The organism is Pseudomonas sp. NPDC089534 (genome assembly GCF_044749305.1).
Taxonomy (GTDB): domain Bacteria; phylum Pseudomonadota; class Gammaproteobacteria; order Pseudomonadales; family Pseudomonadaceae; genus Aquipseudomonas; species Aquipseudomonas ekonensis.
In genome coordinates this window covers 437-56,845 of sequence record NZ_JBIVHR010000013.1, presented here as the reverse complement: position 1 = coordinate 56,845, position 56,409 = coordinate 437, and the positions used below count along the sequence as shown (strand labels likewise).

The following is a 56,409-nucleotide window of genomic DNA, read 5'->3' as shown; positions in this document are numbered from 1 at the left end:
AGCGTCCCAGGCGCTGATCTCGATCATCAAGCAGGCCGGCGCCACCGTGGCGGGCCTGGGCATCGTCATCGAGAAGTCGTTCCAGGGCGGCCGCGCCGAGCTGGATTCCCAGGGCTACCGCGTCGAATCGCTGGCCCGGGTCAAATCGCTGAAGGACGGCGTCGTCACCTTCATCGAGTAACCCGCACAGCAGTGCCCTTGTGGGAGCCTGCCTGCTGGTGATGGCGCCGGGTCAGCCGACATATTCATGGCTGACAGGCCGCCATCGCCGGCAGGCTGGCTCCCACAGTTGTTTTGGCTGCTGATGTCATTGCGTGGTGGCTTTCAGGCCGGTGAGCAGCAGGCGCTGAAACAGGTCTTCCTTCAGGCCTTCCGGGGTTGTCAGTCGCATCCGCTCAAGGTGCCCGGGGAACGCCGACGCCTGCGGCGCATCCAGCGCCGCTTTCCCCAACTCAAGGACCTCGCTCAGCTTGAACTTGCTCTTGAGCCAGTTCAGCGCCCGCAGCAGATCCCGCTCCACCTCGGTGAAATCGCAACCCAGCGGATATTCCGGAAACAGGTTCGGATGCCGCGCGGCGATCCCCTGCAAACGCTGCGGGCTGTTGTCGGCGAAACGTGGATCGAGGCGGAAATCCTTCGGCAGTTTGCCGGCCTTCTGCGCCCGCTCGGTCAGCTCCGGCTGAAAGCGCGAGTCGCTGATGTTCAGCAAGGCCTCGATCACCGCCGCATCGGACTTGCCGCGCAGGTCGGCGATGCCGTACTCGGTGACCACGATGTCGCGCAGGTGCCGCGGAATCGTGCAGTGGCCGTACTCCCAGACGATGTTCGAACTGACCTCGCCGCCGGACTCGCGCCAGCTGCGCAGCAGCAGGATCGACCGCGCGCCCTCCAGCGCATGGCCTTGGGCAACGAAGTTGTATTGCCCGCCGACGCCGCTGAGCACCCGCCCGTCCTCCAACTGGTCGGCCACCCCGGCGCCCAGCAGGGTCATGGTGAACACGGTGTTGATGAACCGTGCATCGAGGCGCTGCAAGCGCTTGAGCGCTTCCTGGCCGTACAGCTCGTTGATGTAGCTGATGCGGGTCATGTCGAATTCGCAGCGCTTGCCGGCGGGCCGGTCGCGCAGGCGCTCGTAGAAACTGCGCGGCCCGAGGAAGAAGCCGCCGTGCACCGAAACGCCGTCGGATTGCGCGGCTTCATCGAGGGTGCCGGCGTTGGCCCGCTCCTGGGTCGGCACATCCGGGTAGACCTTGCGCCGAATGATCCCCGCCTCCGCCAGCACCAGCAAACCGTTGACGAACATTTCGCTGCAGCCGTACAGGCCCTTGGCGAACGGTTCGAGACCGCCCTCGCCCTCGACCAGCCGGGCCCACGGGCTGAGGTTCACCTCTGCCAGCAGGTTGCGGTATCCGCCGTTGTCGGCCTGGCGGGCCAGCAACGCGGCGGTCAGCGCGTCGCCCATCGAGCCGATGCCGATCTGCAGCGTGCCGCCGTCGCGCACCAGCGCGCTGGCGTGCAGGCCGATGAAATGGTCCTGAAACCCCACCGGCATGTTCGGCGTGGAAAACAGCGTGCTGCTGTCCTTCTCGTCGATCAGCAGGTCGAAGGTGCCGATGTCCACCTCGGCGTCGCCGGGCATGTACGGCAGTTCGGTGTGCACCTGGCCCACCAGCAGAATGGTTTCCCCGGCGGCCCGGCGCTTGGCGATCATCGGCAGCAGGTCGAGGGTGATGTCCGGGTTGCAGCTCAGGCTCAGGCGATCGGGATGCTCGGCGCTGCTGGCCAGCAACTGCGCCACCAGGTTCAGCCCGGCGGCGTTGATGTCGCGGGCCGCGTGGCTGTAGTTGCTGCTGACGTAGTCCTGCTGGGCCTGCGAGCTGTGCAGCAGGCTGCCGGGCTGCATGAAGAACTGCTCGATGCGGATGTTGGCCGGCAGGCTGTCGCGGCGCAGGTCGGCGAGGAACTCCAGTTCCGGGTAATCGCCGAAGACCCGGTCGACGAAGGGTTCGAGAAAGCGCTTCTGCAGACCGTCGCCCAAGGCCGGGCGGCCGAGGCACAGGGCGGTGTAGACCGTCAGTTGCCGTTGCGGCAGGCCCTTGATGCGCCGGTACAGCGCGTTGACGAAGCGGTTGGGCTTGCCCAGCCCCAGCGGCAGGCCCATGTGGATGTGCGCCGGCAACCGCGCCAGCACATCGTCTACGGCCTGTTCGATCGAACACAGCTGCACCATCTGAAGCCTCCCGCCCGTTCCATGAATAGAGGTACGACCGAGCTTGCCGCCAGATTGCTGCAATGACCAGCCTCAGAGCCGGATCGCGGGCACAAAAAAACCGTCCGAAGACGGTTTTTTTCGCAGGATGCAGCGCCTTACTTCAGGCCGGACATCTTCTGGATCGCGCCCTTGAGCTCGGCGTCGGAGCAATCGGCGCAGGTGCCCTTCGGCGGCATCGAGTTGATGCCGGTGATGGCCTTGGCCAGGATGCCGTCGAGGCCGCCCTGGTGGTCGGCGCGCTCTTTCCAGGCCGCCGCGTCGCCGATCTTCGGCGCGCCCAGCAGGCCGGAGCCGTGGCAAGCGTTGCAGTGCTTGGCGATCACTTCATCCGGCGTCTTCGCGCCGCCACCGCCGCCTGCGGCTGCGGCGACTTCCATCCCCTTGCACTCCTGACCCTGAACGCAGACCTGGCCGACCGGCTCAAGGCGTTTGGCGATATCGTCGTTGGTCGCAGCTTGAGCGCTGGCAGCCCAGAGGGCCAATACGGTTGCTGGTGCGGCCAGCATTTTCATAATTAGGTTCACGCGTTCACCCTCAATGGTGGCTATTCACGCCTGCGGCCACGGTTCGCAGGCGGGCGCAAGTATAGCGGTAAGCCCGCCACACTGAAACAACCCCAAAGTTGAAGGGGTTTTGTTGCGCATCGGTCAAACGGCCCGGACGCCTTCGCCGCAATGGCCTGGCGCCTCTCGATCTAAAAGTTCGCCGGCGTGGCTGCGCTGATTAGTCGCGCAGGCAAGTCGAACGGATTGCGGAAGCGATGCGGCTTGGTACTTTCAAAGTAGTAGCTGTCGCCGGCTTCGAGGATAAAAGTTTCAAGGCCCACCACCAGCTCCAGGCGCCCTTCCACCAGAATCCCGGTTTCCTCGCCTTCGTGGGTGAGCATCTCTTCGCCGGTGTCGGCGCCCGGCGGGTAGATTTCGTTGAGGAAGGCGATGGCCCGGCTCGGGTGGGCGCGACCGACCAGTTTCATGGTCACGGCGCCGTCCGAAATGTCGATCAGCTCGTTGGCCTTGTAGACGATCTGGGTCGGGACTTCCTGCAGGATCTCTTCGGAAAAGAACTCGACCATGGACATGGGAATGCCGCCCAGCACTTTGCGCAGCGAACTGATCGAAGGGCTGACGCTGTTCTTTTCGATCATCGAAATGGTGCTGTTGGTGACGCCCGCACGCTTGGCGAGTTCACGCTGGGAAAGCCCTTTGAGCTTTCGGATCGATTGCAGTCGTTCACCGACGTCCAAGGCACGAGCCTCCTGAGGTTGTAGGGATAGTGAGCGTTATCATGGCGACAGCGTTCAGTATTTACAACACTTGGGCCCGGCCCCCGCAAGGGCCTGCGGCGGACGGCGGCGGCCGCGGCGCGTCAATCCCCGGAATAGAGCCTCGGCACCCGGCGCAGGTTGCAGAAGATCTGGTACGGGATGGTGTCCGCCCACTTGGCCACGTCGCTGGCGAGGATGTTCTTGCCCCACAGCTCCACGGTGGAACCCAGGCCGGCCTGCGGCACATCGGTCAGGTCGATGCACAGCATGTCCATCGACACGCGGCCGAGAATGCGGCTGCGCTGGCCGGCCACCAGCACCGGGGTGCCGGTCGGCGCCTGGCGCGGATAACCGTCGGCGTAGCCCATGGCGACCACGCCGATGCGCATCGGCTTGTCGGTGATGAACCGGGCGCCGTAGCCGACGGGCTCGCCGGCGGGCAACTCACGGACGCTGATGACCTTCGATTCGAGGGTCATCACCGGCTGCAGGCGCTCGGCCACGGCGTTGGATTCTTCGAACGGCGTGGCGCCGTACAGCATGATGCCCGGACGCACCCAGTCGCTGGGGATCTGCGGCCAGCCCAGCACCGCCGGCGAGTTACGCAGGCTGATTTCCGCGGCCAGGCCCTGGCGGGCGGCCTCGAACACCGCGACCTGGTCGGCGCTGCTCTGCTCGTGCAGTTCGTCGGCGCGGGCGAAGTGGCTCATCAGGACGATCTTCGCCACCTTGCCGCTGGCCAGCAGCCGCTGGTAGGCCGCCGGATAATCCTTGGGATGCAGGCCGACCCGGTGCATGCCCGAATCCAGCTTCAGCCACACGGTGATCGGCTTGCTCAACGCCGCCTGCTCGATCGCCTCGAGCTGCCACAGCGAATGCACCACGCACCAGAAGCCGTGCTCGACGATCAGCGCCAGCTCGTCGGCCTCGAAAAAGCCTTCGAGCAGCAGCACCGGCGCACGGATCCCGGCGGCGCGCAGCTCCAGGGCCTCCTCGATGCAGGCCACGGCAAAACCGTCCGCCTCGGCCTCCAACGCTTGGGCGCAGCGCACCGCGCCATGGCCGTAGGCGTCGGCCTTGATCACCGCCAGCGCCTTGGCGCCGGTGGTCTCGCGGGCGATACGGTAGTTGTGGCGCAGGGCTTGAAGGTCGATCAGGGCACGGGCAGGACGCATGGCGGCAGACTTCTGGGCGGTCATGGGAAGAAAAACCGGCGCCGGCTGGCGTTGATCGCCAACAGCGCCGGGAGAGGGATTTTTCTGCGGCGGATCAAGGCTGTGCGGCGATCACCGAGATCTCGACCAGCACATCGGGCCGGGCCATCTTCGCTTCGACGGTGGCGCGGGCCGGGGCGACGCCCTTGGGCAGCCACTGGTCCCAGACCGCGTTCATGGCGGCGAAGTGCTCACCGATGTCGTTCAGGTAGATCGTCGCCGACAGCAGGTGGCGCTTGTCGGTGCCGGCCAGATCCAGCAAACGCTCGATGTTGGCCAGCACGTCACGGGTCTGCTGCTCGACGCCGGCGCTGAAGTCGTCGCCGACCTGTCCGGCCAGGTACACGATGCCGTTGTGGGTGACGATCTGACTCATGCGCTCATTGGTGAGCTGGCGCTGGATTGCCATGCTTGGCGGACTCCTGGGTGGTGTTGCCGTAACGGGAAATGTCGAGGCCTTCGGCGCTGATCTGCGGCTTTTTCTTGGCCATCAGGTCGGCCAGCAGACGGCCGGAGCCGCACGCCATGGTCCAGCCGAGGGTGCCGTGGCCGGTGTTCAGGAACAGGTTCTTGAACGGGGTGGCGCCGACGATCGGGGTGCCGTCCGGGGTGGTCGGACGCAGGCCGGTCCAGAAGCTCGCCTCGGCCAGGTTGCCGCCCTGAGGATAAAGGTCGTTGACGATCATCTCCAGGGTTTCGCGCCGGCGCGGGTTCAGCGACAGGTCGAAGCCGGCGATCTCGGCCATGCCGCCGACGCGGATGCGGTTGTCGAAACGGGTGATCGCGACCTTGTAGGTCTCGTCGAGGATGGTCGACGTCGGGGCCATCGCCGGGTTGGTGATCGGCACGGTCAACGAGTAGCCCTTGAGCGGGTACACCGGGGCCTTGATGCCCAGCGGCTTGAGCAGTTGCGGCGAGTAGCTGCCCAGGGCCAGCACGTAGCGGTCGGCGGTCTCCAGCTTGCCGTCGATCCACACGCCGTTGATGCGGTCGCCGGCGAAGTCCAGGCGCTGGATGTCCTGGCCGAAGCGGAATTCCACGCCGAGCTTGGCGGCCATTTCCGCCAGGCGGGTGGTGAACATCTGGCAGTCGCCGGTCTGGTCGTTCGGCAGGCGCAGGGCGCCGGCCAGGATGTCGGTGACGTTGGCCAGGGCCGGCTCGACCCGGGCGATGCCGGCGCGGTCGAGGACTTCGAACGGCACGCCGGACTCCTTCAGCACGGCGATGTCCTTGGCGGCGCCGTCCAGTTGGGCCTGGGTGCGGAACAGCTGGGTGGTGCCCAGGCTGCGGCCTTCATAGGCGATGCCGGTCTCGGCGCGCAGTTCGTCGAGGCAGTCGCGGCTGTACTCGGACAGGCGCACCATGCGCTCCTTGTTCACCGCGTAGCGGTTGGCGGTGCAGTTGCGCAGCATCTGCGCCATCCACAGGTACTGGTCGATGTCGGCGGTGGCCTTGATGGCCAGCGGCGCGTGACGCTGCAGCAGCCACTTGATGGCCTTGAGCGGCACGCCCGGCGCGGCCCACGGCGAGGCATAGCCCGGCGAAACCTGGCCGGCGTTGGCGAAGCTGGTCTCCATGGCGGCCGCCGGTTGACGGTCGACCACCACCACTTCGAATCCGGCACGGGCCAGATAGTAAGCACTGGTGGTGCCGATGACGCCGCTACCCAAGACCATGACGCGCATTTTTGTATCCCTCGCCGCGGTCGGACCGCGAACCTGTTGTCGGAGCAATGATGCGCGCAGTGTAAAAAAGATTCGCCAGTGCTTTTCACTGTATAAGCGCCTATATTTGGCGACAATTCTCGGCAAAAACCCTTTTCACGGAGGCGCATCCCCTATGCGTACCAACACTCAGACCAAACGGGAGCTGGACAAGATCGACCGCAACATTCTGCGGATCCTTCAGGCGGACGGGCGGATCTCGTTCACGGAGCTCGGGGAGAAGGTCGGGCTGTCCACCACGCCCTGCACGGAGCGGGTGCGGCGGCTGGAGCGCGAGGGGATCATCATGGGCTACAACGCCCGGCTCAACCCTCAGCACCTGAAGGGCAGCCTGCTGGTGTTCGTCGAGATCAGCCTCGACTACAAATCCGGCGACACCTTCGAGGAGTTCCGACGCGCGGTGCTGAAACTGCCCCACGTGCTGGAGTGCCACCTGGTGTCGGGGGATTTCGACTATCTGGTGAAGGCGCGGATTTCCGAGATGGCCTCGTACCGCAAGCTGCTGGGCGACATCCTGCTCAAGCTGCCGCATGTGCGCGAATCCAAGAGCTACATCGTGATGGAAGAGGTGAAGGAGAGCCTGAGCCTGCCGATTCCCGACTGACATCCGCGGCGCCTGGTCCGGCCCCATCGCTGGCAAGCCAGCTCCCACAGGGTCAGTAGGTGTTCGCAGAATCTACGCTCACCTCCGGACTTGTGGGAGCTGGCTTGCCAGCGATGGGGTCGCCGCGGATTTAGCGCGAACGCTTCATACCAACACCTGCCGGTTCTCGGCCATGTACTCGAACACCTGCCGCTCCACCCGCGGATGGATCAGCTCCACCGGCCGACGGCCGTTCGGGCAAGGCAAGGTCTGGGTCGTACCGAACAGCCGACAGATCAACGGCCGCTCGTCATACACCGTGCAGCCTTCGGGCCCCAGGTGCACACAGTTGTAGGCCTCCATGGCCGCGTCCTGTTCGGCGCGGGTCTTGCGCGGCAGGCGCGCCATCTCCTCCGGGGACGTGGTCACCGGCCCGCAGCAGTCGTGGCAGCCCGGCACACAGTCGAACGTGGGGATCTGCTGGCGCAGGGAGCGGATTTTCTGGCTATTGCAGCTCATGGAAGCGATGACCGACGTGGAACAGGCGGCGATTGTGCCGCAAAAGCCGCGATCCAGACAGCGATGGCCGACCGGTGTTGCCCGGCTTCCGGCGTCCGGCTTATCCTCCGTCAAATTTTCTCGACACCCGCTCAGGATGACGCCCATGAATGCCCGCGCCCACGCCACCGCGAGCCAGCCCCACGTTGCTTCCTACTACGCCGCCAGCAGCCTGCCGCAGCCCGACCATCCGGTGCTGCAGGGCGAGGTGGCCACGGACGTGTGCGTGGTCGGCGGCGGCTTCACGGGCCTGAACACCGCGCTGGAGCTGGCCGAACGCGGCTTCAGCGTGGTGCTGCTGGAGGCGAACCGGATCGGCTGGGGCGCCAGCGGCCGCAACGGCGGGCAACTGATCCGCGGGGTCGGCCATGGCCTGGATCAGTTCGCCAACGTCATCGGCACCGAGGGCGTGCGCCAGATGAAACTCATGGGCCTGGAAGCGGTGGAGATCGTCCGCCGGCGCGTGGAGCGCTTCCAGATCCCCTGCGACCTGACCTGGGGCTATTGCGACCTGGCCAACAAGCCCCGCGACCTCGACGGTTTCGCCGAGGACGCCGAGGAACTGCGCAGCCTCGGCTACCGCCACGAAACCCGCCTGCTGCGGGCCGACCAGATGCACACCGTGGTCGGCTCAAAGCGCTACGTCGGCGGCCTGATCGACATGGGCTCCGGGCATCTGCACCCGTTGAACCTGGCGCTGGGCGAGGCGGCGGCGGCGCAGCAGTCGGGGGTCAAGCTGTTCGAACGGTCGGCGGTCACCCGCATCGACCACGGCCCCGAAGTGCGGGTGCACACGGCCCAGGGCACGGTGCGCGCCAAGACCCTGGTGCTGGGCTGCAACGCCTACCTCAACGGCCTCGACCCGCAACTGGGCGGCAAGGTGCTGCCCGCCGGCAGTTACATCATCGCCACCGAACCGCTGAGCGAAGCCCAGGCCCATGAGCTGCTGCCGCAGAACATGGCGGTCTGCGACCAGCGCGTGGCGCTCGACTATTACCGGCTCTCGGCGGACCGGCGCCTGCTGTTCGGCGGCGCCTGCCACTACTCGGGCCGCGATCCCAAGGACATCGCCGCCTACATGCGGCCGAAGATGCTGGAGGTGTTCCCGCAGCTGGCGGGCGCGAAGATCGATTTCCAGTGGGGCGGGATGATCGGCATCGGCGCCAACCGCCTGCCGCAGATCGGCCGGCTGGCGGATCGGCCGAACGTGTATTACGCCCAGGCCTACTCGGGCCACGGGGTGAACGCCACGCACCTGGCGGGCAAGCTGCTGGCCGAAGCCATCGGCGGACAGCACGGCGGCGGGTTCGACCTGTTCGCCCAGGTGCCGCACATCACCTTCCCCGGCGGCAAGCATTTGCGCTCGCCGCTGCTGGCGCTGGGGATGCTGTGGCACCGCCTCAAGGAACTGGTCTGAAGGCCTGACGGCAACCTTGATGCCCTCATCGCGAACAGACCCGCGATGAGGGCATCAAGGTTTCAGATCCTCCAGAACGGCTTCAGCCCCTCCTCCAGCGCCTGCTCCCGGGTCAGCCCGATGTCCTTGAGCTGCTGCGGCGTCAGCCCCAGCAACGCCTTGCGCGTGTGCAGACGGTGCCAGAACAGGCCCCAGCGGCTCAGGCCGGACGGGGCGTTGCGCAAGGCCTCATTGCGCGCGCTGTCCTGTTGCCCTGCCGTCAGTTCCTGACTGTGTAACGTCAGCCGCACATCGCTCAAGCCGTTCATTTTCTTTGCTCCTGTTTACTTGGGTAGCGAGAGATTCCATGATGCGCGGGCAGGCAAAAGCATTACAGATTCAACGCATCTGTATTAACTCCATACAGATTGGCCGTCCTGAGCTCTGAATTGTCGATTTTCGCCCCATCTGTACCGGTCTACCGGATCACCTGTACGAGGCAGTGCCATGACCCTGTATGTGAACCTCGCCGAGCTGCTCGGCACCCGCATCGAACAAGGCTTCTACCGGCCCGGCGACCGCCTGCCGTCGGTGCGCGCCCTGAGCGTCGAGCACGGGGTCAGCCTGAGCACCGTGCAGCAGGCCTACCGGATGCTGGAGGACAACGGCCTGGCCACGCCCAAGCCCAAGTCCGGTTACTTCGTGCCGGTCAGCCGCGAGCTGCCGGAACTGCCGGTGGTCGGCCGGCCGGTGCAGCGCCCGGTGGACATCTCGCAGTGGGACCAGGTGCTGGAGCTGATCCGCGCCGTGCCGCGCAAGGACGTGGTGCAGCTGGGACGCGGCATGCCGGACGTTTCCTCGCCGACCATGAAGCCGCTGCTGCGCGGCCTCGCCCGGATCAGCCGGCGCCAGGACATGCCCGGCCTGCATTACGACAACATCCACGGCACCCTCGAACTGCGCGAACAGATCGCCCGGCTGATGCTCGACTCCGGCTGCCAGCTGAGCGCCGGCGACCTGGTGGTGACCACCGGCTGCCATGAGGCGCTGTCCACCAGCATCCACGCGATCTGCGAGCCGGGCGACATCGTCGCCGTGGACTCGCCGAGCTTCCACGGCGCCATGCAGACCCTCAAGGGCCTGGGCATGAAGGCGCTGGAGATTCCCACCGACCCGCTCACCGGCATCAGCCTCGAAGCCCTGGAACTGGCACTGGAGCAGTGGCCGATCAAGGTCATCCAGCTCACGCCCAACTGCAACAACCCGCTGGGCTACATCATGCCGGAGTCGCGCAAGCGCGCCTTGCTGCACCTGGCGCAGCGCTTCGACGTGGCGATCATCGAAGACGACGTGTACGGCGAACTGGCCTACACCTACCCTCGCCCGCGCACCATCAAGTCCTTCGACGAAGACGGCCGCGTGCTGCTGTGCAGTTCGTTCTCCAAGACCCTGGCGCCGGGCCTGCGCATCGGCTGGGTGGCGCCGGGCCGTTACCTGGAGCGGGTGCTGCACATGAAGTACATCAGCACCGGCTCCACCGCGCCGCAGCCGCAGATCGCCATCGCCGAGTTCCTCAAGGCCGGCCACTTCGAACCGCACCTGCGGCGGATGCGCACCCAGTACCAGCGCAACCGCGACGCGATGATCGACTGGGTGACCCGCTACTTCCCCGCCGGCACCCGCGCCAGCCGTCCGCAAGGCAGCTTCATGCTGTGGGTCGAATTGCCGGAAGGCTTCGACACCCTGAAGCTCAACCGCGCCCTCCACGACCAAGGCGTGCAGATCGCCGTCGGCAGCATCTTTTCCGCCTCCGGCAAGTACCGCAATTGCCTGCGGATGAACTACGCTGCCAAACCGACGCCGCAGATCGAAGACGCGGTGCGCAAGGTCGGCGCCGCGGCCATCCGCCTGCTGGCCGAGACCGACTGACTTTTCGCGGCCCTTCAGCGTCCATATGCCCATCACCTCCGCCATCCGGAACGATCCCACGTGAGCTTCAGACAGCCCCTGTCCGTTCTGCTGTTGCTGACCGCGCTGCTGGGCGGCTGCGCGACCCTCGACGCGCAACGCGAGCCGAGCCAGGCGCTGCCGGCGTCGGCCTCCGCCTTCGGCCGCTCGATCCAGGCCCAGGCCGCACCGCACAAGGGCCGGTCGGGCTTCCGCCTGCTGTCCGACAGCACCGAAGCCTTCACCGCCCGCGCGGAACTGATCCGCAACGCGCAAAGCAGCCTCGACCTGCAGTACTACATCGTCCACGACGGCGTCAGCACGCGGATGCTGGTGGATGAACTGCTCAAGGCCGCCGACCGCGGCGTGCGGGTGCGGATCCTGCTGGACGACACCACCAGCGACGGCCTCGACCTGATCATCGCCACGCTCGCGGCCCATCCGCAGATCCAGATCCGCCTCTTCAACCCGCTGCACCTGGGGCGCAGCACCGGCGTCACCCGGGCGGCAGGCCGCCTGTTCAACCTGTCGCTGCAGCACCGGCGCATGCACAACAAGCTGTGGCTGGCCGACAACAGCGCCGCCATCGTCGGCGGACGCAACCTGGGGGACGAGTACTTCGATGCCGAACCCAACCTGAACTTCACCGACATCGACATGCTCAGCGTGGGGCCTGTGGCCGAACAGTTGGGGCACAGCTTCGACCAGTACTGGAACAGCGCCCTGAGCCGGCCGATCGACGAGTTCCTCTCCAGCCGGCCTACGGCGAAGGATCTGCGCAACACCCGCACCCGCCTGGAGGAATCCCTGCAGGACACCCGCAAGCAGAACCACGCGCTGTATCGCCAGTTGAAGGCCTACAAGACCGCTCCGCGCATGGACACCTGGCGCCGGGAGCTGATCTGGGCCTGGAACCAGGCACTGTGGGATGCACCGAGCAAAGTGCTGGCCAGGGACGAGCCCGATCCGCAGCTATTGCTGACCACCCAGCTGGCGCCGGAGCTGAAGGGCGTCAGCCAGGAACTGATGATGATTTCCGCCTACTTCGTGCCCGGCCAGCCTGGGCTGGTGTACCTGACCGGGCGCGCCGATGCCGGGGTGTCGGTGAGCCTGCTGACCAACTCGCTGGAGGCCACCGACGTGCCGGCGGTGCACGGCGGCTATGCGCCTTACCGCAAGGCGCTGCTGGAGCACGGCGTCAAGCTCTTCGAACTGCGCCGCCAGCCGGGCGCCACCGGCGGCAGCGGCCCCCGCTTGCTGTACGGGTCGTCCTCCCGGGGCTCGGATTCGAGCCTGCACAGCAAGGCGATGATCTTCGACGGCAAGAAGGCGTTCATCGGCTCCTTCAACTTCGACCCGCGCTCGGTGCTGTGGAACACCGAGGTGGGCGTGCTGGTGGACAGCCCGGCGCTGGCCGCCCATGTGCGGGAGCTGGCCCTTCAGGGCATGGCGCCGGCGTTGAGCTACGAGGCGAAACTGGAGGACGGGCATGTGGTGTGGGTGACCGAGGACGGCGGCACGCTGCACACCCTGACGAAAGAGCCGGGGAGCTGGTGGCGACGGTTCAATGCCTGGTTCAGCACCACCGTGGGCCTTGAGCGGATGCTTTAGCCCACACCCTGTGGCGAGGGAGCTTGCTCCCGCTTGAGCGCGCAGCGCTCACAGGTGGGAGGGGACGCTTCGGCACCCCGACAAGCTCCCTCGCCACAGGGGGATATCCGTCAGGCCGGCTCGGCCACCTTGCCGAACGCCCCCTGGCGCATCAGCAGAATCACCAGCCCGAACGCCCCGGCCGCCATCAGCAGCGGCAGCGCATGCCCGCTGATCCACTGGCTGCCCGCACCTGCCGCCAACGGCCCGACCAGGCAGCCGATGCCCCACAGCTGCGCGATGTGCGCGTTGGCCCGCACCAGCGCGTCGTCACGGTAACGCTCGCCGACCAGGATCAGCGACAGCGTGAACAGACCGCCCGCGCTGGCCCCGAACAGCACCCACAGCGGCCAGATCAGCAAGGTGTCGATCAGCAGCGGAATCGCCAGGCTCGACAACAGCAGCACCATGGCGCAGCCGGTGAACAGCGTGCGCCGGGACAGCCGGTCCGCCAGCGCGCCGATCGGCAGCTGCAGCAACGCGTCGCCGACCACCACGGTGCTGACCATCGCCAACGCGATTTCCGCCGTGAAGCCCTGGCGCAGGCAGTACACCGGCAACAGCGTCAGGATCATCGCCTCGAATGCAGCGAACAGCGACACGGCCCAGGCGATCGCCGGCAGCTCACGACCAAATCCCAGCAGATCGCCGAAGGTCACGCTGCTGGCCTCGCTGCTCGGCGCCCCGCTGCGTCCGAGCAACAGCAGCGGCGCGACGGTCAGCAGGCCCACGCCGACCCAGAAGCCATAGTCGTGCTCGGTGCCCAGCGCCCCCAGCAGCAGCGGCCCGGACAGCTGGCTCAGCGCGTAGCTGCTGCCGTACAGCGCCACCAGCCGCCCGCGCCAGTGCTCGACCACCAATTGGTTGATCCAGCTCTCGCCGAGGATGAAGACGATGGTCAGGATCACGCCGATCATCAGCCGCAGCGCCAGCCAGACCGGATAGCTCGGCAACAGCGCCAGCAGGCCGATGGACAGCGCGCCGCCCCACAGGCACAGGCGCATCAGGTTCGCCGTGCCCAGGCGCGCCGCCAGATGGCTGGACACCTTCGCCCCCAGCAGCACGCCGATGGCCGGCATCGCCGCCATCACACCGATGGCGAAGGAGCCGTAGCCCCAGCCCTCCAGACGCAACGACACCAGCGGCATACTGACCCCCAGGGCCAGGCCGACACTCAAGACAGACGCCAACACGGCGAAATACGTCGCCCAACGCATGTTCCACGCTCCTGTGGATAGTTGTTTTTCAGAAGCCACATCAAACAAATGTGGGAGCGAGCCTGCTCGCGAAAGCGGCGTCACATTCAACAGGGATGTCGACTGTCACACCGCTTTCGCGAGCAGGCTCGCTCCCACAGGGGATCTCTGCAGTTTCGGGGGCCTGACGGGCAGGCCCCCTCAACGGCTCACAGCTTGATCCAGGTCGCCTTGAGCTCGGTGTACTTGTCGAACGCATGGAGCGACTTGTCGCGGCCGTTGCCCGACTGCTTGAAGCCGCCGAACGGCGCGGTCATGTCGCCGCCGTCGTACTGGTTGACCCACACGCTGCCGGCCCGCAAGGCCTTGGCGGTCAGGTGCGCCTTGGAAATGTCCTGGGTCCACACCGCCGCCGCCAGGCCGTAAGGCGTGTCGTTGGCGATGCGCACCGCCTCCTCGGCGGTGTCGAAGGTGATGACCGACAGCACCGGCCCGAAGATCTCTTCCTGGGCGATCTTCATCGCGTTGCTCACGCCGTCGAAGATCGTCGGCTCGACGTAGGTGCCGCCGGTCTCCTGCATCGTGCGCTTGCCCCCGGCCACCAGCTTGGCGCCGTCGGCGTGGCCGGACTCGATGTAGGACAGCACGGTGTTCATCTGCTGGGTGTCCACCAGCGCACCGACGTTGGTGGCCGGATCCAGCGGGTTGCCCGGCTTCCAGGCCTTCAGGGCCTCGATCACCATCGGCAGGAATTTATCCTTGATCGAACGCTCGACCAGCAGCCGCGAGCCGGCGGTGCACACTTCGCCCTGGTTGAAGGCGATGGCGCTGGCGGCGGACTCGGCGGCGGCCTGCAGGTCCGGCGCGTCGGCGAACACAATGTTCGGGCTCTTGCCGCCGGCCTCCAGCCACACGCGCTTCATGTTCGACTCACCGGCGTAGATCATCAGTTGCTTGGCGATCTTGGTCGAACCGGTGAACACCAGTGTGTCGACGTCGTTGTGCAGGGCCAGGGCCTTGCCGACGGTGTGGCCATAACCCGGCAGCACGTTGAGCACGCCTTTCGGGATGCCGGCCTCGACCGCCAGGGCGGCGATGCGGATGGCGGTCAGCGGGGATTTCTCCGACGGCTTGAGGATCACCGAGTTGCCGGTCGACAGGGCCGGGCCCAGTTTCCAGCAGGCCATCAGCAGCGGGAAGTTCCACGGCACGATGGCGCCGACCACGCCGACCGGCTCGCGGGTCACCAGACCCAACTGATCGTGCGGGGTGGCGGCGACTTCGTCGTAGAGCTTGTCGATGGCTTCGCCGCTCCAGCTCAGCGCCTGCGCCGCGCCGGGAACGTCGATGTACAGCGAATCGCTGATCGGCTTGCCCATGTCGAGGGTCTCGAGCAAGGCCAGCTCCTCGGCGTGCTGCTTGAGCAGACCGGCGAAACGGATCATGGCGGCCTTGCGCTTGGTCGGCGCCAGGCGCGACCAGACACCGGAATCGAAGGTGGCGCGGGCATTCTCCACGGCGCGCTGGGCGTCGGCGGCGTCACAGCTGGCGATCTTGCCCAGCAGACGGCCATCGACCGGGCTGATGCACTCGAAGGTCTCACCCGAGACGGCTTCGGTGTACTCGCCGTTGAGGTAGGCGCGGCCTTCGATCTTCAGGTCGCGGGCGCGTTGTTCCCAGTCGGCACGAGTCAGGGTGGTCATTCGAGTGTCCTCCTCTTGTTGAATGCGGGCGCCGCGATCATCGCGGTCGTCGTCAGGAATTCTGCCCGGCCAGCCTGAATTTCGGCCCAGGGCATCCGCCACCCTAAACCAGCGGCCGGGGTCGTTTCAATATATTTGACATAAGGCGGCCATACGGCCTTGCGGTGTTCAATTTAATAAACATAGACTTTGGCCCTTTCCAATCCATCGCGTCGCCACCACGGGAGACAACAACAATGAACATCCAGAACGTCGTCGACATCAGCCAGACCGCCAGCGAAGCCGAACGCTACCGCCCGGATCCGGCCAAGGTGCTCAAGGGCGACCCCGAGCAGGCGGTGTTCAACCAGTACGACAGCCCTTGCGGGCAAATGAACGTCGGCGTGTGGGAAGGCGCGGTCGGGCAATGGACGGTGAACTACACCGAGCACGAATACTGCGAGATCCTGCAGGGCGTTTCGGTGCTGCGCGACAGCGACGGCAACGCCAAGACCCTGCGCGTCGGCGACCGCTTTGTGATTCCGGCCGGTTTCCGGGGCACCTGGGAAGTGCTGGAAGCTTGCCGCAAGATCTATGTGATCTTTGAGCAGAAGGCCTGAGGGTCAGCGTCGCCCGGGCTGACGCCATCGCCAGCAGGCTGGCTCCCACAGGGATCGCCACACAGATCCACTGTGTAGGCCTGCCCGCGAAAAGCCCCGGCCTGGCAAAAACCGGGGCAACAAAAAAGGCCCGTATCGTGAGATACGGGCCTTTTTCGTCGGTCGGAAAAATCAATTACTTGATTTTGCCTTCCTTGTAGATCACGTGCTTGCGAACAACCGGATCATATTTCTTGATCTCGATTTTGTCCGGGGTAGTACGCTTGTTCTTGTCGGTAGTGTAGAAGTGACCAGTACCGGCGCTCGAGATCAAACGAATCAATTCACGCATGATTAGCTCCCTTAAACCTTGCCATCGCGGCGAAGTTCGGCCAGCACGACATCAATGCCGCGCTTGTCGATGATACGCATGCCTTTGGCAGATACGCGCAGACGCACGAAACGTTTCTCGGACTCAACCCAGAAGCGGTGATGCTGCAGGTTTGGCAGGAAACGACGACGGGTTTTGTTGTTTGCGTGGGAAATGTTATTCCCGGTTACCGGACCCTTACCGGTAACTTGACATACTCTAGACATGCCTCAGCCCTCTAAAACCACATGCCCAACCCGGCATGGGTTGGCCGCTTAATCTCTAGTCATTGTGGCGCCAGGCGCCGCGATTCTTTAGAGGTCTTACCGGCTACACCTACAAGCGAAGGAACCGGGCCCCTAGAAAAGAGCGCTGCTTTATACCAGAAAGACCCGAGAGCAACAACAATCGGTGTGCAATCAATTGGCAAAAAGCCGGAATTTTCGGCTCCAGACGCTTTGGATAAAGGCTGTCGCGGATTTCGACCGCTCGTCGCAGAAAAACGGTTCTGCCGGCGATCCGCAGGGACGGCATCGTCGCACGCCGCAAAAAACCCGGCAACCCGGCCCTGAAGTTGCAAAAAGGGATAGTCAATTGCAACCGTGCCCACTAGGGTAGGCCTTTTCCAGACTGCACTTGCAGATGGGCCTCCGATCTGTAAAGGAATCTGACCATGCGCCTCGCTGCCCTCTCCCTTTTGCTCGCCCCGCTTCTGCTGAGCCCCCTGGCCCAGGCCGCCGCCCTGAGCGTCTGCACCGAGGCCAGCCCCGAAGGGTTCGATGTGGTGCAGTACAACTCGCTGACCACCACCAACGCCTCGGCCGACGTGCTGATGAACCGCCTGGTGGACTTCGACACCGCCAGCGGCAAGGTCGTCCCGAGCCTCGCCGAAAGCTGGGACGTCAGCACCGACGGGCTGACCTATGTGTTCAAGCTGCGTCCGCAGGTGAAGTTCCACAGCACCGACTACTTCAAGCCGACCCGCGACCTGAGCGCCGAAGACGTCAAGTTCAGCTTCGACCGCATGCTCGACCCGGCCAACCCATGGCACCAGGTGGCCCAGAGCGGCTTCCCCCACGCTCAGTCGATGCAGTTGCCCGCGCTGATCAAGAAGATCGACGCCCTGGATCCTTTGACCGTGCGCTTCACCCTCGACCATCCGGACTCGACCTTCCTGGCGACCCTGAGCATGGGCTTCGCCTCGATCTACTCCGCCGAGTACGCCGACCGCCTGCTCAAGGCCGGCACGACCGACAAGCTCAACAGCCAGCCGGTCGGCACCGGCCCGTTCGTGTTCACCCGGTTCCAAAAGGACGCGTCGGTCCGCTACAAGGCCAACCCGGACTACTTCGGCGGCAAGCCGGCGGTGGATCCGCTGATCTTCGCCATCACCCCGGACGCCAACGTGCGCCTGCAGAAGCTGCGGCGCAACGAATGCCAGATCGCCCTGTCGCCGAAACCGCTGGATGTGCAGGCGGCGAAGCAGGAGCCGACACTTAAAGTAGAAAAGACCGACGCGTTCATGACCGCCTTCGTCGGCATCAACAGCCAGCATCCGCCGCTGGACAAGCCGGAAGTGCGCCAGGCGATCAACCTCGCCTTCGACAAGGCCAACTACCTCAAGGCCGTGTTCGAAGACACCGCCGAGGCCGCCAACGGCCCCTACCCGCCCAACACCTGGAGCTACGCGAAGAACCTGCCCGGCTACGCCCACGACGTGGACAAGGCCAAGGCGCTGATGGCCAAGGCCGGCCTGAAGGACGGCTTCCAGACCACCATCTGGACACGCCCGTCCGGCAGCCTGCTCAACCCCAACCCGAGCCTCGGCGCCCAGCTGCTGCAATCGGACCTGGCGGAGATCGGCATCCAGGCGGAGATCCGCGTGATCGAATGGGGCGAACTGATCCGCCGGGCCAAGGCCGGCGAACACGACCTGCTGTTCATGGGTTGGGCCGGCGACAACGGCGACCCGGACAACTTCCTCACGCCGCAGTTTTCCTGCGCGGCGGTCAAGTCCGGCACCAACTTCGCCCGCTACTGCAACGCCGACCTGGACCGCTTGATCGGCGCCGGCAAGACCACCAGCGAGCAAGGCGTGCGCAGCAAGCTCTACGAACAGGCGCAGGCCCTGATCCAGCAGCAGGCCCTGTGGCTGCCGCTGGCGCACCCGACCGCCTTCGCGCTCACGCGCAAGGATGTGCAGGGTTACGCGGTGAGCCCGTTCGGGCGGCAGGACTACGCCAAGGTCACCTTGAAGTAACCCGCCACAACACAAAACCTGTGGGAGCTGGCTTGCCAGCGATAGCGGCAGATCATCAACATTGATGCTGACTGACACGGCGCCATCGCGAGCAGGCTCGCTCCCACAGTGGATGATGCGGTTGGCGTCCGGAGCTACATCCAGCCGCACTCCGCCATCGACAGCGGCTCCCCGTCGCCGATGATGAAGTGGTCGAGCACCCGCACATCGATCAGCTCCAGCGCCTTCTGCAGCCGCTTGGTCAGCAGGCGGTCCGCCTGGCTCGGATCGGTGTTGCCCGACGGATGGTTGTGGCACAGGATCAGCGCCGCCGCGTTGTGCACCAGCGCACGCTTGACCACCTGACGCGGATGGACGCTGGTGTTGTCGATGGAGCCGCGAAACAGCGCCTCGAACGTCAGCACCTGGTGCTTGGAATCCAGGAACAGGCAACCGAACACCTCGTGCGGCTCATGGCGCAGCATGGCCTTGAGGTAGTCGCGCACCACCTGCGGGTTCTCCAGCGCCGGCTTGCGCCGCATGCGCTCGGCCAAGTGCCGGCGCCCCATCTCCAGCACGGCCTGCAACTGGGCGAACTTCGCCGGCCCCAGCCCCAATTGCCCGCTGAACACGGTCAGGTCGGCCTCCAGCAAGGCACGCAGGCTGCCGAACTGACTCAACAGGTGCCGCGCCAGGTCCACCGCGCTTTTTCCGGACACGCCAGTGCGCAGGAAGATCGCCAGCAGCTCGGCGTCCGAAAGGCTCGCAGAGCCCTGTTCAAGTAGCTTTTCCCGCGGCCTTTCCGCCGCCGGCCAATCGCGAATACTCATGCGCCTTCCTTGTCTGTGGGCGCCGCTGTTCCGTAGCGGACGCTGTGATATCGTAGCCCATCTTTTTTGGCGGTCGGTCCGCCCCTGGGGAGGGGGTATCGCATCGCTACCATCCATGAAATGAAAGGCAGACCTATGCAGCGGCTGTATCGGAAACGCATCGTTCTGGGCGTCGGCGGCGGCATCGCGGCCTATAAAAGCGCCGATCTGGTTCGCCGCCTGATCGACCAGGGCGCCGAAGTGCGTGTGGTCATGACCCGCGGCGGCAGCGAATTCATCACCCCGCTGACCATGCAGGCCCTGTCCGGGCACCCGGTGCACCTCGACCTGCTCGACCCCGCCGCCGAAGCCGCGATGGGCCACATCGAACTGGCCAAATGGGCCGACTTGGTGCTCATCGCCCCGGCCACCGCCGACCTGCTGGCCCGCCTGGCCCAGGGCATCGCCAATGACCTGCTGACCACCCTGGTGCTCGCCACCGACGCCATCGTCGCCGTGGCCCCGGCCATGAACCAGGCGATGTGGCGCGACCCGGCCACCCAGGCCAACCTGCAACTCCTGGAAAGCCGCGGCCTGAAGACCTTCGGCCCGGCCTCCGGCAGCCAGGCCTGCGGCGACGTCGGCATGGGCCGGATGATGGAAGCCACCGACCTGGCCCAATGCGCGGCGGACTGCTTCCAGCGCCAGGCGCTGACCGGCAAGCACGTGGTCATCACCGCCGGCCCGACCCAGGAAAACATCGACCCGGTGCGCTACATCACCAACCACAGCTCCGGAAAAATGGGCTTCGCCCTGGCCGAAGCGGCGGTGGAAGCCGGCGCCCGCGTGACCCTGATCAGCGGCCCGGTGCACCTGCCGACCCCGGACCGCGTCACCCGCATCGACGTGGTCAGCGCCCGGGACATGCTCGCGGCCTGCGAAGCCGCGATGCCTTGCGACATCTTCATCGCTTCGGCAGCGGTCGCGGACTACCGCCCGGAAGTCGTCGCCCCGCAGAAACTCAAGAAAGACCCTACGAGCGGTGACGGCTTCGTCCTGCAAATGGTGCGCAACCCGGACATCCTGGCCACCATCGCCACCCGTCCCGACCGTCCGTTCAGTGTCGGCTTCGCCGCCGAGACCGAACACCTGCTCGACTACGCTGCACGCAAACTGAAGGACAAGAATCTCGATCTGATCGTCGCCAACGACGTCGCCAACCCGAGCATCGGCTTCAACAGCGAAGAGAACGCCTGCAGCGTCATCGACCGTGGGCTGCACGCCACGGTTTTCGCCCAGACCAGCAAGGGCAAGATCGCCCGCCAACTGGTCACTTTCATCGCCGAACGGCTGAACCAGGTTTAATTTACATGCACGCTTTGCAAGCCAAGATCCTCGACCCACGCATCGGCACCGAATTCCCGCTGCCGCAATACGCCACGCCCGGCTCCGCCGGCCTCGACCTGCGCGCCATGCTGGAACAGGACACCGTGATCAAGCCGGGCGAGACCGTGCTGATCCCCACCGGCCTGTCGGTGTACATCGGCGACCCGAACCTCGCTGCGCTGATCCTGCCGCGCTCAGGCATGGGCCATAAGCACGGCATCGTGCTGGGCAACCTCGTCGGCCTGATCGACTCCGACTACCAGGGCCCGCTGATGGTGTCCTGCTGGAACCGCGGCCAGACCGACTTCACCATGACCGTCGGCGAACGCCTGGCGCAGCTGGTGCTGGTGCCGGTGGTGCAGGCGCATTTCGAGATGGTGGAAGAGTTCGTGGAAACCGAACGCGGCACGGGCGGTTTCGGCCATACCGGCACGAAGTGACCGACGAAAACCCATTGTGGCGAGGGAACTTGCTCCCGCTTGGGGGCGCAGCGCCCACCGAATTTTTGGGGCCGCTACGCAGCCCAGCGGGAGCGAGCTCCCTCGCCACAGGGGCGTCATGGCCCTTTCATGCCACGAACTCTCTGCGGAAAACGCCGTCATACCCTTCAGTTCGACCCTGCCGCCGAATGAATCGCCGGCGTGTCCCGCCACTTTCGAGATGGAGCATTTCTGCAGATGAGCACCCCCGCCCAAGTCGCACCGAAGCTTCCCGACAGCATCTTCCGCGCCTATGACATCCGCGGCACCGTGCCGGAATTCCTCAACGCCGAGACCGCCTACTGGATCGGCCGCGCCATCGGCTCGCAGAGCCTGGCCGAAGGGGAGCCGAACGTTTCCGTCGGCCGCGACGGGCGCCTGTCCGGCCCGGAGCTGGTCGCCCAACTGATCAAAGGCATCGCCGACAGCGGCTGCCACGTCAGCGACGTCGGCCTGGTGCCGACCCCGGCGCTGTACTACGCCGCCAACGTGCTGGCCGGCAAGTCCGCCGTGATGCTCACCGGCAGCCACAACCCATCGAACTACAACGGCTTCAAGATCGTGATCGCCGGCGACACCCTCGCCAACGAGCAGATCCAGGCCCTGCACGAACGCCTCAAGACCGGCAACCTGAGCAACGGCCAGGGCAGCGTGACCCAGGTCGAGATCCTTGACCGCTACACCACCGAAATCGTCCGGGACATCAAACTGGCCCGGCGCATGAAGGTCGTGGTGGACTGCGGCAACGGCGCGGCCGGCGTCATCGCCCCGCAACTGATCGAAGCGCTGAACTGCGAAGTGATCCCGCTGTTCTGCGACGTGGACGGCCACTTCCCCAACCACCACCCGGATCCGGGCAAACCCGAGAACCTCGTCGACCTGATCGCCAAGGTCAAGGAAACCGGGGCCGACCTGGGCCTGGCCTTCGACGGCGACGGCGACCGCGTCGGCGTGGTGACCGACACCGGCAGCATCGTGTTCCCCGACCGCCTGCTGATGCTGTTCGCCCGCGACGTGCTGGCGCGCAACCCGGACGCGGAAATCATCTTCGACGTCAAATGCACCCGCCGGCTCATCCCGCTGATCAAGGAATACGGCGGCCGGTCGCTAATGTGGAAGACCGGCCACTCGTTGATCAAAAAGAAGATGAAACAATCCGGCGCCCTGTTGGCCGGCGAAATGAGCGGGCATATCTTCTTCAAGGAACGCTGGTTCGGTTTCGACGACGGCATCTACAGCGCCGCCCGGCTGCTGGAGATCCTCAGCAAGGAAAAATCCAGCGCGGAAGCGCTGTTCGCGACCTTCCCGAACGATATTTCCACGCCGGAAATCAATATCCATGTGACCGAAGAGAGCAAATTCAGCATCATTGATGCACTGCACGACGCACAGTGGGGCCCAGGCGCGGACCTGACCACCATCGACGGCGTGCGGGTCGACTACGCCAAAGGCTGGGGCCTGGTGCGCGCATCCAACACCACACCGGTGCTGGTGCTGCGCTTCGAGGCCGATGACGAGGCAGAACTTGCACGCATCAAGGCTGTGTTCCATGACCAGCTGAAACGCGTTGCACCTGATCTCCAACTACCGTTCTGATTCACCCGGAGCCCTGAATGACCCTCGAACGCGATGCCGCCGCCCAAACCGCCAAGGTCCTGTCCGAAGCGCTGCCTTACATCCGACGTTATGTCGGCAAGACCCTGGTGATCAAATACGGCGGCAACGCGATGGAAAGCGAGGAGCTGAAGACCGGCTTCGCCCGCGACATCGTCTTGATGAAGGCCGTGGGCATCAACCCGGTGGTCGTGCACGGCGGCGGCCCGCAGATCGGTGACCTGCTCAAGCGCCTGTCCATCGAAAGCCACTTCGTCGACGGCATGCGCGTCACCGACGCGGCAACCATGGACGTGGTGGAAATGGTGCTCGGCGGCCAAGTCAACAAGAGCATCGTCAACCTGATCAACCGTCATGGCGGCAGCGCCATCGGCCTGACCGGCAAAGACGCCGAGCTGATCCGCGCGAAGAAGCTCAACGTCACCCGCCAGACCCCGGAGATGACCACCCCGGAAATCATCGACATCGGCCACGTCGGCGAAGTGGTCGGGATCAACACCGACCTGCTGAACCTGCTGGTCAAGGGCGACTTCATCCCGGTGATCGCGCCGATCGGCGTCGGTGAGAACGGCGAGTCGTACAACATCAACGCGGATCTGGTGGCCGGCAAGGTCGCCGAAGCGCTGAAGGCCGAGAAACTGATGCTGCTGACCAACATCGCCGGCCTGATGGACAAGGAAGGCAAGGTGCTGACCGGCCTGAGCACCCAGCAAGTCGACGCGCTGATCGCCGACGGCACCATCTACGGCGGCATGCTGCCGAAGATCCGCTGCGCGCTGGAAGCGGTGCAGGGCGGCGTGGGCAGCTCGCTGATCATCGACGGCCGCGTGCCGAATGCGATCCTGCTGGAGATCTTCACCGACACCGGCGTGGGCACCCTGATCAGCAACCGCAAGCGTTCGTAAGCACCGCGGAAAACGAAAGACCCCGCTCAGCCAGGCTGAGCGGGGTCTTTTTTTGCCTCAGATCCCTGCAGGAGCGAGCCTGCTCGCTCCTGCAAAGAATCCGGTCAAACGCCGAACTTGGCGCGGTAGGCCTCGACGGCCGGCAAGTGCTGCTTGAGCTGCGGGTCGTCGGCCAGGAATTCCAGCACCTGGTTCAGCGACACGATGCTGATCACCGGGATGCCGAAGTCACGCTCGACTTCCTGGATCGCCGAAAGCTCGCCGTTGCCGCGCTCCTGGCGGTTCAGGGCGATCAGCACGCCGGCCGCCTTGGCGCCTTCCTGGGACGCAATGATCTGCATCACCTCACGGATCGCGGTGCCGGCGGTGATCACGTCGTCGATGATCAGCACGTCGCCGGTCAACGGCGCGCCGACCAGGCTGCCGCCCTCGCCGTGGGCCTTGGCTTCCTTGCGGTTGAAGCACCAAGGCAGGTCGCGGCCATGGTGTTCGGCCAGCGCGACGGCGGTGGTGGCCGCCAGCGGGATGCCTTTGTAGGCCGGGCCGAAGAGGACGTCGAACGCAATGCCGCTGTCGGCGATGGCCGCCGCGTAGAAGCGACCCAGCTGGGCCAGCGCGGAACCTGAGTTGAACAGGCCGGCATTGAAGAAGTAAGGACTGGTGCGCCCGGACTTCAGGGTGAACTCACCGAAGCGCAAAACGCCGCGATCGATGGCAAAACGAATGAAATCGCGCTGATACGCTTGCATGAAAAAAACCCCAAATACCACGGATTTAGCTAATAAGCTTGACGCCGTGTATCATACACGCACGCGATTTTTGGGGCCATTTATGCGGATCATCAGTGTGAACGTCAATGGTATTCAGGCTGCAGTCGAGCGAGGTTTGCTCAGTTGGCTGCAGGCTCAGAATGCCGACGTCATCTGCCTGCAGGACACCCGTGCCTCCGCCTTTGAACTGGACGACCCAGCCTTCCAACTGGACGGCTACTTCCTTTATGCCTGCGACGCCGAAGTTCCCGCCCAAGGTGGTGTGGCTTTGTACTCGCGGTTGCAACCGAAGGCTGTCATCAGCGGTCTCGGTTTCGAGACGGCCGACCGCTACGGGCGCTACCTGCAAGCAGATTTCGACAAAGTCAGTATTGCCACCTTGCTGCTTCCTTCGGGGATGAACGGCGATGAGGACTTGAACCAGAAGTTCAAGCTCATGGACGACTTCGGCAAATACCTGGACAAGCAGCGGCGCAAACGTCGCGAGTACATCTATTGTGGCTCGCTGTACGTGGCGCAGCAGAAGCTCGACATCAAGAACTGGCGCGACAGCCAGCAATCACCGGGCTTCCTGGCGCCGGAACGCGCCTGGATGGACGAGATCGTCGGCAACATGGGTTATGTCGACGCCTTGCGCGAAGTCAGCCGCGAAGGCGACCAGTACAGCTGGTGGCCGGACAACGAGCAGGCCGAGATGCTCAACCTCGGCTGGCGCTTCGACTACCAGATCCTGACCCCGGGCCTGCGCCGCTTCGTGCGCAGCGCACGCCTGCCGCGTCAGCCACGGTTCTCGCAGCACGCGCCGCTGATCGTGGACTACGACTGGACGCTGACCATCTGAGCGCCTTTTCGCAGCCGCAAAAAAACCGACATCGCTGTCGGTTTTTTTGTGCCTGAAGGCTTTGCGCTGCAGGAGCCGTCGGTCGTTATTTGATCAGGCGCCAGGTGAACGGATACCGGTAGGCGATCCCTTCGTTCGCCTTCACCCCGGCGATGATCGTCAGCACCAGCGCGCCGATGGCCAGCAGGCCGAACAGCACGAACCCGATGATCAGCACCATCAGCAGGAAGCAGACCATCGAGGCGATCGCCACGGTGATCTGGAAGTTCAGCGCCTCCTTGCCCTGGGCATCGATGAACGGATCGGTCTCGCGCTTCATCTGCCACAGGATCAGCGGCCCGATCAGCGTGCCGAACGGCACCCAGATCCCCAGCAGGGCGGACAAGTGACAAAACATGGCCCACTGGCGCACCTCGTGGCTCGGCCTGGGCTGCAGCTCTTGCTCGTCACTCATCGCATCCTCCTTGGGGGGCGCCCGGCGGCTCAGTCGGCCAGCGCCGCCTTCTGCAGTTCGAAGATCTCGGTCATGCCCTTCTTGGCCAGTTCCAGCATGGCGGTCAATTCCTCAGGCTGGAACGGCGCGCCTTCGGCGGTGCCCTGCACTTCGATGAAGCCGCCGGTGCCGGTCATCACCACGTTCAGGTCGGTCTCGGCGGCGGAATCCTCAAGATAGTCCAGATCCAGCACCGGCTCGCCCTGGTACATGCCCACGGAAACGGCGCCGATCATCTGCTTGAGCGGGTCGCCGCCCTTCAGGCCGCCGCGCTTCTTGATCACCTTCAGCGCATCGACCAGCGCGACCATTGCGCCGGTGATCGACGCGGTGCGGGTGCCGCCGTCGGCCTGGATCACATCGCAGTCGACGTACAGGGTGACATCGCCCAGCTTGGACATGTCCAGCGCCGCACGCAGGGAGCGGCCGATCAGGCGCTGGATCTCCAGGGTGCGCCCGCCCTGCTTGCCGCGGCTGGCCTCGCGCTGGTTACGCTCGCCGGTGGAGCGCGGCAGCATGCCGTATTCGGCGGTCAGCCAGCCCTGGCCCTGGCCCTTCAGGAAACGCGGCACGCCGTTTTCGACGCTGACGGTGCAGATGACTTTGGTATCGCCGAATTCGACCAGTACCGATCCCTCGGCATGCTTGGTGTAGTTGCGGGTAATGCGGATCGAGCGGAGCTGATCGGCAGCGCGACCACTTGGACGTTTCATAGGAGACACCTGTACTGGGGACGGAAAACTGCGGAGCATTATAGAGCCGCGCACCGCGCCTGGGCACTCGTTAAAAATTCCCGCCGACGGCCGAGGGCCCTGAAACGCCAGTCCCGACGGCGTGCAGCCCTTTGTCACACCGTGTGTTTGGGCGCATCCGCCGCACTGCGCTACAATCCTGCGCCTTTGCTGCCAGTCGGCTTACATTCATTGAGAGCGCCGAGGCGGAACCCGGGTTCCGCACCGTTCCGCATTGCGAGGTACCACCATGGTGCACAGCATGACCGCCTTCGCCCGCGTCGAGAAAGCCGGCGCCCAGGGCACCCTGAGCTGGGAGCTGCGCTCGGTCAACAGCCGCTACCTGGAACCGCACCTGCGCCTGCCGGAGTCCTTCCGCGACCTCGAAGGCGCCGTGCGCGAAGCGCTGCGCCAGGGCCTGTCGCGGGGCAAGCTGGAATGCACCCTGCGCTTCACCGAAGAAAGCACCGGCAAGCCGCTGCAGGTGGACCGCGAGCGCGCCGCGCAACTGGTCGCCGCCGCCGAGACCGTCGCCGGCCTGATCAAGAACCCCGCCGCGCTGAACCCGCTGGAAGTGCTGGCCTGGCCGGGCGTGCTGGTCGCCGACGCCACCGATCCGCAGGCGCTCAACGCCGAGGCGCTGGCGCTGTTCAACCAGGGCCTGAAGGAACTCAAGGCCGGCCGCGAGCGCGAAGGCGCGGAGCTGGCCCGGCTGATCGACGAGCGTCTGACCTCCATCGAGGAAGACGTGTCGACCCTGCGCGAACTGGTTCCGCAGATGCTCGCCACCCAGCGCCAGAAGGTTCTGGATCGCTTCACCGACATGAAGGCGGAGCTGGATCCGCAGCGCCTGGAGCAGGAAATGGTCATGCTCGCGCAAAAGAGCGACGTGGCCGAAGAACTGGATCGCCTGAGCACCCACATCATCGAAGTCCGCCGGGTGCTCAAGTCCGGCGGCGCGGCCGGGCGACGCCTGGACTTCCTGATGCAGGAGCTCAACCGCGAAGCCAACACACTGGGCTCCAAGGCCTTCGACCCGCGCAGCACCCAGGCGGCGGTCAACCTCAAGGTGTTGATCGAACAGATGCGCGAACAAGTGCAGAACATAGAGTAAGGCAATTCCCATGACCCACAGCACCGGCACCCTTTACATCATTTCCGCCCCCTCGGGCGCGGGCAAGAGCAGCCTGGTCAAGGCACTGACCGACGCCGATCCGCAGATCCGCGTGTCGGTCTCCCACACCACCCGCGCCATGCGTCCGGGCGAAGTGGACGGGGTGAACTATCACTTCGTCGACCGCAGCGAATTCGTGAAAATGATCGAGCACGGCGATTTCCTCGAACGCGCCGAAGTGTTCGGCAACCTCTACGGCACCTCGCAGAGCCACCTGCAGCAGACCCTGGACGAAGGCCACGACCTGATCCTGGAAATCGACTGGCAGGGCGCCGAGCAGGTGCGCAAGCTGATGCCCCAGGCCCGCTCGATCTTCATCCTGCCGCCGTCGCTGCAGGCCCTGCACCAGCGCCTGACCAACCGCGGCCAGGACAGCGACGAGGTCATCGAAGGCCGCATGCGCGAAGCGGTCAGCGAGATGAGCCACTACGTCGAATACGACTACCTGATCATCAACGACGATTTCGCCCACGCGCTGAGCGACCTGAAGGCGATTTTCCGCGCCAACCAGCTGCAGCAGAAACGCCAGCAGCAGCGTTTCGGCAAACTGCTGGCCGAACTGCTCGGTTGAGCAGCCCTTCCCAAACGCACTGCAAGGGCTTTACATTGGCACTTGCAGCGCGTTGAAGGGTCTGGTCAAAAAATCAGCGCTTCCCTAATCGCTGGTGTTTTTTTAAACTGCTGAGTCCGCTCGCCCATCCGGGCACCGCGCATACTGCATTTGCTACGAGGAAGACCATGGCCCGCGTAACCGTTGAAGACTGCCTAGAACACGTGGATAACCGCTTTGAGCTGGTCATGCTCTCGACCAAGCGTGCCCGTCAACTGGCAACCGGCGGCAAAGAGCCGAAGGTCGCATGGGAAAACGACAAGCCTACCGTCGTCGCCCTGCGCGAAATCGCCGAAGGCATCGTGACCCCTGAATTCATCGCCGCCGAAGAAATCGTCACCGAAGACCCGGTCTTCGCTGCATTTACCGAGGACGAGTCCAACGAGGCCGTCTAAGCCTATGCCTGGTCGACGTAGCACGGCGCGGGATCACAGCTTGCGGCAGGAGTCATCATGCCGAGCATAGACGCCCTCGCCGATCGCTTATCGGCCTACCTCGGCCAGGATCAGGTCAACCTGGTCCGCCGAGCCTACTTCTACGCCGAACAGGCCCACGACGGCCAGCGCCGCCGCAGCGGCGAGGCGTACGTCACGCACCCGCTCGCGGTCGCGAACATCCTTGCCGACATGCACATGGACCATCAGAGCCTGATGGCCGCGATGCTGCATGACGTGATCGAAGACACCGGCATCGCCAAAGAGGCGCTGCAGGCGCAGTTCGGCGAAACCGTGGCCGAACTGGTCGACGGGGTCAGCAAACTGACCCAGATGAACTTCGAGACCAAGGCCGAGGCCCAGGCCGAGAACTTCCAGAAAATGGCCATGGCCATGGCGCGCGACATCCGCGTGATCCTGGTCAAGCTGGCCGACCGCCTGCACAACATGCGCACCCTGGAAGTGCTCTCCGGCGAGAAGCGCCGGCGGATCGCCAAGGAAACCCTGGAGATCTACGCCCCCATCGCCAACCGGCTGGGCATGCACTCGGTGCGCATCGAGTTCGAGGACCTCGGCTTCAAGGCCATGCACCCGATGCGTTCCGCGCGGATCTACCAGGCGGTCAAGCGCGCCCGGGGCAACCGCAAGGAAATCGTCAACAAGATCGAAGAATCCCTGAGCCACTGCCTGGCCATCGACGGCATCCAGGGCGAGGTCAGCGGCCGCCAGAAGCACCTCTACGGCATCTACAAGAAAATGCGCGGCAAGCGCCGGGCCTTCAACGAGATCATGGACGTGTACGCGTTCCGGATCATCGTCGACAAGGTCGACACCTGCTACCGCGTGCTGGGTGCCGTGCACAACCTGTACAAGCCGCTGCCGGGGCGCTTCAAGGACTACATCGCGATCCCCAAGGCCAACGGCTACCAGTCGCTGCACACCACGCTGTTCGGCATGCACGGCGTGCCCATCGAAATCCAGATCCGCACCCGCGAGATGGAAGAGATGGCCAACAACGGCATCGCCGCCCACTGGCTGTACAAGTCCAGCAGCGACGAGCAGCCCAAAGGCACCCATGCCCGCGCCCGCCAATGGGTCAAAGGCGTGCTGGAAATGCAGCAACGTGCCGGCAACTCGCTGGAATTCATCGAAAGCGTGAAGATCGACCTGTTCCCGGACGAGGTCTACGTGTTCACGCCCAAGGGCCGGATCATGGAGCTGCCCAAAGGCTCCACCGCCGTCGACTTCGCCTACGCGGTGCACACCGACGTCGGCAACAGCTGCATCGCCTGCCGGATCAACCGCCGCCTCGCACCGCTGTCCGAACCGCTGCAGAGCGGCTCCACGGTCGAGATCGTCAGCGCCCCCGGCGCCCGGCCGAACCCGGCGTGGCTCAACTTCGTGGTCACCGGCAAGGCCCGCACCCACATCCGCCATGCGCTCAAGCTGCAGCGCCGCTCCGAATCCATCAGCCTGGGCGAACGCCTGCTGAACAAGGTGCTGAACGGCTTCGACAGCTCGCTGGAGAACATCTCCGCCGAGCGGATCCAGGCCATGCTCGCCGAGTACCGCCTCGAACTGATCGAAGACCTGCTCGAAGACATCGGCCTGGGCAACCGCATGGCCTACGTGGTGGCCCGCCGCCTGCTCGGCGAGGAAGAGCAGCTGCCGGCACCGGAAGGCCCGCTGGCGATCCGCGGCACCGAGGGCCTGGTGCTCAGCTACGCCAAGTGCTGCACGCCGATCCCCGGCGACCCGATCGTCGGCCACCTGTCGGCGGGCAAAGGCATGGTCGTGCACCTGGACAACTGCCGCAACATCACCGAAATCCGCCACAACCCGGAAAAGTGCATCCAGCTCTCCTGGGCCAAGGACGTCAGCGGCGAATTCAACGTCGAACTGCGGGTCGAGCTGGAGCACCAGCGCGGCCTGATCGCCCTGCTGGCCAGCAGCGTCAACGCGGCCGACGGCAACATCGAGAAAATCAGCATGGACGAGCGCGACGGCCGCATCAGCGTCGTCCAGCTGGTGGTCAGCGTCCACGACCGCGTGCACCTGGCCCGCGTGATCAAGAAACTGCGCGCCCTGACCGGGGTGATCCGCATCACCCGCATGCGCGCCTAAGCCCGCCATCACAAGGAGTCATACATGACCAAGACCGTTATCAGCAGCGACAAGGCCCCGGCCGCCATCGGCACCTACTCCCAGGCGATCAAGGCCGGCAACACCGTGTACATGTCGGGCCAGATCCCGCTGGACCCGAAAACCATGGAACTGGTCGAAGGCTTCGAAGCCCAGACCGTCCAGGTGTTCGAGAACCTGAAGGCCGTGGCCGAAGCGGCCGGCGGTTCGTTCAAGGACATCGTCAAGCTGAACATCTTCCTCACCGACCTGAGCCACTTCGCCAAGGTCAACGAGATCATGGGCAAATACTTCGAACAGCCGTACCCGGCCCGCGCCGCCATCGGCGTCGCCGCCCTGCCGAAGGGTTCGCAGGTCGAAATGGATGCCATCCTGGTCATCGAGTAATGCGCACGGCGCAGCGTCCGGACGCTGCGCCGACTGCTTTGCCGTCTAGAAAAGGTTTCGAAAGGATTTCTCCATGCGCAAAGCGCTTGCTCTCTCGCTGCTCGCCATTTTCCTCGGCGGCTGCGCCAGCGACCCTGCCGACCGTGACATCAGCGGCACCTGGATCAACCAGACCGCCATCGACGCCGCCGCCAAAGGCGGCCCCCTGCGCGAAGCGCTGCAGGCCTACGGCCCGAACCTGGAATGGGACGTCAACACCCGTGCCGGCCAGGCCCGCTACACCAACGGTTTCGAAAACGTCGAAGGACGCTTGCAGGGCGAGCAGTCCGGCGCGTGGAAAATCGACTTCTACGGCGGTTCAGCCAGCGAGCTGAAACGCGACGGCAGCCAGATGAAACAGGCCGCCACCGAAAACGAACCGGAACAGCTGTTCGACCGCGCCCAGATCCCCGTGCCGGACGGCGCCCCCATCGGCGCCAGCTTCGAGCGCGCGCTGTACTCGGCCTACCTGGGCGGCAACTGGACCATCGCCAGCGGCCAGGGCGAAGGCAGCACCGTGCAGTTCCAGGCCGACGGCCAGGTCTCCGGCCTGCCCGGCGCCGACCGCTACGCCCTGTGCCTGGCCGGCGATTGCGCCTCGATGAACAGCGACCACGACAGCATGTGGCTGCAGCTCAACGGCCAGGGCAACAACTGGATCTTTGCGCGCAAGGGCAAGGAACTGGAGATCTTCCAGGCGGTGAACACCGCGCTGGCGGACGAACAGCCGCAGTTCACCCCGGGCGAGCGCAAGTGGTTGCTCGAGAAGCAGTGACCTGCTTCTGAACCCCTGCGGCGCCTTTACTGCCGCCATCGCCAGCAGGCTGGCTCCTACAGGAATTTCGGTCGATCGCAGCATCTGCGGCCGCCGCTGAATCCTGTGGGAGCCAGCCTGCTGGCGATGGGATCAGCAGCGCCCTTCGAGGATCGCCGCGTAGCCTTCGCGATAGCTCGGATAGGTCGGCGCCCAGCCCAGGCCTCTGGCCCGGGCGTTGCTGCACCGCTTGCTGCCGGTGCGGCGCACGCTGGCGTCTTCGGCCCATTCGGTGACACCCAGGTATTCACGCAGCCAGGCCACCACCTCGGCCAGCGGCGCCGGCGCATCATCGACACCGATGTACACCTCATCCAGCGCCGCACCGCCACGATCCACCTCCAGCAGAAACGCCAACAGCCCGGCCGCATCGTCCGCATGGATGCGGTTGCCGTACAGCGGCGGCTCGACCGCCACCCGATAGCCGCGGCGCACCTGGGTCAGCAGCCATTCCCGGCCGGGGCCGTAGATGCCGGTCAGGCGCACGATGCTGGCCGGGATGCCGCTGCCGAGCGCCACCTGCTCGGCCTCCAGCATCAACCGCCCTGAGTACCCGGCCGCGACCGTCTCGGAACCCTCATCGACCCATTCACCGTCCTGCTGCCCGTAAACGCTGCTGCTGGAGACGAACACGATCCGCTTCGGCCGCTGGCCATGCTGCTTCAGCCAACCCAGCACATGCCGCAGCCCCTCGACGTAGGCGGCGCGGTAGCCGGCCTCGTCATGCTCGGTGGCGGCCGCGCTGAACACCAGATAGTCCAGCGGACCGGTCGGCCAATCGGCCGGGCAAGCCTCGCCGAACAGGTCGCCCGCAACCCCGAGCACCCCCGCCGGCAAACGGGCTACCGTGCGGCGCAGGCCGTAGACCTGCCATCCGCCGCCCAGCAACCGCGTGGCCAGACGGCCGCCGACATCACCGCAACCGGCGATCAAAACAGAAGGCGCAGACATCGAAAAACTCCTCTCGGAAAAAACCAGACTAGCCTTGGCGACTGACGAGTGGCTAGCAATGCAGGAAAAAAAGCAACTCTATTACTTCTGTTAACAAGAATTACTTGCAATAATGCACGCCACTTTGTTCTCGGCCTTTCGAGGCCTGGAAGAGCATCACCGTTTTTCTACCTCAGGTCCGGCCAGCATGACACGCATTCAAACCTCCGCTTCGCCAACCAACCGACCTCGCGCCTGGCGCGCGGCGGCAGCCCTGCTGCTCAGCCTGATGCTGGCGCCGGTCGCCGCGTTCGCCGACACCACGGCCGCCCCTGCCGCCACCGAGCAGGCCGCGCCAGCCGCCCCTGCCGCAGCGCCAGCCGCCACCGACGCGATCCAGGCCGTTGATGCCGGCGCCGCCGACCAGCCGGAAGTCCTCGAAGCCGACAACACCCTGGGCATGGCCCACGACCTGTCGCCCTGGGGCATGTACCAGAACGCCGACGTGATCGTGAAGTCCGTGATGATCGGCCTGGCCATCGCCTCGATCCTCACCTGGACCATCTGGATCGCCAAGGGCTTCGAGCTGATGGGCGCCAAGCGCCGCCTGCGCGGCGAGATCGCCAACCTGAAGAAAGCCGCCTCCCTCAAGGAAGCCAGCGCTTCCGCCGCCAAAGAAGGCACCCTGGCCAACCTGCTGGTGCACGACGCCCTGGAAGAAATGCGCCTGTCGGCCAATGCCCGCGAGAAGGAAGGCATCAAGGAACGCGTCAGCTTCCGCCTCGAGCGCCTGGTGGCCGCCTGCGGCCGCAACATGAGCAGCGGCACCGGCGTGCTGGCCACCATCGGCTCCACCGCGCCGTTCGTCGGCCTGTTCGGCACCGTGTGGGGCATCATGAACAGCTTCATCGGCATCGCCAAGACCCAGACCACCAACCTCGCCGTCGTGGCGCCGGGCATCGCCGAAGCGCTGCTGGCCACCGCCCTGGGCCTGGTGGCGGCGATCCCTGCGGTCGTCATCTACAACGTGTTCGCCCGCTCCATCGCCGGCTACAAGGCCCAGGTGTCCGACGCGTCGGCCCAGGTGCTGCTGCTGGTCAGCCGCGACCTCGACCACCAGCCTGAGCGCAGCTCGCAACCGCACATGGTGAAAGTGGGGTAACCGGCCATGGGCCTGCATTTGAAAGAAGGCGCAGACGACGATCTGGCCGAGAACCACGAAATCAACGTCACGCCGTTCATCGACGTGATGCTGGTGCTGTTGATCATCTTCATGGTGGCCGCGCCGCTGGCCACCGTGGACATCAAGGTCGACCTGCCCGCCTCCACCGCCAAGCCCGCGCCGCGCCCGGAAAAACCGGTGTTCCTCAGCGTCAAGGCCGACCAGCGCCTGTACCTGGGCGACGACGAAGTGAAGCCTGAAACCCTCGGCGCCGCCCTCGACGCCAAGACCCAGGGCAAGAAGGACACGACGATCTTCTTCCAGGCCGACAAAGGCGTGGACTACGGCGACCTGATGAGCGTGATGGACAAGCTGCGCAGCGCCGGTTACCTGAAAGTCGGCCTGGTGGGCCTCGAGACGGCAGCCAAGAAATGATCGAGCCGCGCCATAAGCTGACGCGTTACGGCGGTAGCCTGGCCGTGGTGCTGGGCGTCCACGCGCTGGCCATCGCGCTGGCGGTGAACTGGACCGCCCGGCCGCCCATCGAACTGCCGCCGCAGGCCATGATGGTCGAGCTGGCCCCGGTGCCTGCACCGCCGCCGCCCGCACCGCCGAAAGTGGTCACGCCGCCGCAGCCGCCGGCCCCGGTCGAGGAGCTGCCGATCCCGAAACTGGCGGAAGCGCCGAAGGCCGAGATCGCCGTGCCCAAGCCGAAACCCAAGCCCAAGCCCAAGCCTCAGCCGCCCAAACCGGTCGAGAAGCCTGAGCCGCCGAAGGAAAAGCCTTCCGAGGAAAAACCGGCCGACACGCAACCGACCCAGGCGCCCACGGAGAAATCCGCGCAACCGGCACCGGGCCCGTCGCCGGCGCAGCTGGCGGCCAAGGCCAGTTGGCAAGGCACCCTGCTCGCGCACCTGCAGAAGTACAAGAAGTACCCTGCCAGCGCGCAGGCACGGGGCAAGGAAGGCCTGAACCGCCTGCGGTTCGTGGTCGACGCCGAAGGCAACGTGCTGTCGTTCGAACTGGTGGGCCGCTCCGGCAACGCCGATCTGGACCGGGCCACCCTGGACATGATCCGCCGCGCCCAGCCGCTGCCCAAGCCGCCGGCCGACATGCTGAACAACGGCTCGATCGAAATCGTCGCGCCGTTCGTGTACTCGCTGGAGCGCCGCCGCTGAAACTGTGGGAGCGAGCCTGCTCGCGATGAGGCCGTCACATTCAACACCTGCGTTGAATCCGACAGCGCCATCGCGAGCAGGCTCGCTCCCACAGGAAGCTTCATCACCCGACAAAAGGCACCGAAAGGTGCCTTTGTCACATCCGCAAACGGCAAACCGGCATTGCCCGGTGTCGCAGTCCGCACTCTCTCTGATAACGTGCGTCTATCGATTGCAGCCGGTATGCTTGGCCCGCAAACCCACGGACGCTTGCCATGACTCTCACAGAATTGCGCTACATCGTTACCCTCGCCCAAGAGCAGCATTTCGGCCATGCGGCCGAGCGTTGCCACGTCAGCCAGCCGACCCTTTCGGTGGGCGTGAAAAAACTTGAAGACGAACTCGGTGTGCTGATTTTCGAGCGCAGCAAAAGCGCCGTGCGCCTGACCCCGGTCGGCGAAGGCATCGTCGCTCAGGCCCAGAAGGTGCTGGAGCAGGCCCAGGGCATCCGCGAACTGGCCCAGGCCGGCAAGAACCAGCTCACCGCCCCGCTGAAGGTCGGCGCGATCTACACCGTCGGGCCGTACCTGTTCCCGCACCTGATTCCGCAGCTGCACCGGGTCGCCCCGCAGATGCCGCTGTACATCGAAGAGAACTTCACCCACGTGCTGCGCGACAAGCTGCGCAACGGCGAACTGGACGCGATCATCATCGCCCTGCCGTTCAACGAAGCCGACGTGCTGACCCTGCCGCTCTACGACGAGCCGTTCTACGTGCTGATGCCGGCCCAGCACCCGTGGACGCAAAAAGAATCCATCGACGCCGCCCTGCTCAACGACAAGAGCCTGCTGCTGCTCGGCGAAGGCCACTGCTTCCGCGACCAGGTGCTGGAAGCCTGCCCGACCCTGACCAAGGGCAACGACGGCGCCAAGCACACCACGGTGGAGTCCAGCTCCCTGGAAACCATCCGCCACATGGTCGCCTCGGGCCTGGGCGTGTCGATCCTGCCGCTGTCGGCGGTCGACAGCCACCACTACGCCCCCGGCGTGATCGAAGTGCGGCCGCTGTCGGCGCCGGTGCCGTTCCGCACCGTGGCCATCGCCTGGCGCGCCAGCTTCCCGCGCCCGAAAGCCATCGAGATCCTCGCCGACTCCATCCGCCTGTGCTCCGTGGCCAAGCCCGCCGCCGCGGTCACGGCCGGTTAAGCCAGCGTCATGGGCGAGCTGTCGCAAGTGTCGGTGACGGCACTCAAGGGTGTCGGCGAAGCCATGGCCGAGAAACTGGCCAAGGTCGGCCTGGAGAACCTCCAGGACGTGCTGTTCCACCTGCCGCTGCGCTACCAGGACCGCACCCGCGTGGTGCCCATCGGGGCGTTGCGTCCGGGGCAGGACGCCGTGGTCGAAGGCACCGTCAGCGGCGCCGACGTGGTCATGGGCCGGCGCCGCAGCCTGGTGGTGCGCCTGCAGGACGGCACCGGCGGCCTGAGCCTGCGCTTTTACCACTTCAGCAACGCGCAGAAGGAAGGCCTCAAGCGCGGCACGCGGATCCGCTGCTACGGCGAAGTCCGGCCCGGCGCGTCGGGGCTGGAGATCTACCACCCGGAATACCGCGCCATCACCGGCGACGAGCCGCCACCGGTGGATGAGACCCTGACCCCGGTCTACCCGCTCACCGAAGGCCTGACCCAACAGCGCCTGCGCCAGCTCTGCCTGCAGACCCTGACCCTGCTCAAACCGGCCAGCCTGCCCGACTGGCTGCCGACCGAACTGGCCCGCGACTACCAACTGGCGCCGCTGGCCGACGCGATCCGCTACCTGCACAACCCGCCCGCCGACGCCGACGTCGAAGAACTCGCCCTCGGCCATCACTGGGCCCAGCACCGGCTGGCGTTCGAAGAGCTGTTGACCCACCAGCTGTCCCAGCAGCGCCTGCGCGAGAGCCTGCGCTCCCTGCGCGCCCCGGCCATGCCCAAGGCCACCCGGCTGCCGGCGCAGTACCTGGCCAACCTCGGCTTCAGCCCCACCGGCGCCCAGCAGCGGGTCGGCAACGAGATCGCCTACGACCTCAGCCAGCAGGAACCGATGCTGCGCCTGATCCAGGGCGACGTCGGCGCGGGCAAGACCGTGGTCGCCGCCCTCGCCGCCCTGCAAGCGCTGGAGGCCGGCTATCAGGTCGCCCTGATGGCGCCCACCGAGATCCTCGCCGAACAGCACTACCTCACCTTCAAGCGCTGGCTCGAACCGCTGGGCATCGACGTGGCGTGGCTGGCCGGCAAGCTCAAGGGCAAGAACCGCGCCGCCGCGCTGGAGCAGATCGCCGGCGGCACGCCGATGGTGGTGGGCACCCACGCTTTGTTCCAGGACGAAGTGCAGTTCCGGAACCTCGCTCTGGTGATCATCGACGAACAGCACCGCTTCGGCGTCCAGCAACGCCTGGCGCTGCGCCAGAAAGGCGTCGGCGGGCGGATGTGCCCGCACCAGCTGATCATGACCGCCACGCCGATCCCGCGCACCCTGGCCATGAGCGCCTACGCCGACCTCGACACCTCGATCCTCGACGAACTGCCGCCGGGCCGCACGCCGGTCAACACCGTGCTGGTCACCGACACCCGCCGCGTCGAAGTCATCGAGCGGGTGCGCAGCGCCTGCGCCGAGGGCCGCCAGGCCTATTGGGTGTGCACGCTGATCGAAGAGTCCGAAGAGCTGACCTGCCAGGCCGCCGAAACCACCTTCGAAGACCTCACCGCCGCCCTCGGCGAACTGAAGGTCGGGCTGATCCACGGGCGCATGAAGCCCGCCGAAAAGGCCGCCGTGATGGCCGAATTCAAGGCCGGCCACCTGCAACTGCTGGTGGCCACCACCGTGATCGAAGTCGGCGTCGACGTGCCCAACGCCAGCCTGATGATCATCGAAAACCCCGAGCGCCTGGGCCTGGCCCAACTGCACCAGCTGCGCGGCCGCGTGGGCCGGGGCAGCGCGGTCAGCCATTGCGTGCTGCTCTACCACCCGCCGCTGTCACAGATCGGTCGTCAGCGTCTGGGCATCATGCGCGAGACCAACGACGGCTTCGTCATCGCCGAAAAGGACCTCGAACTGCGCGGCCCCGGCGAAATGCTCGGCACCCGCCAGACCGGCCTGCTGCAATTCAAGGTCGCCGACCTGATGCGCGACGCCGACCTGCTGCCCGCCGTGCGCGACGCCGCGCAGGCCTTGCTGGAGCGCTGGCCCACCCACGTCAGCCCGCTGCTCGACCGCTGGCTGCGGCACGGGCAGCAATACGGCCAAGTGTGAGCACCGTCGCAGTTTCTCAAAGCCCGCGACGACCAAGCTGGTTATACTCCTGCCATTGTTTCAAAAACGGATACAGACCATGACCGAAGCTGCTCTCGCCCCCGACACCCCGCACGCTCCGTCTGTCATTCGGCTGCTGCTCAACAAACTCGGCATCGCCTACGAAGAAGTGATCGACCACCACGGCCTCAACGCCTCGCGCAAAGTGCAGGCCGTGTTGCTGGACGACGCCGTCGGCGCGCTGATGGTGCTGTTCCCACAGAGCCAGCTGCTGGATCTCAACCGCCTCGCCGAACTGACCGGCCGTCGCCTGACCGCCGTGTCCACCGAGCGCCTGGACAAGATGCTCGGCAAGCACAGCCTGAGCCTGCTGCCGGGCCTGCCGGCGCTGACCAGCTCGCCGTGCCTCTACGAAGAAAGCCTGCTGCGCGAGCCCAAGCTGCTGATCCACTCCGGCGAGCCGGGCGTGCTGCTGGAAATCACCAGCGAAGCCTTCAAGACCATGCTGACCAAGGCCAGCGCCGCCAACTTCGGCGAAGCCCTGAGCAGCATCCGGCCCAACCTCGACCGCCCGGACGACGACCGCGAGGAAATCACCCAGGCCGTGCAGGCGTTCACCGCACGGCGCATCCAGCAACGCCTGGAAGCGACCATCGAGATCCCGCCGCTGGCCGAGACCGCGCAAAAGATCATCAAGCTGCGGGTCGACCCCAACGCCACCATCGACGACATCACCGGCGTGGTCGAGACCGACCCGGCGCTGGCCGCGCAAGTGGTGAGCTGGGCGGCATCGCCGTACTACGCCTCGCCGGGCAAGATCCGCTCGGTGGAAGACGCCATCGTCCGCGTGCTGGGCTTCGACCTGGTGATCAACCTGGCCCTGGGCCTGGCCCTCGGCAAGACGCTGAGCCTGCCCAAGGACCACCCGCAACACACCACGCCGTACTGGCAGCAGTCGATCTACACCGCCGCCGTCATCGAAGGCCTGACCCGCGCCATGCCGCGCGCCCAGCGCCCGGAAGCCGGCCTGACCTACCTCGCCGGCCTGCTGCACAACTTCGGCTACCTGCTGCTGGCCCACGTGTTCCCGCCGCACTTCTCGCTGATCTGCCGGCACCTGGAGGTCAACCCGCACCTGTGCCACAGCTTCGTGGAACAGCACCTGCTGGGCATCAGCCGCGAACAGATCGGCTCCTGGCTGATGCGCTACTGGGACATGCCCGACGAACTGGCCACCGCCCTGCGCTTCCAGCACGACCCGAACTACGACGGCGCCTACGCCGAGTACCCCAACCTCGTGTGCCTGGCCGTGCGCCTGCTGCGCGCCCGCGGCATCGGCTCCGGCCCCGACGAAGACATCCCGGACGCGCTGCTGGAACGCGTCGGCCTGACCCGCGACAAGGCCAACGACGTCGTCAGCAAAGTCCTCGAAGCCGAAGTCCTGCTGCGCGAACTGGCTTCGCAGTTCAGCCAGGCCTGAAACAAAACAGGCCCGCTCCCCCAGGGTTTACACAACCCCTGTGGGAGCGGGCTTGCCCGCGATGAATCCACCTCAATTTACCTGACTCAACAGGCACCCTGTGGCGAGGGAGCTTGCTCCCGCTCGGCTGCGCAGCAGCCGCAAACCCAGTCGGTGAGGTGTGTCGGATAACACCCGGCTGTCAGGACTTGGGCTTGGCCTTCTTCGGCTTCAAATACTTGGTCAGCCCCTGGAACCACATCACCAGCGCCGGGTTGCCCTTGAGCTGAATCGACTTGTCCTGAATCCCCTGCATGAACGCCAACTGCTTGTTCTTGGCCTGCATCGTGGCAAACCCGTACGCCGCGTCCTTGAACGCAATCGCAAACGCCGGCTCCGCCACCGCCCCGGCCTTGCTGGTGATGCGCTGCCCCTTCACCACGAAATGCCGCGCCACCTTGCCGTCCAGGGTCTGCAGCTGAAACACCAGATCCTTGTCACCCAACTGCTGCTGGAACGCCGGATTGGTCCGACTGGCCTTGCCCATCAACAGCCCCAGCATCCACAGAAGAAAACGAAATTTCATGCGCACAGCCTCAAAAGGAAAATGAACGGCTGGGGGAGTGTAAGGGATTCATGGGATAACGCCACTATCGAGTGACGTTGCAAGACGATGGCGAGCTTTTCTCGCATGATGACTGCCAAGTCACGATTTCCAACCCAGCGTCCTACACGTGTTGAAACACATCCCTGTAGGAGCTGCCGACGCCGCGATCTTTTGATCTTGTGCCTCGCAAACCTATAGGAAATTTCCCTCAAAACGCCAGGATGCCCATGAACTAGGCGGGCTAGCGGTTCGTCGATAGCCTCTGTATGTCGCCGCAAAATCGGTGACTCGGACGTGCAAGTCCGTACTCGTCATTCATCCGGTTATGGCTATTCACCAAGCATTTTCCTATGCTCGCGAATCGTTATGGCGGCTGTGTGTGGGAGACCTTCGGGTCTGCCGGTTACCGAGTCCGGTCTTGCACACCTATGCACAGCTGCCACCCTTTCGAAGCAAGCGAAGTGATGGCGGCTCCATAACTCGGTGAAATCACGATGTTCAAACCAACACCCAATCCCCCCGCAACACCAGAAACCTCCCCCTACGAATCCCTTGATTCAAGGAAACTCCACGAAGCCGCCGAACGCGCCCTCGACCACCACTTGAAACCCGCCACCGCGCGTCCCAAACGCCTCGGCGGCCTGTTCATCCTCTGCCCCAACGCCGACGCCGAAGCCCTCATGGCCAACGCCTCCGAAGACCTCCTGTGCATCAGCGCCATCGCCGCCAACCTGGCCGACGAACTCGACGGCCCCCGCCGCTCGATGGCACTGGGCCTGAGCAGAATGGCGGATGGCGTGCGCTTGATGGTGGAAGGCACAATCGATCACATTGAGTTTCGGGTGTGCCAAACGCGGAGTTGATCGCTCATAGCCAACGAAGGGCGCTATAGGCGCCCTTCGTCATTTGGTTGAACTAATAGCATTTGCTCGGAGTTATTGGATCAGTCACTTCCGACTGAAGTCGCTTGGCAGCGCTAAGACCTGACTCGTCACCCTTGTTAGCGGCAAGCTGGTAACAAGCCAAGGCACGAGGGACATCCTTCTCGCCGAGATCGCCACTCTTCCAATAGTCGCCAAGCGAAACGATTGCATGCGCTGACCCCATGGAGCTGGCGCGAAAAAGCTCTTTCTCCACATCAGCTGGCCGCTGGCACGGGCCTCTCCCAGCGGGGTCATTGCCAAAACAATAAAAGCTTGCCAAAGACTCAGCCCCTCCGGGTGAATTAACAGCTGCCGCTTTGAAAAGAGCCTCAACTTTGCTGTATTCCAACTGAGGAGCCATACCCGACAGGCTCAGCCTAGCAGCAGACTCACTGGAAATCGGATCGCCTGAAGCAGCCGCACACAAGTAATTTTCCAAACCCGCTTCAAAAAGCTCCACTGTGAGTCGGTATTGCTCAAGACCACCTAAACCGAGAAATCCTTGCGCACGCTGTGAGCAGAAATTTTCCTCACGACTCAATGAACGCGTACTGGCTACAGAAAGCTCCTTCTCGGGAATCGACCAATCCTCAACCCCCTCAAGCGTCCAGCAGGCTTTGCGCGAAAAATTGAAGATCTTGATATTGCTGTTTCCGGCACGTTTATCCACAACGTCAACGTGACGATCATCCACCTTCTCGATTTCTATCCCTTCGACTTTCCCATCAGGCACCACAGCCATTAAGGGAAACGCCATATCTCGTCCCACCTCTGCCGTGACGTGAGTCACTATCCGGCCTATATCCGACGTCCCCTTCAACACCAATAGCTTCACTGCTTGCGCAGTCAGTCGCTTTTGCGATTCGGCATTAGCGGAGAAGGCTGGTAGAAACTGGGCGAAGTCTTGCGTTGGGCACGAACCACGCCCAAATGCAGAGCCACTACCGCTATCGGACGCAATATTGTCCAGAAACACCGACCGATCACGGCTCATGCTTGCGATGCAATTGTTCACGGCTGCCACATGCGTCGAAGAACCTGGTTCCGTCTCCAATGCATCGATCTGGCAATCGGTATCGCGTAGCTTGATCCAAGCGCGCTGAGCCTCCTGAACCGTCGCTTTTTGGCTTGCAGCAAGAACTGGATCGGTCTGATATCCACCCTCGAGCCGAACCATCAATTCTTGATAACTGGTATTCAACTGCGCATCTGCAGCAGCCTTGGCACTCACAGAACATCTTTCACTCTGAGAGTTCGTAGTGATATCGACACATGCATCTTGAGCAAACGCTGCATGCACTAGTAACGATGAACAAGTTGTCAGCGCGTAAAAAGACATACGCACCATGAGCCTAGCCATAGCAAGATCCCTTACACATTAAAAGCTGAATACTGCCTATTGGAATAATGCCCTATTCATTCGGGCGCAACAGCAATCTTCAGTATGTAATCCTCGAGATACACAATAGCTTCACGACCATTCAAGTCAACAGGCGTAGGGTTTTTAATAACGAGCTGATCACTTGCACTAACAATTTTAGTTAATGTTTTATCCACTACATCGGCACGCCAGATCGTTTCATCACCATTTTTGAAATACAAAACAGGACGCGACTTGCTCCAAATCGGGCTGAAAATATTCCAACCCACCTCGGGTCTATCGACTGGCGCAATAGTCTCGTACCCAGGAGTGTTTGGATAATAGGCCTTCAGCTCTCCAAATACCTCATCACCCTGAAATAGCAAACCACTTTTAGCATTCTCGAAAGTATTCGACCATTGCTGAAGTAGCAAACTCGTTTCCTGCGGCTGAGTGCCTGACCCAACTTTATAAGCCATACCTCTTAGCTGGTTTCTTGCTATTTTTTCGCGATAGTAAAAGGTGCCACCCATGATTCCAGCATATCGCTCCCCTTCTTCATTGTTTCCTAAGTTGAACGCCCCCTGAAATCCTATGTCCTTTGCTATCGTGTACGTGATTGGCTGCACAATCGGATGCCTATCGATGTATTCATACAAACCACCTCTATATATAGAATTAGGAACATCGAAATGCCCCTCGAATGCTACAACGTGCAACATTCCAGATATTACTTCCGCTGAAATCAAGAAACGCTCAACGACATCTTTGCCATTCGGAAGGCCCGCTAGTTCAACAGTTTTCCAAGGACGACTGGATTGAGCATAAACTTTATCAGCGGGCAAAATTTTGACTTCATTTGAAGCACTGGCCCCAGGCAATGGTAACGGTGACAGAAATCCAATTTGCTCATTGTAAGCATCTTCTAGACACTCAACTGACTCACAGGTGTTGCGCACATTCTCTAGCCATTCACTTTCAAGCACTTGGAAAGTACGTTGTTTTTTTAGTGGCTTAAACACTTCACTTAGCTGCTCATCCAGCTTTGACAAAGAAGGCGTACTGCAGATCTTAATTTCAACATCCGACGAGGCTTTACTGCAATCGAAACTTGCAGAATGTACCAACGAACTAAATGCCACTAACGAGCAAAAAATAATCTTAATATGCAAAAAAAATTTTCTCATGACCCTACCTTCAGAATTACTTTACCAACAGAATACTTGGTAATGCACGCAAAGGAGCCTAGCGATTTTTTCTCGCTTCCATTCGATTTCCACTCTAAGCCCTGACAGCTTGGCTATTTAGCCAAAGGCGCAACCGCGATCTGTCTGGCACGATCAACTGTTAACCGAATCAAACAGCTTTCCGAATACTCTCCAAATATTGCGCTATTGCATTCAAGATCTCTATTTTTCATCCAGGCTCTTTGAACCTCACGAAAAACATCTCGCTTGTCTTGACTCAAACGACTGGCTTTATCTCGATAGGCAGAATTGAGCAGAGCATCGGCGTCCGCAAGAACCAACTGATAAATCCCTCGATCCTTTTCAATCTTGACTTGGGGTAGGCTTTGCGGGATATCCGAATCCCAATTATTCAACCCATTATTATCCTCAACAGTTAGCAATACTGTTTTATTATCATAATATCCATACTGATTTTTGGTTGCTCCACTTTTATAGACCAACTCAATATATACAGGATCGCTTGCTCGCTGAGGGTCATTAAGCAATGTCTGGCTCGTCACTTTCACATTGCCTTCGCCTTCATCTAACTGAATTCTGAAACAAGGGTTGGGGCCAGGCTGCGCAGCTGACTTACCAGCCTTCATGCAAGTGGCCAGGCTAGAGCCACTTGCCTCATCACTCCCTGACTCAACATCTTGAATTCTAATCAACAGCTTTATGTCAGGAACTGAAGAATAATCGGCTTGCAGTATCTTCGCGGAGTAGAACGGCTCCGCTTGGGCCGCGCCGTTAAAAACCGAAAGAGCCGCGATACAAAGAGGCAGAACGATATTTTTAATCACAAGCATTAATTCCATTTAAAAAATTGTACGAAAACCAATTCATCTACCAAACACACAAGATAGATGAATTCCTGTACGGTCTCATTGTGTTTTATAGCCACCCAATCTAAAAATTGTTATTAACTCTCCGAAAATGACGAAATTAATCTGTCCAATATTGTTGAATATCGGCAGTAACGCACAGCGCCGACAAAACAAAAAGCAAAACGTTCGCTGCTTTCAATCCTTGATTCATTCAGGCCATCAGGCTTTGCTAAGAGACGGACGTGACATATCTATTTGAACGCCCTACTGAGATCGAAACCACTGAGCATAACAAACAAATCTGCCCCCTTAGCTTTTGCGTTCGCTACCACTCTGGCCCTTAAACTAATACCCCGCACCCTCAGCACGGCATCTACTATCAGACAAATCTGGGGAAATCTCTTTATTTCCCACCTGATACCAAATAGCCAGTGATTGGCTTGTACAATATGTCTTGTTGTCCTTACTGAAAAACAGAGCAACCACTTCATCAGCCATTGCACCAACAGTAGGTGAAAATAGTCGAATTCTATAAAGGATATCCGGATATTCTGTATGCCTTAGGTTCTCAAGCTGTGGTGATCCAGCAAACTCACATGGCGCTCCGGAGAATAAATTATGTAGACCTTCCTGATTGGCCACGTAAATAAAGCAATTCTTGACAGTATCATCAAAAACCAAGGCAGTTACATACCCTCCATTCCATGACAGAGTGCCAGTATCAAAAGCATGTACATCTTGCACTTTGATCTCATTTTCTAAAGCTATTTTTTCTTTCAACGTGTCGGGCAACAAACCGTGCTCAATAATATTGCCAGGATTTCCATATGAGCTAGACACGTACAACATAACAGCAAAAAATACAAAAACATTTCTATTCATTAAGGCTTACTCATCGAGAAATTTACTACGATCGGATCTTTTGGAGTCGTTATGTTTTCCGTTACGTCAGTAGCAAGCGAATCACTCAAATACCTATGAACATATCTGGCGTAGGCTTGACGCTCCATATATCCATTACCACCGCCATTAACTTTTTTTGATACTTTCCCCACAGTGACAGAGTCAAATTTTTCGTCGCAAGTACGGTTGACATTATTAGATGCCCAAAAATGCCCCCCACTGTCGCACACGTTGTACAAATCAGATTTAATTAGTGTAGGGTCATAACGAGGTGCCCAGCGTTTTGGCACACCAGTCACGACAATATTACCATGTGAGTCTCTTGTTGTCGGATCCCACCAGTAATGCGTTGAGGTGGCCGTTATTCTACTTTCTGCATATTGCCCGCTTGAGGTGAGGGCTGAGGCTCTATAGTCCCCGTATTTTTCATAATTCCCAGCCCAAGTTAACTGCATAATCCCCCGCCCATAAAACGCGTTGTAGTATTGCGCCATTGGGATATTCGGATTGGGGTTGCCAGAGCCGTACTCTGACACAGTTCTCCACCTGTCAGTTTCCAGAATCGTTTGAGCAAAAAAGTGAGAACGTCGATCAACAGTTACAACACCATATTTCAGCATTGTTTTGTTCATGTTTACATAATGTTTATCGAAGCGACTTTTTGCTACCGCATGGGAAATCTGGTAAACCCCAGCGCTACCCGCAGTATGCGCAACCCAAGTACCATTGATCCTGTCGTAGAAATGATATTTCGGCAAAGTATATGCAATCTCGTCAAGACTCAGCCAGATACACTTTCGAAAGGTTTCAATGAAGAGCTTTGGCGGAAAATGCCAATGTTTACTATTAATCCCCTCTATTGCCGCCTCTTCCCAAAAGCCCAAGGCCTGCTGATAGGCTTTTAACTTATCATATTTATCTTGCGGCATCGGCCCTTCATCACAAACCTTTAATAGCCAACCATACCTAATATCAAAATCATCCTTACACCACTCACTCGGAAACTTGCAGATCAAGCGCTTAATTCTTTCTTGAAAATTTTTATCTTTTAATTTTTCTGTATTTATTTCGCGCTCAGCAACATACCTTTCCGACAAGTTCTTTTTCTCATCAGAAGAAAAGCCAGAATATGCCGCTGAGGACGCAATGCTCACTGCATCAACGTTATCGGATACAACCTTACCTGCATCAAGATTTAGAATTTCACGGATGTAAGCTGACTGGCAGTGACTATCGGAGTCCGTATCGTCGTTAATTAACTGCCATCCCTTCCAATGAGGAAAATCCGCGTCACTGAATTTAGTGACTGTCGAAGAATTCAGGTTAACCCACCCCGACCTCGAGGGCTCACCAGACTTAGCGGGAAGTTTTATGCATCGCCAATGCGCAGCCTCTGTTGGTAACAGCCGGTCAGGGCCTAAAACGCGACCGAAACGCAATAACTCAAAACCAGCACTAGGGGATTGTGGATATATCAACGATGACTTTTTGAGCAAATTGTGTTCGAAATCGGCCTCATCAGCTTGCACGCCAATTTCAAAACCAGAGTGAGTGTAAGATGTAAATTTACATTGGCCTCTATCATAAGCCATCTGGACAAAAAAACCTTTTTGCAACTCGGAAGCCATGGCCCACTCATAACCGCCAACTAATGTTGGAGAGGCTGGAACACTTGCGTTTGAGGAGCCTGCTTCTTGAATCGGAGCAGGGCCAGATGGCATTGCGGGGCAACGATATATGACCGCGGAATTATTTTGCGTTTGAGTTTTATCTACTGGGGCGCTTTCATAAACAAGGACTTCGGGCGGAATGAAAAAATACATATCTCCCCAGCAACTATTTGACCTGCCGTCGCTCGACTGATAATTCAAATCCCGTTGATTTCTCCCCGTAAAATTTGAGATGTAAGCCTCATCAGCAACAATCTCAAAATGAATTCTATTGGGTTCCCCATAAATGCTTCCAGCCGAACCAATCAAATCCTTACGATATATAACCATTCCTTTACGAGGCTCGGCTATCAGAATCTCTGACAAATGCATATATATCGAATAAAAAACTACCTTTGCGGTCTCACCCTCTCCAATTTCTGTTTCATGTCTAACCACCACGCAGCCATCGTCTGTCCACTTATTTCTATAACGTAATGCGTGATCTGGGAGTGCGGTGTTTTCTAACGTAGGTTTACGAAAGAAAGCTAATGTCCCATGAGAAATTGAACGAACAGGTAATGCGTTTTCTCCCTCTTGGGGAGCAGTCAAATGAATGCCGCCATGCCAGTTGAGATCAAAGCTCAACGGATACCCACCATCACCGGGGATACCACCCACCATGGCACGCGCAAGATAAGCATCGTCGGTTTCACCCGCCACCGGAGCAGGAATAAAAGGAGGGCTAATGATCATTCAAAAAATTCCTTGTTCATATTGACGCTTGTCCGTCCGCTCAAAGCGAGAAAGGGTAATCAACGGTCGGCTTAACCTTCTCAGGCACCGCATTCCCCAACGCCTGATCCATCAAACTCCCCGCCTTATCCTTATCCGCCGCCCCCGGCAGCACCGGCGGCTTGATCCCGATCCCGGTGCCTGACCCAGCCGACCCGCCGGCATTGATCTTCACCACCGGCCCCACCACGGTCACGCCGCCGCCGTCGAGCTTGATGAAGCTGCCGCCGCCCTGGATGGTCAGTTCGGTGCCGGCTTCGATGACGATCTTGTCGCCGGCCTTGAGGTGGATCTCTTTGCCTGCGCTGGTCAGTTGCGCGGTGCCCAGTTTCACGTGCTGGTTCTGGCCGACGGTCAGGTGGTCGTCCATTCGCGCTTCGATCTTGCGGTCAGCGATGGTTGTGCGGTGCTCTTCAGCCTTCACTTCGGTGTAGGTGTTCTTCACCACAGTGTCGTGGCGTTCATTGCCGACGCGGATCTTCTGGTCGTGTTCGATGTTTTCGTCCCAGTCGCGCTGGGCGTGGATGTAGATCTGTTCGGCGCCTTTCTTGTCTTCGATGCGCAGTTCGTTGTACCCGCCGCCGCCCGGGGAGCTGAGGGACTTGAAGACGCTGCGGGTCTTGTTCGCCGGCAGGGCGTAGGGCACCGGGTTTTCCTTGTGGTACAGGCAGCCGGTGACCAGCGGTTGGTCGGGGTCGCCTTCAAGGAAGGTGACCAGCACCTCCATACCGACGCGCGGGATGGAGATGGCGCCGTAGCGGTCGCCGGCCCAGGCGCTGGAGACGCGCAGCCAGCAGCTGGTCTTGTCGTCGGCCAGGCCTTCGCGGTCCCAGTGGAACTGGACTTTGACGCGGCCGTACTGGTCGCAGTGGATCTCTTCGCCCTTGGGGCCGGTGACGGTGGCGGTCTGGCTGCCGAGCACGCGGGGCTTGGTGTGTTCCAGGGCCGGGCGGTAGAAGACGTCCCACGGGGTGGCGAGGAAGCGGTTGCGGTAGCCCTGGTGGAAGTCGTCCTTGTTGTCGGTGGTGTCGCTGGTCACCGACTCTTCGAGCACTTGCGGCTGCTTGCCTTCGTGGACGATTTCGGTGAGCAGCCACAGGTCGTTCCACTCGCTGCGCGGGTGGTCGGACAAGGCCATGAAGTGGCCGCTGACCAGTTTGGTCTGGTCGCCCCGGCCCTCGGCCTGGCGGTAGTCGGCGCGGTGGCGTTCGAGGGCGCGCTGGCTAAGGAACTTGCCGCGCGCGCGGTCGAGGAAGCGGCCCGGGTAGTCGTAGTCTTCCAGGTCCGGCTCTGTGCTTTCGCCGTCGGGCTTGTAGGCCGCCTCCAGTTGCAGGCGCGGCTTCTCGAAGTCGTAGTCGCGGCGGGTGACACGGCCGGTGCGGGTTTCAAGGCGCAGCTTGAAGCCCTTGATCACCGGCTCTTCGGCGACCATGCCGCTGCCCTGCACGTACGCGGTCGGCTGGCCGAGGTCGGGGAACACGGTCTGGTCGTCGCCGAACACCAGCCGGTGGCCCTTCTTGCTGTGCTGGAAGTGGTAGTGGATGCCCTCCTCCTCGCACAGGCGCTGGATGAAGTGCAGGTCGGTCTCGTCGTACTGCACGCAGTAGTCGCGGTCCGGGCACTTCTGGCTGAGCTGGAAGCTGTAGGCGTTGGCCTTGATGCCGTGCTCGTCGAGGATCAGCGCGATGATCTTCGGCACCGACATCTGCTGGTAGATGCGCTGGTTGGTGCGGTGATGCAGGTACTGCATCTGCGGCACCAGCGACACCTTGTAGCGGGTCAGGCGCTTGCCGGCGTCGCCCTGGGCGACGCGGTAGATCTGGCCGTGGATGCCCGAGCCCTGCGGGTCGAAGGCGAGGAAGGCCTGCTTGTGCAGGAGCTGCTCCAGGTCCAGGTCGGGGTTTTCGCTGACCAGTTCCAGGTCGAAGCGGAACGGCTGGCTGATGCCTTCGGTGCCGGTGAACGACAGCACTTGCAGGTCGCCCACGTAGTCTTCGACGGTGAGGCTGAAGTGGGTTTCGTTAGCGGGGTTGAACATAAAGGGCTCCCTGTTCGAGTGTCATCCGTGGCGTCGCAGCGCCAGACGCTGCAGCCAGGACGGATCGACGCTCAGTGCTTCATGCAGTTGGCGGGCAGTGACGGTGCGCTGCGCCGCGTCGAAGGCCAGCGCGGTGCGCAGCGCGGGCCAGCAGTGTTTCGGTAGGTTGTCCGGGGCCTCCAGGCCGCGGTCCAGGCCTTCGTCCCGGGCTTGGGTCGACGGCAGCCGGCGGAACGGGTGTTTGCCGCCCGCCAGTTCGTAGATCACGCAGGCGGCGCCGTACACGTCCGCGCTGGCCGACAGCGGCCGGCCCTCCAGCAGTTCGGGGGCGGCGTAGCCCGGTGTCCAGGCGTTGAAGCGTTCGCGGCTCAGGTGCGGCAGGCCGGGCAGCACGCCCTCTTCGGCCTGGCCCAAGCCGAAGTCGAACAGGCGCAGGCCGTCTTCGCTGAGCATCACGTTGCTCGGTTTCATGTCGCCGTGCAGCACGCCGCGGCGGTGGGCGCAGGCCAGCGTGTCGAGCAGCGGCAGCGCGATGTCGCGCAGTTCTTTCCACGGCAGGCCCAGGGGCCGCTCGCAGAGCAATTTGTCCAGGGTCAGGCCACGCATGAGTTCCATGGTGATGAAGGCCCGCTGGCAGTCGGTGTCCACTTCGAACGTGTGCACGCGCACCACGTTGTCGTGGCGCAGGCGCCGGGTCAGGGCGAACTCGCTGTAGAGCAAGGCGCTGGCGTCCGGCGATTCGGCGAATTCTTCGCCGAGGATCTTCAGCGCGATGTAAGGGTCGGGATCGCCGAACTGCTCGTGCAAAAGGTCCCGCGCCCGGTAGACGGCGCCCATGCCGCCGGCCCCGAGCAGGCGCTCGAGGTGGTAGCGGCCCGCCAGGATCGGGGGCAGCTCGCCGATGCTGGCCTTGGTCGGCGCCAGCGCAGGCTCTGCTTTGTGGGACTTGGCGAAGGCGAAGTAGGTCAGGTTGTTGGCCTGCTCTTCGCTCATCAGCAGGTCGTCGACCGAGGATTCGAGCCCGTTCATTGGCGCACCACCACGGCGGTCAGGTTGTCCCGCGCGGCGCCGCGCAGGGCGCCGTCAAACAGGCGCTCCAGCGCCACGTGCGGCGCGCTCAGGCTCAGGGCGTTGCCCATCGCATCGCTGCTCAGGCCCTGGTAGAGGCCGTCGCTGCACAGCAGGAACACGTCGCCCGGATACACCTCAAGCTCCAGCACATCCAGGGTCAGCTGTTCGGCGGCGCCAACCGCCCGGGTCAGCGCCTGGGCCGCCGGGTGCGCGGCGGCCTGTTCGGCGCTCATCTGCTGCTCGTCGATCAGTTGCTGCTGCAGCGAATGGTCCTTCGACAGCTGGTACAGACGCTGCCCGCGCCACAGGTAGCAACGGCTGTCGCCGGCCCAGATGCACGCCGCGCGGTTGCCTTCCACCAGCAGCGCCACGACGGTGCTGCCCATGATGCTGTCGTGGCGCCCGGCGGTGACGGTCAGCTCCTGCCCCAAACGCCGGTTGAGCCAGTGCAGGCACTGGCGGATGGCCTTGAGGCGTTCGTCGAAGTCATCCTGCTGGGGCAATTCCGCGAGGCTGGCGACGATCAGCTGGCTGGCGACGTCGCCGCCCTGGTGCCCGCCCATGCCGTCGGCGACCGCCCACAGCCCCTGCTGCGGACAGTCGAGGAAGGCGTCCTCGTTGCGCGAGCGCACCTTGCCCGCGTCGGTGCGGGCCGCGCTGCGCCAAGGGCTGGCCACCAGCATCAGAGCTGCACCGGCATGCGGAAGGTGCGCAGCACGCTGAGGTCGAACGGGTTCGGCGTGCGCTGGCTGGTCAGCAGGTAGTTGGCGCGCAGACCGCCCACGTCAGCCTTCAGCACCAGCACGTCGCGGCCGGTCAGGTACTCCGTCTGCATCAGGTCGAACAGGCGGAACAGCGACCAGGGGCCGGTGTTCTTCTCGATGCCGATCGGGCGGCCCGCCATCTTGTCCATCACCAGGCTGGTGCGGCCGTCTTCAGCGTCGGTCGGCCACTTGAAGGACATCGGCAGGATCGGGCCGTGGCGGTATTCCATGACCTTGTCGCCGAACTTGAACTCGGAGCGGCTGACCGCCGGATCCAGGGTGTACGGCTCCAGCTTGAACTGCACTTGCGGCTCGGCCGGGTTGACCGAGAAGAAGCTCTGGCGGATCACCAGCGCCGCGGCCATCTGGTCGAGGTAGACCTTGGACACCGGCAGGCTGTGGCCGTCGACGCTGCGCATCCGGTAGTTGCCCGGATCGCCGCTGACGAACGGACGCATGTAGGTGTCGAAGAAGCGGTCGACGATGCCCTGGGCCTTGAAGAAGTCGCGGAAATCGCTGATCGCCACGTCGCTGGTGCTGGTGGCGCTGAACGGGTAGCGCTTGCTGATGGTCTTGCCGTACACGCTGTACAGCTCGTTCTGGTAACGGCCGTTGAGGTACTGGTAGGCGTCGTTGAGCACCAGGCGCCAGGAGTCCTCGGCCAGCACGTTGAACCACACGCTGAGCGGACGCGGCAGGCGGCCGGAGGCGTTGCGCAGGTTGGTCAGCGCATCGCGCTGGCCGCTCATGCGGGTCTTGGCCATTTCGAACGAAGCTTGCTCCGGCGAGCTGGAACGGGCCAGGCTGGCCAGTTGCAGTTGCAGGTCGTTCAACGCGTTGAGGGCCGGGGTCAGGTCGGCGGCCGGGCCGTTGTTGTCGTCCAGCAGACGGTGCAGCGGCTCGAAGCGGCGTTGCAGGGACTTCTTGGCGGTGTCCGGCAGGTTCTTCGCCACGTTCATGGCGGAAGCCTTATCGGCCACGGCGGAAGCGATCTTGCCGACCTTGCCCAGCTTGCCCTTCTGCCCGGCCAGCGCATCGGCGGCGTCGCCGGCTTCGTCCACCGGCTCGGCGACCACCGGGAAGCGGGTGTTCTCGCGCACTTCCGACAGCAGCGCCAGCACCGGCGAGTTGGCCGAGGTCAGGCCCGCCAGTTGCTCGGCGCCTTCGCCGGCGTCGTTGATCGGCGGCAGGGCCACCTGGCCGACGGCCTCGCTCCAGTAGTTGGCGTAGTCGCGGAAGTACAGCTGCTCCAGCTCGACCATCAGGCGACGCAGGTCCATGTCGCTGATGCCCGCGCCTTCGCCCAGCACCCAGTTGTCACGCAGGATGTCGGTGACCAGCGCCGAGCCCTGCACCGAGAAGTACTGCTGATAGCCCTGCAGGGTGTAGAACCCCGGGATCACGTACTCGGTGCCGATGAACAGCGAGCCCTGCGGGCCCAGGTGCTGGCTGAAGCGGTAGTCCGGCAGGTTGCGCGCCTGCTCGCGGAGCATGCGGTACACCACGGCGGCCAGGGATTCGCTGCGCAGCACCTGACGGGCCTGGGTCACCAGTTGCTCGTTGAGCGGGTAGATGAACGGCAGTTGCAGCAGACGCTCCAGGTGCGTGGTCAGGCCGTTCTGCACCGCGGTGTTGCCGGAGTAGCGCATCGACCAGTCATTGGCGACCCAGTCCTTGAGCCACGCGGCGTCGCGGCGATCCTTCATGTTCAGCATCAGGTACGCGCGCAGGCTGTTGATCAGCTTTTCGCGGTCCTTCATGTTGGCGCGGATCTGCCCTTCGAGCTGGGTCGCGACCCGCGGCAACAGTTGCTTCTCAAGCTCGCGCTCGTAGGCTTCCTTGACCACCGGGTTGACGTCGGTGCCCTGATACAGGCCGAAGCGCTCGTGGTACGACACGTCGCCCTTCTTCGGGAACACCTGGGTCGCGGCGTAGCTGGTGTCGAGGGTCTTGAGCACGCCCATCGCGTCGTCGCGCGGGCTCAGCGCGGTGCGCTGCTGCGTCCAGTTCTGCGCCAGCGCCCGGAGGTTTTCCAGGCGCTCGTAGTTGGCGGAGAAACCGCCGGCCCAGAGCATGCCGAACAGCGCCAATGCACCCAGCGCGCCCACGTACAGGGCACGCTGGCCCCAGTGGATGCGGCTGCGCTCGCGCTTGTCGAGGCCCGCCAGGTCGGCCTCGGGGAAGATCACCCGGCTGAGCAGGTGATGGATGAACCGCGAACGGCCGCTGCGCAGGGTCGGCAGCACGCCGGCGCTCATGCCCAGGCTGGCGCCGATGCCGGCGGTGGCGGAGTCCATTTCCTGGGTCAGGTGCGGGGCGCTGATCAGGTAGAAACCGCGCAGTTGGCTGGCCCGCTGGTAGCGGTTGCCGGTGAACGCCATGTCGACGAACAGGCACATGCGCTCGCCGATCTGGCCGAGCTGGTGCGGGAAGTCGAGGATGCGGCCGCGGCGCTGGGTGTCGCGCTCGGAGTGCATGCGCATGATCACCTGGCTGTTGAGGCGACGCAGCAGCTCTTCGAATTCACCGCGCAGCACGGTCACGTCGGTGCCGACCTGATCCTTGCGGAAGCTGGTGCCCAGCACCTGATCGCTTTCCTCGCGGGTCAGCTGGTCGAAGAACTCGTCGAAGCCCAGCAGCTTGTCGGCCTTGCTCAGCACCAGATACACCGGCACATCGACGTGCAGCTTCTGGTACACGTCCTGCAGACGGCCGCGCACCTGGCGGGCCAGGGTCTCGATGTCCTGCTCGCTGCCGCCGGTGAGGGTCTCCACCGGGATGGTCACAAGCACGCCGTTCAGCGGACGGCCGCGGCGACGCTTGCGCAGCAGCTCCAGCAGGGTCGTCCAGGCGCTGCCGTCGACTTCCGCGTCCGGCTGGCTCATGTAGCGCCCGGCGGTGTCGATCAGCACGCCGTGGTCGGCGAAGTACCAGTCGCAGTGACGGGTGCCGAGGGTGTCGCGGGTCAGCTTGCGGTCGATCTTGTTGATCGGGAATTCCAGCCCGGAGAAGTCCAGCAGGCTGGTCTTGCCGCTGCCCTGGGGGCCGATCAGCAGGTACCACGGCAAGTCGTTGCGCCAGCGCTCGCTGCGGCCACGGTACAGGCTCGAGGTCTTGAGGGTCTTCAGCGCATCACGAAAGCGCGCCTTCAGTTCCTTCTGCTCTTCGTCGATCAGCTCTTCGCGACGGATGCGGTCCTGGCCGTCTTCGGTCTCTTCCACGGCCTTCTTGCGGATCCCGGCGCGCCAGCTGACGAAGACCATGGTCAGGCCCCAGATCAGGAACAGCACGCTGATGGTCAGCAGGCGGGAGGTCGAGCCTTCCCAGAACTTATAGTCGGCCACCGCCAGCAACGGCCCGACGAACCACACCAGCAGCGCCACGAACAGCACCAGCAGCAGGGTCCAGACCCAGGTCTGGCGCAGGAAGGCGCCGACTTTCTTGAAAAACTTTTTCATCACACGTCCCTGTTTACGGCTGCGACTGCGGCGCCGCCGCGGCCGGATCAAACGGCTGATAAGGTTGCAGAACGGTGTCGCGCTGCTCGCCCAGCACCCAGGCGAACCCCGAGAACATCATCACCAGGCAGACGAAGGTGAACAGCACCACCATCCACGCCGGCACGATGCGCACCAGGTTGCGGCGCTGGTCGTTCAGGCCTTCCCACTGCGGCGACAGCTCGCGCGGCACGTCGCCGCGCAGCTGGCGGATCTGCCGGTAGAGGGCGTCGCGGATGCCTTCGAGCTCCAGCATGCCGCGGGCCTGCACCCGGTACTTGCCTTCGAAGCCGAGGGACAGGCACAGGTACATCAGCTCCAGCATCGGCAGGTGCTTGACCGGGTTCTTCGACAGCCGGTCGAGCAGCTGGAAGAACTTCTCGCCGCCGAAGGTCTCGTTGTGGAAGCTGCTGAGCAGGCTCATCT

The 56,409-nt window shown here is 63.0% G+C and carries 52 protein-coding genes and 1 pseudogene (1 of these 53 running past the window's edge); 25 read left to right on the top strand and 28 right to left on the bottom strand.

Annotated features, from left to right (window positions below; all coding sequences use genetic code 11):
- Nucleotides 1–181, top strand: partial view of a xanthine phosphoribosyltransferase gene (locus tag ACIP0B_RS05975; RefSeq protein WP_085578914.1) — the 3' portion only. It extends 392 nt beyond the left edge of the window; the window shows 181 of its 573 coding nt (coding positions 393–573); its start codon lies off the left edge, out of view; the stop codon is at nt 179–181.
- 126 nt (nt 182–307) lie between these two features.
- Here the strand turns inward: ACIP0B_RS05975 and ACIP0B_RS05970 are convergent, their stop codons facing one another.
- From ACIP0B_RS05970 to dadA, 6 genes are all read right to left on the bottom strand, one after another.
- Nucleotides 308–2,230 (bottom strand): acetyl-CoA hydrolase/transferase C-terminal domain-containing protein, encoded by a 1,923-nt coding sequence (locus ACIP0B_RS05970; RefSeq protein ID WP_400830478.1) that lies wholly within the window; start codon nt 2,228–2,230, stop codon nt 308–310.
- A 137-nt stretch (nt 2,231–2,367) separates the two neighbouring features.
- Nucleotides 2,368–2,784, bottom strand: coding sequence for a cytochrome c5 family protein (locus ACIP0B_RS05965; protein WP_217894482.1), 417 nt, complete (start codon nt 2,782–2,784; stop codon nt 2,368–2,370).
- Between the two features lie 182 nt (nt 2,785–2,966).
- Nucleotides 2,967–3,515: a cupin domain-containing protein gene (locus tag ACIP0B_RS05960; protein WP_008086779.1), complete on the bottom strand. Its 549-nt coding sequence runs from the start codon at nt 3,513–3,515 to the stop codon at nt 2,967–2,969.
- Between the two features lie 122 nt (nt 3,516–3,637).
- Nucleotides 3,638–4,711 (bottom strand): alanine racemase, encoded by a 1,074-nt coding sequence (gene alr, locus ACIP0B_RS05955; protein WP_400830477.1) that lies wholly within the window; start codon nt 4,709–4,711, stop codon nt 3,638–3,640.
- 94 nt (nt 4,712–4,805) lie between these two features.
- Nucleotides 4,806–5,159: a RidA family protein gene (locus tag ACIP0B_RS05950; RefSeq protein WP_400830475.1), complete on the bottom strand. Its 354-nt coding sequence runs from the start codon at nt 5,157–5,159 to the stop codon at nt 4,806–4,808.
- Nucleotides 5,131–6,435: a D-amino acid dehydrogenase gene (gene dadA, locus ACIP0B_RS05945; protein ID WP_400830473.1), complete on the bottom strand. Its 1,305-nt coding sequence runs from the start codon at nt 6,433–6,435 to the stop codon at nt 5,131–5,133. Before dadA ends, ACIP0B_RS05950 begins: the two co-directional genes overlap by 29 nt.
- A 154-nt stretch (nt 6,436–6,589) precedes the next feature.
- Here dadA and ACIP0B_RS05940 point away from each other — a divergent pair, with 154 nt between their 5' ends.
- Complete coding sequence (locus ACIP0B_RS05940) at nt 6,590–7,078, top strand: Lrp/AsnC ligand binding domain-containing protein (protein WP_003177284.1); 489 nt, start codon at nt 6,590–6,592, stop codon at nt 7,076–7,078.
- Between the two features lie 144 nt (nt 7,079–7,222).
- Here ACIP0B_RS05940 and ACIP0B_RS05935 read toward each other — a convergent pair whose 3' ends face one another.
- Nucleotides 7,223–7,576, bottom strand: a complete 354-nt coding sequence (locus ACIP0B_RS05935; RefSeq protein ID WP_085630191.1) for a YkgJ family cysteine cluster protein — start codon at nt 7,574–7,576, stop codon at nt 7,223–7,225.
- Between the two features lie 145 nt (nt 7,577–7,721).
- On the opposite strand from ACIP0B_RS05935, the gene ACIP0B_RS05930 reads away from it, so the two are divergent.
- Entirely contained in the window at nt 7,722–9,032 is a 1,311-nt protein-coding gene (locus ACIP0B_RS05930; RefSeq protein WP_400830472.1) for an NAD(P)/FAD-dependent oxidoreductase, read from the top strand.
- Nucleotides 9,033–9,094: 62 nt separating this feature from the next.
- Here the strand turns inward: ACIP0B_RS05930 and ACIP0B_RS05925 are convergent, their stop codons facing one another.
- A complete protein-coding gene (locus ACIP0B_RS05925; protein WP_400830470.1) occupies nt 9,095–9,340 on the bottom strand; it encodes a DUF1127 domain-containing protein in 246 nt (81 codons plus the stop codon).
- Nucleotides 9,341–9,518: 178 nt separating this feature from the next.
- On the opposite strand from ACIP0B_RS05925, the gene ACIP0B_RS05920 reads away from it, so the two are divergent.
- Both ACIP0B_RS05920 and ACIP0B_RS05915 read left to right on the top strand, forming a co-directional pair.
- On the top strand, nt 9,519–10,940 hold the full coding sequence (locus ACIP0B_RS05920) for a PLP-dependent aminotransferase family protein (RefSeq protein ID WP_400830469.1): 1,422 nt from the start codon (nt 9,519–9,521) through the stop codon (nt 10,938–10,940).
- Between the two features lie 60 nt (nt 10,941–11,000).
- On the top strand, nt 11,001–12,569 hold the full coding sequence (locus ACIP0B_RS05915; RefSeq protein ID WP_400830467.1) for a phospholipase D family protein: 1,569 nt from the start codon (nt 11,001–11,003) through the stop codon (nt 12,567–12,569).
- 110 nt (nt 12,570–12,679) lie between these two features.
- On the opposite strand, the gene ACIP0B_RS05910 is transcribed toward ACIP0B_RS05915, so the two are convergent.
- On the bottom strand, nt 12,680–13,825 hold the full coding sequence (locus ACIP0B_RS05910) for an MFS transporter (RefSeq protein WP_400830465.1): 1,146 nt from the start codon (nt 13,823–13,825) through the stop codon (nt 12,680–12,682).
- 188 nt (nt 13,826–14,013) lie between these two features.
- The gene (locus tag ACIP0B_RS05905) at nt 14,014–15,507 is read right to left on the bottom strand and encodes an aldehyde dehydrogenase (RefSeq protein ID WP_400830464.1); all 1,494 of its coding nucleotides are present in this window, start codon (nt 15,505–15,507) and stop codon (nt 14,014–14,016) included.
- Nucleotides 15,508–15,743: 236 nt separating this feature from the next.
- Here ACIP0B_RS05905 and ACIP0B_RS05900 point away from each other — a divergent pair, with 236 nt between their 5' ends.
- Complete coding sequence (locus tag ACIP0B_RS05900; RefSeq protein ID WP_085578939.1) at nt 15,744–16,106, top strand: cupin domain-containing protein; 363 nt, start codon at nt 15,744–15,746, stop codon at nt 16,104–16,106.
- A gap of 175 nt (nt 16,107–16,281) precedes the next feature.
- Here ACIP0B_RS05900 and rpmG read toward each other — a convergent pair whose 3' ends face one another.
- Nucleotides 16,282–16,437 carry a 50S ribosomal protein L33 gene (rpmG, locus tag ACIP0B_RS05895; protein ID WP_003177274.1) on the bottom strand — a complete coding sequence of 52 codons (156 nt, stop codon included), beginning with the start codon at nt 16,435–16,437 and terminating at the stop codon, nt 16,282–16,284.
- An 11-nt stretch (nt 16,438–16,448) separates the two neighbouring features.
- Nucleotides 16,449–16,682, bottom strand: coding sequence for a 50S ribosomal protein L28 (rpmB, locus tag ACIP0B_RS05890; protein WP_007921114.1), 234 nt, complete (start codon nt 16,680–16,682; stop codon nt 16,449–16,451).
- Nucleotides 16,683–17,128: 446 nt separating this feature from the next.
- Here rpmB and ACIP0B_RS05885 point away from each other — a divergent pair, with 446 nt between their 5' ends.
- Complete coding sequence (locus ACIP0B_RS05885) at nt 17,129–18,715, top strand: ABC transporter substrate-binding protein (protein ID WP_400830462.1); 1,587 nt, start codon at nt 17,129–17,131, stop codon at nt 18,713–18,715.
- A 134-nt stretch (nt 18,716–18,849) separates the two neighbouring features.
- On the opposite strand, the gene radC is transcribed toward ACIP0B_RS05885, so the two are convergent.
- Nucleotides 18,850–19,524, bottom strand: a complete 675-nt coding sequence (radC, locus tag ACIP0B_RS05880) for a DNA repair protein RadC (protein WP_400830460.1) — start codon at nt 19,522–19,524, stop codon at nt 18,850–18,852.
- A 135-nt stretch (nt 19,525–19,659) separates the two neighbouring features.
- Between radC and coaBC the strand changes: the two genes are divergently transcribed.
- The 4 genes and pseudogenes from coaBC (at nt 19,660) to argB (ending at nt 23,887) form a co-directional block, all read left to right on the top strand.
- Nucleotides 19,660–20,868: a bifunctional phosphopantothenoylcysteine decarboxylase/phosphopantothenate--cysteine ligase CoaBC gene (coaBC, locus tag ACIP0B_RS05875; protein ID WP_085655890.1), complete on the top strand. Its 1,209-nt coding sequence runs from the start codon at nt 19,660–19,662 to the stop codon at nt 20,866–20,868.
- 5 nt (nt 20,869–20,873) lie between these two features.
- Complete coding sequence (gene dut, locus ACIP0B_RS05870; RefSeq protein ID WP_085578949.1) at nt 20,874–21,329, top strand: dUTP diphosphatase; 456 nt, start codon at nt 20,874–20,876, stop codon at nt 21,327–21,329.
- A 258-nt stretch (nt 21,330–21,587) separates the two neighbouring features.
- Nucleotides 21,588–22,964 (top strand): annotated as a pseudogene (locus ACIP0B_RS05865) (phosphomannomutase/phosphoglucomutase); the annotation flags it as partial.
- Between the two features lie 17 nt (nt 22,965–22,981).
- Nucleotides 22,982–23,887 carry an acetylglutamate kinase gene (gene argB, locus ACIP0B_RS05860; protein ID WP_085630201.1) on the top strand — a complete coding sequence of 302 codons (906 nt, stop codon included), beginning with the start codon at nt 22,982–22,984 and terminating at the stop codon, nt 23,885–23,887.
- 104 nt (nt 23,888–23,991) lie between these two features.
- On the opposite strand, the gene pyrE is transcribed toward argB, so the two are convergent.
- Entirely contained in the window at nt 23,992–24,636 is a 645-nt protein-coding gene (pyrE, locus tag ACIP0B_RS05855; RefSeq protein ID WP_400830458.1) for an orotate phosphoribosyltransferase, read from the bottom strand.
- An 82-nt stretch (nt 24,637–24,718) separates the two neighbouring features.
- Here pyrE and ACIP0B_RS05850 point away from each other — a divergent pair, with 82 nt between their 5' ends.
- Entirely contained in the window at nt 24,719–25,498 is a 780-nt protein-coding gene (locus tag ACIP0B_RS05850) for an exodeoxyribonuclease III (RefSeq protein WP_007920349.1), read from the top strand.
- A gap of 85 nt (nt 25,499–25,583) precedes the next feature.
- On the opposite strand, the gene ACIP0B_RS05845 is transcribed toward ACIP0B_RS05850, so the two are convergent.
- A complete protein-coding gene (locus ACIP0B_RS05845) occupies nt 25,584–25,952 on the bottom strand; it encodes a DUF4870 domain-containing protein (RefSeq protein WP_217894467.1) in 369 nt (122 codons plus the stop codon).
- A gap of 29 nt (nt 25,953–25,981) precedes the next feature.
- Nucleotides 25,982–26,704: a ribonuclease PH gene (gene rph, locus ACIP0B_RS05840; protein ID WP_217894466.1), complete on the bottom strand. Its 723-nt coding sequence runs from the start codon at nt 26,702–26,704 to the stop codon at nt 25,982–25,984.
- 268 nt (nt 26,705–26,972) lie between these two features.
- Between rph and ACIP0B_RS05835 the strand changes: the two genes are divergently transcribed.
- From ACIP0B_RS05835 to ACIP0B_RS05810, 6 genes are all read left to right on the top strand, one after another.
- Entirely contained in the window at nt 26,973–27,836 is an 864-nt protein-coding gene (locus ACIP0B_RS05835; protein ID WP_400830455.1) for a YicC/YloC family endoribonuclease, read from the top strand.
- Between the two features lie 10 nt (nt 27,837–27,846).
- The gene (gene gmk, locus ACIP0B_RS05830) at nt 27,847–28,467 is read left to right on the top strand and encodes a guanylate kinase (RefSeq protein ID WP_400830454.1); all 621 of its coding nucleotides are present in this window, start codon (nt 27,847–27,849) and stop codon (nt 28,465–28,467) included.
- A gap of 167 nt (nt 28,468–28,634) precedes the next feature.
- Nucleotides 28,635–28,901, top strand: a complete 267-nt coding sequence (gene rpoZ / locus ACIP0B_RS05825) for a DNA-directed RNA polymerase subunit omega (protein ID WP_085578965.1) — start codon at nt 28,635–28,637, stop codon at nt 28,899–28,901.
- Nucleotides 28,902–28,958: 57 nt separating this feature from the next.
- Entirely contained in the window at nt 28,959–31,064 is a 2,106-nt protein-coding gene (gene spoT / locus ACIP0B_RS05820) for a bifunctional GTP diphosphokinase/guanosine-3',5'-bis pyrophosphate 3'-pyrophosphohydrolase (protein ID WP_400830452.1), read from the top strand.
- A gap of 24 nt (nt 31,065–31,088) precedes the next feature.
- On the top strand, nt 31,089–31,469 hold the full coding sequence (locus tag ACIP0B_RS05815; RefSeq protein WP_065258184.1) for a RidA family protein: 381 nt from the start codon (nt 31,089–31,091) through the stop codon (nt 31,467–31,469).
- A gap of 73 nt (nt 31,470–31,542) precedes the next feature.
- On the top strand, nt 31,543–32,283 hold the full coding sequence (locus ACIP0B_RS05810; RefSeq protein ID WP_400830450.1) for a hypothetical protein: 741 nt from the start codon (nt 31,543–31,545) through the stop codon (nt 32,281–32,283).
- A 132-nt stretch (nt 32,284–32,415) separates the two neighbouring features.
- Here the strand turns inward: ACIP0B_RS05810 and ACIP0B_RS05805 are convergent, their stop codons facing one another.
- Nucleotides 32,416–33,273 carry an NAD-dependent epimerase/dehydratase family protein gene (locus ACIP0B_RS05805; protein ID WP_400830449.1) on the bottom strand — a complete coding sequence of 286 codons (858 nt, stop codon included), beginning with the start codon at nt 33,271–33,273 and terminating at the stop codon, nt 32,416–32,418.
- 187 nt (nt 33,274–33,460) lie between these two features.
- Between ACIP0B_RS05805 and exbB the strand changes: the two genes are divergently transcribed.
- From exbB to ACIP0B_RS05775, 6 genes are all read left to right on the top strand, one after another.
- Nucleotides 33,461–34,414, top strand: coding sequence for a tonB-system energizer ExbB (gene exbB / locus ACIP0B_RS05800; RefSeq protein WP_400830447.1), 954 nt, complete (start codon nt 33,461–33,463; stop codon nt 34,412–34,414).
- A 6-nt stretch (nt 34,415–34,420) separates the two neighbouring features.
- Nucleotides 34,421–34,849 (top strand): TonB system transport protein ExbD, encoded by a 429-nt coding sequence (gene exbD / locus ACIP0B_RS05795; protein ID WP_217894460.1) that lies wholly within the window; start codon nt 34,421–34,423, stop codon nt 34,847–34,849.
- A complete protein-coding gene (locus ACIP0B_RS05790) occupies nt 34,846–35,592 on the top strand; it encodes an energy transducer TonB (protein ID WP_400830445.1) in 747 nt (248 codons plus the stop codon). The genes exbD and ACIP0B_RS05790 overlap by 4 nt, the downstream gene beginning before the upstream one ends.
- A 254-nt stretch (nt 35,593–35,846) precedes the next feature.
- Entirely contained in the window at nt 35,847–36,776 is a 930-nt protein-coding gene (locus tag ACIP0B_RS05785) for a hydrogen peroxide-inducible genes activator (RefSeq protein WP_085638577.1), read from the top strand.
- A gap of 9 nt (nt 36,777–36,785) precedes the next feature.
- Entirely contained in the window at nt 36,786–38,861 is a 2,076-nt protein-coding gene (recG, locus tag ACIP0B_RS05780; protein WP_400830443.1) for an ATP-dependent DNA helicase RecG, read from the top strand.
- Nucleotides 38,862–38,940: 79 nt separating this feature from the next.
- The gene (locus tag ACIP0B_RS05775) at nt 38,941–40,341 is read left to right on the top strand and encodes an aminoacyl-tRNA deacylase and HDOD domain-containing protein (protein ID WP_085578983.1); all 1,401 of its coding nucleotides are present in this window, start codon (nt 38,941–38,943) and stop codon (nt 40,339–40,341) included.
- A gap of 181 nt (nt 40,342–40,522) precedes the next feature.
- Here the strand turns inward: ACIP0B_RS05775 and ACIP0B_RS05770 are convergent, their stop codons facing one another.
- Nucleotides 40,523–40,906, bottom strand: coding sequence for a helicase (locus ACIP0B_RS05770; protein ID WP_400830441.1), 384 nt, complete (start codon nt 40,904–40,906; stop codon nt 40,523–40,525).
- A gap of 515 nt (nt 40,907–41,421) precedes the next feature.
- Here ACIP0B_RS05770 and ACIP0B_RS05765 point away from each other — a divergent pair.
- Nucleotides 41,422–41,790, top strand: a complete 369-nt coding sequence (locus ACIP0B_RS05765) for a DUF6124 family protein (RefSeq protein WP_400830439.1) — start codon at nt 41,422–41,424, stop codon at nt 41,788–41,790.
- A 52-nt stretch (nt 41,791–41,842) separates the two neighbouring features.
- Here ACIP0B_RS05765 and ACIP0B_RS05760 read toward each other — a convergent pair whose 3' ends face one another.
- From ACIP0B_RS05760 to icmH, 10 genes are all read right to left on the bottom strand, one after another.
- On the bottom strand, nt 41,843–43,189 hold the full coding sequence (locus ACIP0B_RS05760; protein ID WP_400830524.1) for a lysozyme inhibitor LprI family protein: 1,347 nt from the start codon (nt 43,187–43,189) through the stop codon (nt 41,843–41,845).
- A 77-nt stretch (nt 43,190–43,266) separates the two neighbouring features.
- Entirely contained in the window at nt 43,267–44,397 is a 1,131-nt protein-coding gene (locus ACIP0B_RS05755; protein WP_400830437.1) for a lysozyme inhibitor LprI family protein, read from the bottom strand.
- Between the two features lie 113 nt (nt 44,398–44,510).
- Nucleotides 44,511–45,257: a lysozyme inhibitor LprI family protein gene (locus ACIP0B_RS05750; protein ID WP_400830436.1), complete on the bottom strand. Its 747-nt coding sequence runs from the start codon at nt 45,255–45,257 to the stop codon at nt 44,511–44,513.
- 354 nt (nt 45,258–45,611) lie between these two features.
- A complete protein-coding gene (locus ACIP0B_RS05745) occupies nt 45,612–46,148 on the bottom strand; it encodes a hypothetical protein (protein ID WP_400830434.1) in 537 nt (178 codons plus the stop codon).
- A complete protein-coding gene (locus tag ACIP0B_RS05740) occupies nt 46,148–48,574 on the bottom strand; it encodes a hypothetical protein (protein WP_400830432.1) in 2,427 nt (808 codons plus the stop codon). Before ACIP0B_RS05740 ends, ACIP0B_RS05745 begins: the two co-directional genes overlap by 1 nt.
- 40 nt (nt 48,575–48,614) lie before the next feature.
- Entirely contained in the window at nt 48,615–50,651 is a 2,037-nt protein-coding gene (gene tssI / locus ACIP0B_RS05735) for a type VI secretion system tip protein TssI/VgrG (protein WP_400830430.1), read from the bottom strand.
- Between the two features lie 21 nt (nt 50,652–50,672).
- Complete coding sequence (locus tag ACIP0B_RS05730) at nt 50,673–51,680, bottom strand: serine/threonine-protein kinase (RefSeq protein WP_400830428.1); 1,008 nt, start codon at nt 51,678–51,680, stop codon at nt 50,673–50,675.
- A complete protein-coding gene (locus ACIP0B_RS05725) occupies nt 51,677–52,405 on the bottom strand; it encodes a PP2C family serine/threonine-protein phosphatase (protein WP_085579018.1) in 729 nt (242 codons plus the stop codon). The genes ACIP0B_RS05730 and ACIP0B_RS05725 overlap by 4 nt, the downstream gene beginning before the upstream one ends.
- Nucleotides 52,405–55,944, bottom strand: a complete 3,540-nt coding sequence (gene tssM / locus ACIP0B_RS05720; protein WP_400830426.1) for a type VI secretion system membrane subunit TssM — start codon at nt 55,942–55,944, stop codon at nt 52,405–52,407. The genes ACIP0B_RS05725 and tssM overlap by 1 nt, the downstream gene beginning before the upstream one ends.
- Nucleotides 55,945–55,957: 13 nt before the next feature.
- On the bottom strand, nt 55,958–56,409 hold a 452-nt coding region (gene icmH, locus ACIP0B_RS05715), incomplete at its 5' end, for a type IVB secretion system protein IcmH/DotU (protein ID WP_400830425.1).

Bases quoted from the DNA above. Each gene is read 5' to 3' on its own strand.
- ACIP0B_RS05965 (WP_217894482.1), bottom strand. From the start codon at position 2,784: ATGAAAATGCTGGCCGCACCAGCAACCGTATTGGCCCTCTGGGCTGCC.
- ACIP0B_RS05900 (WP_085578939.1), top strand. From the start codon at position 15,744: ATGAACATCCAGAACGTCGTCGACATCAGCCAGACCGCCAGCGAAGCC.
- ACIP0B_RS05910 (WP_400830465.1), bottom strand. From the start codon at position 13,825: ATGCGTTGGGCGACGTATTTCGCCGTGTTGGCGTCTGTCTTGAGTGTC.
- ACIP0B_RS05750 (WP_400830436.1), bottom strand. From the start codon at position 45,257: ATGGAATTAATGCTTGTGATTAAAAATATCGTTCTGCCTCTTTGTATC.
- tssI (WP_400830430.1), bottom strand. From the start codon at position 50,651: ATGTTCAACCCCGCTAACGAAACCCACTTCAGCCTCACCGTCGAAGAC.
- ACIP0B_RS05850 (WP_007920349.1), top strand. From the start codon at position 24,719: ATGCGGATCATCAGTGTGAACGTCAATGGTATTCAGGCTGCAGTCGAG.
- exbD (WP_217894460.1), top strand. From the start codon at position 34,421: ATGGGCCTGCATTTGAAAGAAGGCGCAGACGACGATCTGGCCGAGAAC.
- alr (WP_400830477.1), bottom strand. From the start codon at position 4,711: ATGCGTCCTGCCCGTGCCCTGATCGACCTTCAAGCCCTGCGCCACAAC.
- exbB (WP_400830447.1), top strand. From the start codon at position 33,461: ATGACACGCATTCAAACCTCCGCTTCGCCAACCAACCGACCTCGCGCC.
- ACIP0B_RS05740 (WP_400830432.1), bottom strand. From the start codon at position 48,574: ATGATCATTAGCCCTCCTTTTATTCCTGCTCCGGTGGCGGGTGAAACC.
- ACIP0B_RS05785 (WP_085638577.1), top strand. From the start codon at position 35,847: ATGACTCTCACAGAATTGCGCTACATCGTTACCCTCGCCCAAGAGCAG.
- rpmG (WP_003177274.1), bottom strand. From the start codon at position 16,437: ATGCGTGAATTGATTCGTTTGATCTCGAGCGCCGGTACTGGTCACTTC.
- pyrE (WP_400830458.1), bottom strand. From the start codon at position 24,636: ATGCAAGCGTATCAGCGCGATTTCATTCGTTTTGCCATCGATCGCGGC.
- ACIP0B_RS05920 (WP_400830469.1), top strand. From the start codon at position 9,519: ATGACCCTGTATGTGAACCTCGCCGAGCTGCTCGGCACCCGCATCGAA.
- ACIP0B_RS05815 (WP_065258184.1), top strand. From the start codon at position 31,089: ATGACCAAGACCGTTATCAGCAGCGACAAGGCCCCGGCCGCCATCGGC.
- argB (WP_085630201.1), top strand. From the start codon at position 22,982: ATGACCCTCGAACGCGATGCCGCCGCCCAAACCGCCAAGGTCCTGTCC.
- ACIP0B_RS05905 (WP_400830464.1), bottom strand. From the start codon at position 15,507: ATGACCACCCTGACTCGTGCCGACTGGGAACAACGCGCCCGCGACCTG.
- ACIP0B_RS05730 (WP_400830428.1), bottom strand. From the start codon at position 51,680: ATGAACGGGCTCGAATCCTCGGTCGACGACCTGCTGATGAGCGAAGAG.
- coaBC (WP_085655890.1), top strand. From the start codon at position 19,660: ATGCAGCGGCTGTATCGGAAACGCATCGTTCTGGGCGTCGGCGGCGGC.
- ACIP0B_RS05950 (WP_400830475.1), bottom strand. From the start codon at position 5,159: ATGGCAATCCAGCGCCAGCTCACCAATGAGCGCATGAGTCAGATCGTC.
- ACIP0B_RS05745 (WP_400830434.1), bottom strand. From the start codon at position 46,148: ATGAATAGAAATGTTTTTGTATTTTTTGCTGTTATGTTGTACGTGTCT.
- ACIP0B_RS05775 (WP_085578983.1), top strand. From the start codon at position 38,941: ATGACCGAAGCTGCTCTCGCCCCCGACACCCCGCACGCTCCGTCTGTC.
- ACIP0B_RS05765 (WP_400830439.1), top strand. From the start codon at position 41,422: ATGTTCAAACCAACACCCAATCCCCCCGCAACACCAGAAACCTCCCCC.
- ACIP0B_RS05885 (WP_400830462.1), top strand. From the start codon at position 17,129: ATGCGCCTCGCTGCCCTCTCCCTTTTGCTCGCCCCGCTTCTGCTGAGC.
- gmk (WP_400830454.1), top strand. From the start codon at position 27,847: ATGACCCACAGCACCGGCACCCTTTACATCATTTCCGCCCCCTCGGGC.
- ACIP0B_RS05835 (WP_400830455.1), top strand. From the start codon at position 26,973: ATGGTGCACAGCATGACCGCCTTCGCCCGCGTCGAGAAAGCCGGCGCC.
- ACIP0B_RS05805 (WP_400830449.1), bottom strand. From the start codon at position 33,273: ATGTCTGCGCCTTCTGTTTTGATCGCCGGTTGCGGTGATGTCGGCGGC.
- ACIP0B_RS05770 (WP_400830441.1), bottom strand. From the start codon at position 40,906: ATGAAATTTCGTTTTCTTCTGTGGATGCTGGGGCTGTTGATGGGCAAG.
- ACIP0B_RS05930 (WP_400830472.1), top strand. From the start codon at position 7,722: ATGAATGCCCGCGCCCACGCCACCGCGAGCCAGCCCCACGTTGCTTCC.
- ACIP0B_RS05790 (WP_400830445.1), top strand. From the start codon at position 34,846: ATGATCGAGCCGCGCCATAAGCTGACGCGTTACGGCGGTAGCCTGGCC.
- ACIP0B_RS05940 (WP_003177284.1), top strand. From the start codon at position 6,590: ATGCGTACCAACACTCAGACCAAACGGGAGCTGGACAAGATCGACCGC.
- recG (WP_400830443.1), top strand. From the start codon at position 36,786: ATGGGCGAGCTGTCGCAAGTGTCGGTGACGGCACTCAAGGGTGTCGGC.
- rpmB (WP_007921114.1), bottom strand. From the start codon at position 16,682: ATGTCTAGAGTATGTCAAGTTACCGGTAAGGGTCCGGTAACCGGGAAT.
- ACIP0B_RS05725 (WP_085579018.1), bottom strand. From the start codon at position 52,405: ATGCTGGTGGCCAGCCCTTGGCGCAGCGCGGCCCGCACCGACGCGGGC.
- tssM (WP_400830426.1), bottom strand. From the start codon at position 55,944: ATGAAAAAGTTTTTCAAGAAAGTCGGCGCCTTCCTGCGCCAGACCTGG.
- ACIP0B_RS05970 (WP_400830478.1), bottom strand. From the start codon at position 2,230: ATGGTGCAGCTGTGTTCGATCGAACAGGCCGTAGACGATGTGCTGGCG.
- spoT (WP_400830452.1), top strand. From the start codon at position 28,959: ATGCCGAGCATAGACGCCCTCGCCGATCGCTTATCGGCCTACCTCGGC.
- ACIP0B_RS05760 (WP_400830524.1), bottom strand. From the start codon at position 43,189: ATGTCTTTTTACGCGCTGACAACTTGTTCATCGTTACTAGTGCATGCA.
- ACIP0B_RS05845 (WP_217894467.1), bottom strand. From the start codon at position 25,952: ATGAGTGACGAGCAAGAGCTGCAGCCCAGGCCGAGCCACGAGGTGCGC.
- ACIP0B_RS05810 (WP_400830450.1), top strand. From the start codon at position 31,543: ATGCGCAAAGCGCTTGCTCTCTCGCTGCTCGCCATTTTCCTCGGCGGC.
- ACIP0B_RS05755 (WP_400830437.1), bottom strand. From the start codon at position 44,397: ATGAGAAAATTTTTTTTGCATATTAAGATTATTTTTTGCTCGTTAGTG.
- rpoZ (WP_085578965.1), top strand. From the start codon at position 28,635: ATGGCCCGCGTAACCGTTGAAGACTGCCTAGAACACGTGGATAACCGC.
- ACIP0B_RS05935 (WP_085630191.1), bottom strand. From the start codon at position 7,576: ATGAGCTGCAATAGCCAGAAAATCCGCTCCCTGCGCCAGCAGATCCCC.
- rph (WP_217894466.1), bottom strand. From the start codon at position 26,704: ATGAAACGTCCAAGTGGTCGCGCTGCCGATCAGCTCCGCTCGATCCGC.
- radC (WP_400830460.1), bottom strand. From the start codon at position 19,524: ATGAGTATTCGCGATTGGCCGGCGGCGGAAAGGCCGCGGGAAAAGCTA.
- dut (WP_085578949.1), top strand. From the start codon at position 20,874: ATGCACGCTTTGCAAGCCAAGATCCTCGACCCACGCATCGGCACCGAA.
- dadA (WP_400830473.1), bottom strand. From the start codon at position 6,435: ATGCGCGTCATGGTCTTGGGTAGCGGCGTCATCGGCACCACCAGTGCT.
- ACIP0B_RS05925 (WP_400830470.1), bottom strand. From the start codon at position 9,340: ATGAACGGCTTGAGCGATGTGCGGCTGACGTTACACAGTCAGGAACTG.